The organism is Prevotella sp. 885, assembly GCF_002265625.1.
Lineage (GTDB): Bacteria > Bacteroidota > Bacteroidia > Bacteroidales > Bacteroidaceae > Prevotella.
Genome location: NZ_NOVE01000030.1, coordinates 1 through 40,736 on the forward strand (window position 1 = coordinate 1; position 40,736 = coordinate 40,736).

At 43.0% G+C, this 40,736-nt stretch carries 34 protein-coding genes and 1 tRNA gene; 5 read left to right on the forward strand and 30 right to left on the reverse strand.

The features are described 5' to 3' along the window. Nucleotides 1-21 precede the first annotated feature (21 nt). From CHL74_RS15565 to CHL74_RS09595, 20 genes are all read right to left on the reverse strand, one after another. Nucleotides 22-477 carry a hypothetical protein gene (locus CHL74_RS15565; protein ID WP_141241286.1) on the reverse strand — a complete coding sequence of 152 codons (456 nt, stop codon included), beginning with the start codon at nucleotides 475-477 and terminating at the stop codon, nucleotides 22-24. Next, entirely contained in the window at nucleotides 464-1,006 is a 543-nt protein-coding gene (locus CHL74_RS09505; RefSeq protein ID WP_094880929.1) for a GNAT family N-acetyltransferase, read from the reverse strand. The genes CHL74_RS15565 and CHL74_RS09505 overlap by 14 nt, the downstream gene beginning before the upstream one ends. 25 nt (nucleotides 1,007-1,031) lie before the next feature. After that, nucleotides 1,032-1,565 (reverse strand): DUF1232 domain-containing protein, encoded by a 534-nt coding sequence (locus tag CHL74_RS09510; protein ID WP_094880930.1) that lies wholly within the window; start codon nucleotides 1,563-1,565, stop codon nucleotides 1,032-1,034. A 4-nt stretch (nucleotides 1,566-1,569) separates the two neighbouring features. Beyond that, nucleotides 1,570-2,640, reverse strand: a complete 1,071-nt coding sequence (locus CHL74_RS09515; protein WP_094880931.1) for an AAA family ATPase — start codon at nucleotides 2,638-2,640, stop codon at nucleotides 1,570-1,572. Nucleotides 2,641-2,661: 21 nt separating this feature from the next. Next, nucleotides 2,662-3,417, reverse strand: a complete 756-nt coding sequence (locus CHL74_RS09520) for a hypothetical protein (protein WP_141241287.1) — start codon at nucleotides 3,415-3,417, stop codon at nucleotides 2,662-2,664. Between the two features lie 3 nt (nucleotides 3,418-3,420). After that, entirely contained in the window at nucleotides 3,421-5,460 is a 2,040-nt protein-coding gene (locus CHL74_RS09525; RefSeq protein ID WP_094880933.1) for a hypothetical protein, read from the reverse strand. Next, on the reverse strand, nucleotides 5,453-6,268 hold the full coding sequence (locus CHL74_RS09530; protein WP_176452217.1) for a hypothetical protein: 816 nt from the start codon (nucleotides 6,266-6,268) through the stop codon (nucleotides 5,453-5,455). The genes CHL74_RS09525 and CHL74_RS09530 overlap by 8 nt, the downstream gene beginning before the upstream one ends. Next, nucleotides 6,265-7,278, reverse strand: a complete 1,014-nt coding sequence (locus CHL74_RS09535) for a protein kinase domain-containing protein (RefSeq protein ID WP_094880935.1) — start codon at nucleotides 7,276-7,278, stop codon at nucleotides 6,265-6,267. Before CHL74_RS09535 ends, CHL74_RS09530 begins: the two co-directional genes overlap by 4 nt. Next, nucleotides 7,217-8,302 carry a PP2C family serine/threonine-protein phosphatase gene (locus tag CHL74_RS09540; RefSeq protein ID WP_094880936.1) on the reverse strand — a complete coding sequence of 362 codons (1,086 nt, stop codon included), beginning with the start codon at nucleotides 8,300-8,302 and terminating at the stop codon, nucleotides 7,217-7,219. Before CHL74_RS09540 ends, CHL74_RS09535 begins: the two co-directional genes overlap by 62 nt. Nucleotides 8,303-8,314: 12 nt before the next feature. Continuing rightward, nucleotides 8,315-8,992 (reverse strand): vWA domain-containing protein, encoded by a 678-nt coding sequence (locus CHL74_RS09545; protein WP_094880937.1) that lies wholly within the window; start codon nucleotides 8,990-8,992, stop codon nucleotides 8,315-8,317. 5 nt (nucleotides 8,993-8,997) lie between these two features. After that, nucleotides 8,998-12,099, reverse strand: coding sequence for a DUF4407 domain-containing protein (locus CHL74_RS09550; protein WP_094880938.1), 3,102 nt, complete (start codon nucleotides 12,097-12,099; stop codon nucleotides 8,998-9,000). A gap of 2 nt (nucleotides 12,100-12,101) precedes the next feature. After that, nucleotides 12,102-14,618 (reverse strand): hypothetical protein, encoded by a 2,517-nt coding sequence (locus CHL74_RS09555; protein ID WP_094880939.1) that lies wholly within the window; start codon nucleotides 14,616-14,618, stop codon nucleotides 12,102-12,104. Nucleotides 14,619-14,641: 23 nt separating this feature from the next. Beyond that, the gene (locus CHL74_RS09560) at nucleotides 14,642-15,112 is read right to left on the reverse strand and encodes a hypothetical protein (protein ID WP_094880940.1); all 471 of its coding nucleotides are present in this window, start codon (nucleotides 15,110-15,112) and stop codon (nucleotides 14,642-14,644) included. A gap of 6 nt (nucleotides 15,113-15,118) precedes the next feature. After that, nucleotides 15,119-16,837: a GNAT family N-acetyltransferase gene (locus CHL74_RS09565; protein ID WP_094880941.1), complete on the reverse strand. Its 1,719-nt coding sequence runs from the start codon at nucleotides 16,835-16,837 to the stop codon at nucleotides 15,119-15,121. Nucleotides 16,838-17,019: 182 nt separating this feature from the next. Beyond that, nucleotides 17,020-17,937: a M48 family metallopeptidase gene (locus tag CHL74_RS09570; RefSeq protein ID WP_094880942.1), complete on the reverse strand. Its 918-nt coding sequence runs from the start codon at nucleotides 17,935-17,937 to the stop codon at nucleotides 17,020-17,022. A gap of 4 nt (nucleotides 17,938-17,941) precedes the next feature. Next, the gene (locus tag CHL74_RS09575; protein WP_094880943.1) at nucleotides 17,942-18,769 is read right to left on the reverse strand and encodes a M48 family metallopeptidase; all 828 of its coding nucleotides are present in this window, start codon (nucleotides 18,767-18,769) and stop codon (nucleotides 17,942-17,944) included. A gap of 2 nt (nucleotides 18,770-18,771) precedes the next feature. Next, nucleotides 18,772-19,572 carry a M48 family metallopeptidase gene (locus CHL74_RS09580; protein ID WP_094880944.1) on the reverse strand — a complete coding sequence of 267 codons (801 nt, stop codon included), beginning with the start codon at nucleotides 19,570-19,572 and terminating at the stop codon, nucleotides 18,772-18,774. Nucleotides 19,573-19,615: 43 nt separating this feature from the next. Further along, nucleotides 19,616-19,969 (reverse strand): hypothetical protein, encoded by a 354-nt coding sequence (locus tag CHL74_RS09585; RefSeq protein ID WP_094880945.1) that lies wholly within the window; start codon nucleotides 19,967-19,969, stop codon nucleotides 19,616-19,618. 4 nt (nucleotides 19,970-19,973) lie between these two features. After that, the gene (locus CHL74_RS09590) at nucleotides 19,974-20,642 is read right to left on the reverse strand and encodes an RNA polymerase sigma factor (protein ID WP_094880946.1); all 669 of its coding nucleotides are present in this window, start codon (nucleotides 20,640-20,642) and stop codon (nucleotides 19,974-19,976) included. 18 nt (nucleotides 20,643-20,660) lie between these two features. Further along, on the reverse strand, nucleotides 20,661-21,392 hold the full coding sequence (locus CHL74_RS09595; protein WP_094880947.1) for a UpxY family transcription antiterminator: 732 nt from the start codon (nucleotides 21,390-21,392) through the stop codon (nucleotides 20,661-20,663). A gap of 358 nt (nucleotides 21,393-21,750) precedes the next feature. On the opposite strand from CHL74_RS09595, the gene CHL74_RS09600 reads away from it, so the two are divergent. Next, on the forward strand, nucleotides 21,751-22,779 hold the full coding sequence (locus CHL74_RS09600) for a hypothetical protein (protein ID WP_141241289.1): 1,029 nt from the start codon (nucleotides 21,751-21,753) through the stop codon (nucleotides 22,777-22,779). Between the two features lie 99 nt (nucleotides 22,780-22,878). On the opposite strand, the gene CHL74_RS09605 is transcribed toward CHL74_RS09600, so the two are convergent. Together CHL74_RS09605 and CHL74_RS09610 are read right to left on the reverse strand one after the other, a co-directional pair. Continuing rightward, nucleotides 22,879-25,083 (reverse strand): sodium-translocating pyrophosphatase, encoded by a 2,205-nt coding sequence (locus CHL74_RS09605; RefSeq protein WP_094880949.1) that lies wholly within the window; start codon nucleotides 25,081-25,083, stop codon nucleotides 22,879-22,881. A gap of 1,468 nt (nucleotides 25,084-26,551) precedes the next feature. Beyond that, entirely contained in the window at nucleotides 26,552-26,848 is a 297-nt protein-coding gene (locus tag CHL74_RS09610) for a nucleotidyltransferase family protein (RefSeq protein WP_094880950.1), read from the reverse strand. A gap of 369 nt (nucleotides 26,849-27,217) precedes the next feature. On the opposite strand from CHL74_RS09610, the gene CHL74_RS09615 reads away from it, so the two are divergent. Both CHL74_RS09615 and CHL74_RS09620 read left to right on the forward strand, forming a co-directional pair. Beyond that, complete coding sequence (locus tag CHL74_RS09615; protein WP_094880951.1) at nucleotides 27,218-28,252, forward strand: glycoside hydrolase family 53 protein; 1,035 nt, start codon at nucleotides 27,218-27,220, stop codon at nucleotides 28,250-28,252. Nucleotides 28,253-28,269: 17 nt separating this feature from the next. Next, nucleotides 28,270-30,651: a glycoside hydrolase family 2 TIM barrel-domain containing protein gene (locus CHL74_RS09620; protein ID WP_094880952.1), complete on the forward strand. Its 2,382-nt coding sequence runs from the start codon at nucleotides 28,270-28,272 to the stop codon at nucleotides 30,649-30,651. A 176-nt stretch (nucleotides 30,652-30,827) separates the two neighbouring features. Here the strand turns inward: CHL74_RS09620 and CHL74_RS09625 are convergent, their stop codons facing one another. Both CHL74_RS09625 and CHL74_RS09630 read right to left on the reverse strand, forming a co-directional pair. After that, nucleotides 30,828-32,651, reverse strand: coding sequence for a hypothetical protein (locus tag CHL74_RS09625; protein WP_141241290.1), 1,824 nt, complete (start codon nucleotides 32,649-32,651; stop codon nucleotides 30,828-30,830). Nucleotides 32,652-32,678: 27 nt separating this feature from the next. Beyond that, nucleotides 32,679-34,406 (reverse strand): hypothetical protein, encoded by a 1,728-nt coding sequence (locus tag CHL74_RS09630; RefSeq protein ID WP_094880954.1) that lies wholly within the window; start codon nucleotides 34,404-34,406, stop codon nucleotides 32,679-32,681. A 224-nt stretch (nucleotides 34,407-34,630) separates the two neighbouring features. Here CHL74_RS09630 and CHL74_RS09635 point away from each other — a divergent pair, with 224 nt between their 5' ends. Continuing rightward, the gene (locus CHL74_RS09635; RefSeq protein WP_058321326.1) at nucleotides 34,631-35,917 is read left to right on the forward strand and encodes an IS1380 family transposase; all 1,287 of its coding nucleotides are present in this window, start codon (nucleotides 34,631-34,633) and stop codon (nucleotides 35,915-35,917) included. A 300-nt stretch (nucleotides 35,918-36,217) separates the two neighbouring features. Next, nucleotides 36,218-36,299, forward strand: a tRNA-Leu gene (locus CHL74_RS09640). 223 nt (nucleotides 36,300-36,522) lie between these two features. Here the strand turns inward: CHL74_RS09640 and CHL74_RS09645 are convergent. From CHL74_RS09645 to CHL74_RS09670, 6 genes are all read right to left on the reverse strand, one after another. Next, nucleotides 36,523-36,870 carry a hypothetical protein gene (locus tag CHL74_RS09645; protein WP_094880955.1) on the reverse strand — a complete coding sequence of 116 codons (348 nt, stop codon included), beginning with the start codon at nucleotides 36,868-36,870 and terminating at the stop codon, nucleotides 36,523-36,525. 112 nt (nucleotides 36,871-36,982) lie between these two features. Continuing rightward, nucleotides 36,983-37,522, reverse strand: coding sequence for a hypothetical protein (locus CHL74_RS09650; protein WP_094880956.1), 540 nt, complete (start codon nucleotides 37,520-37,522; stop codon nucleotides 36,983-36,985). 2 nt (nucleotides 37,523-37,524) lie between these two features. Next, entirely contained in the window at nucleotides 37,525-38,454 is a 930-nt protein-coding gene (locus CHL74_RS09655; protein WP_094880957.1) for a BT4734/BF3469 family protein, read from the reverse strand. A 187-nt stretch (nucleotides 38,455-38,641) separates the two neighbouring features. Further along, nucleotides 38,642-39,715, reverse strand: coding sequence for an AAA family ATPase (locus CHL74_RS09660; RefSeq protein WP_094880958.1), 1,074 nt, complete (start codon nucleotides 39,713-39,715; stop codon nucleotides 38,642-38,644). Further along, complete coding sequence (locus tag CHL74_RS09665; RefSeq protein ID WP_094880959.1) at nucleotides 39,712-40,002, reverse strand: helix-turn-helix domain-containing protein; 291 nt, start codon at nucleotides 40,000-40,002, stop codon at nucleotides 39,712-39,714. Before CHL74_RS09665 ends, CHL74_RS09660 begins: the two co-directional genes overlap by 4 nt. A gap of 261 nt (nucleotides 40,003-40,263) precedes the next feature. After that, nucleotides 40,264-40,635, reverse strand: coding sequence for a hypothetical protein (locus tag CHL74_RS09670; RefSeq protein WP_094880960.1), 372 nt, complete (start codon nucleotides 40,633-40,635; stop codon nucleotides 40,264-40,266). Nucleotides 40,636-40,736 lie beyond the last annotated feature (101 nt).

Genomic DNA, 40,736 nt, shown 5'->3' on the forward strand with positions numbered 1-40,736 from the left:
CCTATAATTACTATATAATTATTAAAAATTTCTATTATAATGAATCATTCCTTGTTTCCAATCTTGCGAACGACGAGTTTGGTAACTTACAATTGATGATACTAGAAGTCCAGACAAACATACCACACCAGATACAGCACTGATAAATGCGATTATACGCCCATTACCAGAAGATGAAGGTAAGTTTCCAGGATCAGCAAATTGACTAATAATAGCCCACCAGTGTTCAACTACAGTGGTTCCATCATTACTCCAATGAACAATATTATTGCTATCAAATAGTTCACCAAATAAGCATAGTGTAAGTACAAAGCAAATAATAAAAACAGACATAAAGACAATCAACATGAATGGCTTATTGCCATACATGAGACGGTCTTTCTCTACAGGTCGTGAAAACCAATAAAAAGCAATTAATAATAATCCAAATGCTCCGAGAATTTCAAACATCAAAGGTATGTGTTCAAGCAAATACATATCTCATTCTTTTATAATCATGACCAAAAAACGCCATTTCCCCATACTGTTCAAATCCAATAGATTTGTAATAGGCTTCAAGTCTTGGTTTATGAACATCCACCAAGAGGGTGGAGTACATACATCCCAAATCTTTCCCTTTTTCTACTGCATACATCAGAAGCATTTTGCCTATGCTATAGCCTCTATATTCTGGTAGAATAGCCATAGAGTCAAGATAAAATTCACCGTCTACAGTCTCTGCTTCTATTGTCTTTAGATATTTAGAATCCATATCATCCCACAATTGAAGCCACGACTTGTTCCTCAGTTCTTTGTAGCGGCTACCCTCGTATGCTATCAAGCAACCAACGGTCTTTCCGTCGACAGTTGCAACTATTGAATTACGCCATGAGTAGATGGTGTCTTCTTCCGAGCAAGACTTTATGAATTTGGCCATATCATCACAGTTCATGTCCAATGCTGTCAACACTGTCCAAGCGACTATCTCAACATCTTCTTTCTTTGCGTCTCTTATTTCGATGTTCATTCAATATCCTCCTTGATTAATAGTGTCAGTCGATGACAACATCATCGTCATCGTTCCAAATAGGTTTCTGAGGCTTCTGAGATGACTGGTTATAGTAACCGCTATCACCCATGGGCTTGTAGCCTTGCGGCTGTTGCTCTACATGAATAGGTTGGGAGGTATAGCCACAGAATTGATTGCTGTTATTTTCTGGAATATCAGCAGTTTCAGACTGTGTCGCAGTTCCAAACCAATTTGAGAGAATATTATTCACCTGATGCTCAATTTCAGGAGTTACAGACGACTTTACTCTGTTGTAGGCAAATGCCAAGGTAACGCCGTTGTCCAGAAATCCGAGGAATCCATACTTGTCGCGAGGAAGTGCATCTTCCGGCAGAAGCTGATAGCCGAGGGCTGCCACGATAAGCGTTTTGTTTATCATACCTGTATTGGGACTCTTCAATACGTAGAAGAGTTCCAGCATGGTGCGTGTCACTTCTATGCCGACTTTAGCGGCATTCTCTTGAATGGCATTCCAGATATTTTCTGTACCGCCAAATATCTTTAATATCTCGTCCATATTACTATTTCAATTTATTTACGTCATCAATTGTAATAATCATCAAGTCATCATTAGAGATGTTACTTAGCATTGCTAATCTATCAGCCTGATACTGCACAATTTTCTCAAAGGTGTTTCGGATGAAACGGGCATTGCCGAAGTTCTCGTCCTTCGTCATCACCTTTGTGCGTATATACTCGCTTATCCACTCAAAGGCATCGCGCTTTATCTTATAGTGCGACTTCTTCAAATGGCTGCGAAGAATCTGCACCAGTTCATCTGCGTTGTAGTCTTCAAACTGAATGTATCTGTTGAAACGCGACTGCAGACCAGGGTTGCTGTCAATGAACTCCTTTATCTCATTAGTGTAACCTGCAAGAATTACCACCAAGCGATCTCTGTTGTCCTCCATACGCTTGAGCAAAGTGGCAATGGCCTCTGCTCCGTAATCACTTCCTTCTCCAACAAGGGTGTAAGCTTCGTCAATGAAGAGTACACCATCCATAGCTTCATCAATCTTAGCATTAGTCTTGGGTGCAGTCTGTCCCACATACTCAGCCACAAGACCAGAACGGTCGGTCTCTATGAGATGCCCCTTCTTTAATATGCCAATCTCTTTATAGATACCTGCTACGATGCGGGCAACAGTCGTCTTACCTGTACCCGGATTGCCCGTAAATACCATATGGTAACTCATATTGGTATTCGGTAGTCCTTTCTCGACACGCATCTTTTGTATTTTTATCAGATTGCGGAGAGACTCCAGTTCTTGCTTTACAGAGTCAAGGCCTATCAGCCCATTCAATTCGGCCATATAGTCATGATTGTCCGCAACAGGAACATTACCAGGTTGGGTATCCTGCCTATCTTGATGTTGCCCGTTAGGATTGAACGGCTGACTCAACATTTCGTTAAGCAAATCGCGTGCATAGAGACAATTGCATTGGGCGGCATTCCTCAGCCACCCAATAGCATTCTCCCTATTCGCCTGTATATATTTCCCTTCGAGGAACAACTGACCGACGAGTGCCTGTGCAGTCACATCGCCCTGTCGTGCTCTATCGAATAACTGTTCTATCGCTTCTCTTGTCATGATAGTGGCTCCTTTATTATGCTAAGTTTTAGAACTAATTTGAGGATTTATGATTTCCCTAACAAGTATATCCCCATTCTTGTCGTTTATAATGAATATTCTGCTTATTTTGAAACTCGTATCTGCTAAATACGTTTCTAGCTCTTTTATGCCTGTCACCAGGCTGCGCTCTACTCCTGTTCTTGAAAGAGTGTCTATAACGACTTTTTCTTTCTTGTCAAATAGATAACTGACAACCATTCTCCTTCTCAAATATTTTTCTTCGACATATTTAATCCAATTCTTAATGTATATAAGTAATCGCCATCCTGATTTATCAATTAGTAAGACATCATAATTAACAGGAGTATTAAGCTCTATCAGTCGGTTGTGGTTATTGGCAACACTCATGTTTTTTAGCTCCATGAAGGTCTTGTTACTAAAACTAAGTTCAAATACCCTTACATTGGCTATATCATCAGATACTAACTGATAGAATACATACCACCCCATTATCATAAAGGCAGCAACTAAGAACAACAACATAGGATTTTGTGTTATTGACGCAAGGATAAGCAAAAAGAAAGCACCTATGCTAAATAGAATCGCTCTTGTCCTAATTTTCATTAGTCTATTGTATGTATCATATTTTGACAACTCCTTTAGAAATGGTAATTTGTCATAATATGAAGGCGATGTACTTTCGCATAGAAAATGCAGCGTCAAATCTTCACTTTGGTCATATGACATAAACCTCTCCATAGAAGGGCAAGCTTTGCATTTAAATAATTTATCCATGGTCTATAACGTTTTAGCTTCGTCCTCAACTTGTTTCTTAATATGCTCAGCTTTATCTACTTCATCTTCTATGCGTTTTTTTTCAGAATCGATATTCTCCACATAAGTTTCTATTTGGCCATTGGATTCTTTCATAACCTTATAGATGGAGCCTTTGTACTCTGTATAAATCTTATTGTACCAAAAGGCCTGAAGTGATTTAAAAACTGCGATTGACTTTACAATAGAAGATAAGCATATCTCATTCATTAAAGCTGAATTACACCTATAATCTTCTTCCATATTGTTGCCAATATATTTTTGAGATGACAACAACAATCCTAAACTCTCTTTGGGATACATTTTAATCTGTTGGTTTGATGGAATGTATTGCTCTAATACTTGTGCATGTTTCCTTTGCGTCTCATCGCCCTTCTTTAAGTCGCTTATTAATTGTGCTATATAATCTCTGAGGATAATAACCGTCGCAAATAGCATCGTGTCCTCTGAATAACATTCAAAAGGATCATCATCTTTGATACTTTGGAAAAATTCATTCTCTCTATACGCAATAGCTGATATATTTGCAGTTGTTTCTTCTTGGTAACGCTGGATATTTTCTTGAGCTAATTTTGCTGTATCTTGAATGACTTGTATCTGTTTTGATAATTCATCTTGTAGACGTTTTAGTTCTGCTGTATTTATCGAATGTGCACCTTTCTTTCCTAGCCATCCACCAATCATAGCACCAATCATGGTACCAACGCCCGGAAATACCAATGTTCCCAAAGCACTGCCAAGATAAGCTCCACCTGCCGTCATTCCAATTTTGGTTGCCGACTTTTCAAATGCACTTTCCATATTAATATCATCATCACTGAAGTATTTAGAACCTAGTTTAAAGGTTTCAATAGCGGTGGTAATTAAAGGGAAGTGGGCATCACAATTAAAATCAGGATTCCAAATATCTATATCTACGTCAGTAGGCATAGATGATGCTATATCGTCTATGTGTTCAGAAAAATGTTCTACAAAATTATGATTGATTTCATCCAGTTTATCTGAATCAAAGAAGGTTTCTACGCTTCCCTTCCCAGTGTCAGATGCTAAATGTTTGAGTACAGTTCCCAACTTATCATACTCTCCATGTGCATGTGATAAATCAAATCTAAATTTTGCCCCATGGAAATCTGAGTATATGTAGTGTTTGATGTTGTCTAGTAATGTATGGGTGGTTTCTTGATCATGGTGTGACAAATAATCAGCAAATGATTCTTTGCTACCCAGAAGGATATCCTTTAAATCAACAACATAATCTACTCCATCCTTAGCTAATCCCTGTAAATTATCAATGATTTTATCGCCGAAGTCATATAAACCACTTTTATCCGCAATCGCCAACGCAAACTGTTCAAGTGAAGCCAACGATGCATGAGATTTTGGCATATCTGACAATTCCTTCAAGTAGTCAACAAATGGAGTTTTATTTGTCTCTGAAGGTTCTTGAGGCACAGGAATACTCAACTCTCTAAGATCTTCCATTTGCATATGATGCAGAGAAACAATTTCAGAGTATGATTTCGTGGCCTCATAAATACAATTTGCCTCAGCAGAAAGATTCTGCTTTTCAAATTTAGGAGCTTTTATGTCTTCTTGGGAATAATTTTTTGTAAACAAGAATCCCTTGATAATCAGATAATTCATCAACAAGTAAGCTAACACTATAACGGCTGTGCATAGTTTAACCAAAAGAGTACTGCCCTGTATTCTGTCAAAGCTAATAATATGGTATCCCAAAATAGCAATAGATAATACTGAATATTGTATAGCTAACAGATAAATCGCCCCTCTGGAAATTTCATATCCGATTTTCTTCTCTATATCAAATAGATTCTTTGGAATTTGATCTAGGATAAACAACGTTATTGGCGTAAACCATATTAGTAAAAGACTAATGGTTAACGCCACACGATTCATAAATGCTCCAATACAAACAAATGGCAGCAAACAGATAAATAGCAGCCATCCTTTATTGATTCTATCTACTATTGCATTTTCAAACATATTTCTTCAAAAGGTCAAGTCTTGCTTCACGTATAAGTTGATACCAACCCACAATATTTTTTCGTTCCAGTATTTTTTTAAATGCGACACCATACATCGGATCGTCATTGTCTCTTTCGTTTTTAAGTTTATAGCGACACAATCTCATGATTTCTACAGCTTGTTCTCTTTTATCTAAGCTTGTGGAATGTTCATATAGATATTTTGCCTCTTCATATCGTTTTTTCATAACTATGTATGTGCCTAGCTGTGCAAATCCTTCGCTACGAGTCTTTCTATTTATGTCGTCATCATATCCGTTACTGTCCGCTATATTCTGCTGCAATTGCCATCCATGAATTAGCTCATGGGCTAAAATGCCCTCAAAAATAATGTAGTGTAAATGTGATAGAACATACACATTCTGCTTGAAGCCTGTTCGCCCATTTTGGTTCCATACCTGAGAATATCCCGTATGTAAACCTACTGCATCGACTTCTGAATACAGCTTCTGCATTTGTCCCTTGCTAATTATTTCTATCTTTATGTGGTCTCTTTGAATATCATTAAAGCCCTTATCGTATAATAACTTGTAAACGAAATCAATATGGGATTGCATATTGTCTGGAGAGACCTCCTGTCTCAAACAATTACTGCAGACATATCTGTCATGTTCTACCTGTCTTCCATCTCTATCAACAAAGCCAAAGCAACAGCAACAAAAATTTATGTATTCGTAATGCTCTAAACACACTTTATTATCATTCCAATCTCTATAGTATTTATAGCTAATTGGCTTGCCACAATGTATGCAAATATCCTTGTTCATATTACACATTTCTTTAACGAGTTACACCAAATGGAGATAGACGGGATGTCATCCAGACCTTTTGTGAAGGAATAATCAAGAAGCTCCTTAATCGTTGCGGGCAACTTGTCAAAGTTTGCATGAAGGTTAAAATCCTGGATGGTCTTCAAAAACTTACCCTTCTCGCCTCTGAGATACAGATTTGCCTTTATCATAGATGACAATTTCTGGTATTGTTCTTTATCGTATGGGGGCAGATTGATTACATTACTATAAGGGTGAGTACCTGTTAAAATCATGTAAGCTGAGACTGCGAATGAAAATGCATCAAAATTTCTAGGCATATTAAAGAGTAACGCCTTTTTTTTATGAACATCTGTATGACAGAATTCAGGACTGTGAGCAGTCCCTATATACGTGTGTCCACAATGCGTGTACTGCATTGAATCTATATCAACAATAGATACTTTACCATCCGCCGTACATAATATGTTTGAAGGTTTAATATCTCCAATAACAACATGTGCTTTCTTATGAAGTTCTGCTATTGTTTTTGCCCAGCAATACAAAAGCCTAAGTCTATTTTGAAGGCCAAGGTTGGAATTCAGTTCATATTTGTCATGCCATTCTATTTCATCTGGAAATCGGTTAGCTATTGTATCATTCACATAGTATGTACTCAGAATCTCCAAATTCCTGCTTCCACTAAAGGCCTCTTGCATTGCAAAACCATAAAATTCATATGTACGATTATCATACACCAATCCGATAGGCCAGCAAAAACGTACATTGGGATCTGCTGACTGAACGGGATTGTTGAACATACAGCGGACTTTAGCCTTATTTCTTGCTGCCTTATGAGTAGAATGATACAATTTTAAGATAAAGGTGGAAATCTTTTCTTCCTCCTTATGCTCAAAACGATATATGACACCTTCACCTCCACGTGCAATAGGGTCTTCGACAATCTTATGTCGTAGGATTGTTTTGTCCTTCAGTAGGACACATATGCTTTTCCCTCTGTAATCCATAATTGCAAATTAGCATTGTTCTGTCATCTTGCTCAGTTACACAAGCATCATTGGCAGAATTTAGTAAAGAACTGTATTTTTCCAGCTTTTCTTCCCCTGTTAGGTAGTCCAATTTCTCAAACAGAGGATTCAAGAAACTTTCAAAAGGCTCATTTCTGTCTATATATTGACCTTTTTCTTCATTATATGCAACACATTTCCATGAGAAATTTTCGCATCCATCAGTCATGAGAACAACCTTTGCAGGGATGGAATTGATGACTCTAGTCTCGGGGATATGTACACCACTCATCTTTGCAGCCGGTATCCTTGGTTTATCCCATCTGTTCATCAGGAACACGGTAGAGTTAGCCTCTTCACCTTTATGTGGGATAATCAAGCTGTGCCAAATTCCATCATTGTCTTGAAATCCCATTCGACCATCACCGATATGACCGACCAGCATCCCATTGGGAGACACTATCAGTACTTGAATCGTTGCATTAAAATCTTTTGAGGAAACAGGCTCGTCAAGAGTTTCAATTTGCTCTTCTATCATACCCTTTATCCCTCTACAGATATTAGAGAATTCTATATACCAATCTATGTCCGAAGGCAAATCCTGCTGTAATTTCCATTGTGATTTCTCTAATAGTTTCCGAATGGCTCTAACCATTAGGTTGCAGGTCATACGTGAACCTCGATGAGATTCCCTTGCCGAGCCTGCACCATCACTAATAATGAATACGTTCCAACCATCTCCAAGGTCTTCGTATATATGAAAATCTTGACAAGGAGTTTCTTTTTCCTTATGAGAACGCCCCAGAAGACTGATTCCTAAAACCCATTTCGACGAACTTTCAACTTGGGTCTTTAGTGATACTGTTGGGACTTCTGTTTGGTTGACAGGTTTCTCTTCCTGGTTGTATTCTATAATCTCTTGCTGAAAATTACACTCCAAAGACTCTTCTTTCAGGCCTGTGATTTCCTCTTGATTACAAACATGGAGTTCATTAGTGTTATCTTTTACATGTAAACCGTCCATAGCTTATGTCATTTATAAGAATCCATCTTCTGCATCCATTGCCCTATCGAAATCGTCATCAGATTTGAATACCTTATCGGTACTTTGTGCTAACCATTCAAAGAATTTTGAAAATGAGAATCCTTCCAATTTAGTGGCATTGCCTCCAGATAGTCTATTAAGAAGGGAGATATTAATTTGATTCCCGACGCCGACAGCTGTCATAAACAAATGTTTATTGGCTATAGCAACTCTAATTTTCTTGCTTATTCTTTCCATCTGTTCTTTGCTTGAAGTCGGATTCCCATCTGTCACCAGCACAAGCCAAGGACGATAGTATTTTTGTCCTGTACTCAACAACATCTTCTTGTGAGTCTCTATCTCTTCCATCGCAAAATCAATAGCCCTCGCTGTATCGGTCGTAGATCCTCTAGACTTTAATACAGGAGGCATTGTACTCTTGCTAAGCAGCATATAAGGCTGGATTCTGTGAGGAGACTGATCAAATGAAATTATTTCTACAAAGAGTTGATCTTTTGTGGAAGGTGCAATTCCATTTTTAGCATTGACTATATCATCATACAATTTCCTTATGGCTTCATTCAGAAGAACAAGTTTGTTGTCCTTCATCATGGAGCCAGATACATCCAACAGAAGTACGCAGAGGCACTTCTGTTGGTAGTTATCTGGTGCTTGTCCGAAATGTGGCATAACAACTATTTTTTATTATTTATATTGTCATCACCATCATCTTCGGGACATTCATGTTCATCCTCATCGATGGGAGCATCTTCATCATCATCATTTGAATCAGAGGTTTTTTGAGACGAATTTTCATCTTTTGACTGAAGATTCTCATCTTCGGAATCATTATTGCTATCTTCGGAAGTATTGTCCTCAGAATCATCCTCCGACGTATCTTGCGTGTATTCATACGAAGATGTGGTATCAGACTCATCGCCATCCACATGTACACGTTCCTCTTCCGAATCAATATCTTCGTCATCAAATGGTTCCTGACCTTTATTTTCGTCGTCTACGTCATCACATATGATACAATCGTGTTGGGTCTTATACCATCTTTCATATGAAGCCTTGATAATTCTCTTTTTCATATCGAGCACCTTGTCAAAAAGCTCTTCATTCACACGGTCTACCTCTTTTTGATTACGAGATTTTTCTTTAAGATCCAAAACGATTACTGGTGCACTAGGGCGATCTTGTTCTTTATAGAATAGCCACCTAAAGAAGCTGAGTGGCCATATTCTCCACCACCATCCTGTATCCTTTTGTTGCTTAACTTCTTTTATAAATTCCTCTTGTGTCTTAAAGACGTAAGAATCTCCAGCCATTTTCTCATAAATATCGCCCATAATAAATGGCGCAACACGTTTTAGTTCGCTCTCATTGAGCTTCTTCAGCATTTTGGAAAGGCTAAGCCTAATCTTGTCCTGTGCCAATAGCTTTTCTTGATGCAAGTAGTTATCATACTTGCCATCTGCAAGCATCATCTTATAAAGAACTGGTGAAATGTCTATAAGTATAAACAGAAGCATGATAAGACCAATGGCTGAGAAGAATAGATAGTACCACATTCGATGTAAAGTTATGTAGTCTAGCCATGTGTCTGTTTCTCCTTGGTATGGAGTATAACCTTCCATGGCTATCTCATGTAACGCTTCCAAGCGAGTCTTAAGGCCTAATCTAGACAAAAAAACGCTGTCTACAACATCAACATCCCTCTTATGTAGACTGTCAAGCGATTGTAGCTCGTTATTTTTTGCAATAATAAGTTTGTTGAGTTGATCTGTATCTGCACTAAGGTTTATTATTTGTTGTCGTAAAGATGCAATTTTGTCATCATATGGTTTGGCAGCCTCGTTTTGAAGTGTTATCTTACTTTGGGCATCCGCATTCCTATCGCTCCTTTTTTGATTTGATTTTCTCTGTTCGTAATCTTCCTTTTTTTCTCCAGATTTTCTTGATATGGACGTTTTTGTTGGGTCAACCTTTACATTATTAATAGCCTCATTTCTTTTTTCTTCTTCTTCACTAATTTGAGCTTTTAATTGTGGTATTTTGGATTGATTTTCTACAATAGTGATTTGCTGTTGTTGTAAAGTATCTATCTTTTGTTTAATTAATTTTGCTTTTTCTTCATACTCGTCGTTAACGCGTTTGCGGTTATCAGTTTTGAGTTCATTGTGTATTTTGTTTTCTATCTCATCGTTAAATATCATTAGTTCTAGAGGAGCAGAAATAACTATTCCCAAAAATATGGCTATGACAATTCTAGGAAGACCACAAATAAATTCTTGTTTACTTATCGTAACTTTACCGTCAGAATACATTGTGTTAGTAATGAAACGATCTAAACAGAATATCATTCCTGCCCAAAAAATAGCAAAAACAGCAGCTCCAAGAGTCTCACTGTTATTGAATTGATCCATAGGGGCTTTCAACACGAGACGCATTGCTATGAAGCTGGAGAACCATGCCATCAATGCTGTAAATAGGATGACAGTACCCACACCTGCATACTTAGCATGGTCGGAAGGACACATGGTAAGCAAGTCTCTATCTACTCCTGCACACCACCATGTAAACTTTTTGAACCATCCAACCCTATTCTTAGCTTGGTTTTCTTTTTTATGTCCTTCTTCACGTAATTTCTTGATTTCTTCAGTACGTGACTCTATAATCTCCTCAGGACTCTCTGTAGGAGTCTCGGAATCAACAATTAAATCTGTATCGATCTTCTGAATCTTACAAGTGAAATCTTCCACGTCCTTAAACGAGAAGTTTGCAGGAGGTGCAGGCGTGCCTTTCTCTCCTTTCAAAGAATCCAAAAAGTCTTGTTCTGTACCTCTGTAACCCTGCTTCAACCAAATTTCATAGGCAGACAATCCTTGTGGACCCACATCGCCCCTATCTCCCTGTTTTCCAGAAATCTTTACTGGAGATATGCTCGACACAAGCCCTTTATCATCATGCCAATATAGCACGCCATCCTTAATAACTGGATGGAATGTTACACCATCATCGCCCTTGTCGCCCTTGTCGCCCTTAATGCTGATAGGATTAGGATTTGACAATCCTTTGCCATTATTTGACCAACTAATAACGCCATCAGAGTTTATACTAGGAGTGAAAACTGGACCTGCAGGACCATTTATGCCACGCGGTCCTTCACCTCCAGGGTCGCCCTTCATACCTTTGATGGGGTACTTCTCTGTTTTTTCTCCTTTTTGATTTTCGAAAAACAGATACTGTCCATCAGGAGTAATCTGAGGTTTCCATAAGTCTGCATCTTCTCCTTTAGGGCCTGTTTTACCTTGGTCACCTTTTTCACCACGTTTGCCATCCTTGCCAGGTGCACCATCATGCCCATCCTTGCCAGGCGTACCATCTTGACCAGGCTGTCCAGGGGCACCATCCTTACCAGGCTGTCCAGGGGCACCATTCTGACCAGGCATGCCATTTGTGCCCGGTTTGCCCTCTGGGCCTCTTATGTCCAGTTTCTGTATTGGCTTGCCGTCTTGAGTAATAGACAATATACCATTATCGTCTATACTAAAGGTAAAACTTTGGCCTCCATTTGGGTCTTTATCGTTTGGCCCTCCACCTTTTTCTCCTTCAAGAGTCAAGTTTTGTGCATTCCATTTGCTTTCAGGCCAAAAGATAGGCTTATCTATGGTACCATCAGACTTGAACTTTAGCACATTAATGCCATCTTCCTTTTTGGATTCAACCTTGAATCTAAAGCCTTTAGCATTTACGTATATCTTGCCTTCTTGGGGCTCTGGATTGTACGCCATGATTATTCTTCGTTAAAAATTGACTTCGATTTCCATTCAAGGGCAACGGCATTCTTAGCAGCCGAGTCCTCATTTTCAAAGATATAGCTATGTTCCATGTATAGCTTCATAAGTTGTATTCCTGGGTCGGAATATCCCACTTGTCCTGCTGTTGCAGGAATTGTTTTGATTGGAGACATGGCATTTTGGAAATGACCTTCTTGTTCACTAATAATAGCTTCATATGAATTCTCGCCTGTTCCTGCCAATACGGATTTAATAGCCTTCTCTATATTGTACAAACTAAAAGCAAAGGCGTGTAATGCCTTGTCATATCCATCAAAAGGTGTCATATCATCTTCATCATAGATGAACTGATCACGATGTTGCTGTTTCATTCTCAAAGTTTGGATATTCTTCCCTAACGCATCCTCAATAGATAACTCGTACTCCTTGAAATTGGTAAATATCTCAACCAGTTTTGAGTATTGACTGTCTAAACTAAGCTTCTCAATAAACTTTTCACACCAGTCTTCATCTGTTGTGCCTGTTATTTCTCCGAGTTTTCCAACATTTAGGTAAACATCAAGAATTTTCTTTTTGGCAATGGCTAAGTTCTTATCCGCCTGCTTCTTGTCGAATTGTGCCAAGACATTCTTCTCTATTGTTTCTATAAGTTTGCGTTTCAATATAATATACTGGTCGAAATCTTGATTCATGTTCCAATTATCCCATGTAATTTGAAACCTTAAACTCTCTTCAATGTCAGAAAAGAATCGGTCAAAATCTTGACTTATCGGGTATCTCTCCACATCCAGTATGAACATCAACTCTTTGCCATATTCTTCTGGCTTGCAATAATTTTTTATTTTACGACTAAGCGTTAACTCTTCACCTGGATGATTTCCTGTGTCATAGAGCTTCAAGTCAATGTTAAGATGCTTTATCGCCTCATAGAGATCATTCATTTGCTTTGCTATGAAATCAATGACTTGGTTGTCATAACTACAAATAGCGAGATGCTGAATTTCTTGTTTTATGTTTTCAAAATCGTCTTCAACATCATTAAAATGTATATTTGACTGCTTGTAAAAAACCTCATCTACTTTTTCAATGGAATCCACCATTTCGTGTAGAATAGTGTCAAAGAAAGTAGAAAGGCTCTTTGTCTCGTCCCTACATTCTTCTAGCATTATATTATCTTCCTCTGGACATACGATACCCTTATTTATTAAAGCATCAATGTCAGCAAAATGTGTTTCTGACAATTTTATTCCTGGACCATCGCTTATTGTTTTGGCGAGATCTTTTAAAATAAAGCTATGTCGGTTTTTCAAAATTGAGGAAGTCATTCTATTGTCAGTTGAATATACATTGTACATATAGTACAACCAATTCTCAGGATTTCTTCCATTGGTTTCTTTCTTTAGGATGTCATGAAAATCACGGATTTGCTGAAGGTCATTAAGGTTAGGTTTTGCAACAGCTGTTGCGACAGCGATATCTAAGTCGTTCCTTAAGGCTTGTGACAATCCTTCTGAGACATTCAGCTTACATTCTCCAATTCCAGGAGTGTCCATCAGACGCAGTTTTCCTATATTTTCGTCCAAAAACCGGAAATCACAATATATCGTAACGGACTTTGATGCTAAGCATTTGAAAGTATGCTTAGAAGCTCCTGGACAAGCAAAATAAGAAACAAAAGGTCGATAGGCTTTCTTGACCTCTTCAGATTCTATGTTTTTGAGAATAATAATCCCATTATCAACATCAATGTTTATTGTGCAAATATCAGTATTACCGAAAATTTTTGCAACATCGATTCCGTCACCCGAAGAGAGAACTCTATAATACTGTGAGGCATTATCGAGGTATTCTTCCATTTTATCATAAAATCCCTCTACAGCACCACCTGGATTATCCAATTTATGAACAATCTTCTTTCTTTCTTCGCATTGTTTCAAGAATTCATCATTCGTGGTAGCAGTAAGATACTGAATCTTACCTTCCATTTGACAATGCGTAATGTAATCATTAATATTTTTGCACATTTCCTCTACGGAATAAACGGAAATAACCGCCACGTTTGTTTCTCCATGAAATGTGCCATTAATTACGTGAATAGGGCAAGCTGTACAATTATCTGCTGCATCAGTAGGAATGATCCAAGTATCTAAATGTGTAAGCTGTTGGATGATTTGGCTCTTTCCTATACGCCAAGGACCAACTATGCCTAAATTTACATATTCACGTTGAGCTCTCTTTAATGCGGTTTTGAGAGATAATTTACCACCATCTTCATTAAGCAAAATGTTAACTTGCTCAACAAATAAATTAAGATGTTTCTCTAATTCCTTTGCGTATTCTTCTGACTTAGAATCTTTAACAACCTGCTCCCAAGTCTCTCTCTTGTTGCGACAGATTGCAAGTAATCCTTCAACATATTTTTTCCATGTTGTAGCCTTAGCGATGCGCCTTGAGATGCCGCTTACAGCCTCTTGTCTTCTTTTGACAATTTTATCAATTTGTTTACTTAACATAAGTGTATATTTTTATTTCTATTTTATTGATACACAACAATCTGTTTGTTTCCTCTACAATTTGGACAGTAGACAACTTGTGCATTACCGTAATAATCATATATAACATTACCATACATATCGGTAGCATATACAATACCGTTGCCTTGGCATTGAGGACAAGTAATTGTTACTGGTTGTGACACAGGTTCATCGTCATTCCCCAAACAGTTATCGATTCTTTCTTCCCATTTTTTTGTCTTGCGATACTTAGAATAAGAATTGAGTTCATCTTCCGCCTCTCTGCTTAATTTGCCAGATGATTCTTCAACACCAACAGCTGCTTTCTCGATGCGACCAGCATTCCGCTCAAGACTTCCAGCATCTTTCTCCAAGAGTTGCATGGCTTCCGACGCAACCTTTTTTCCTGCAGAACCTTTACAGGAGGTTGTTGTCAAGCACAATCCTAAGGATGCGCCAGTAATCAACAGGGTGATAAATTTAAATCTTCTCATATATTGTTATATTTTGTATTCGAATATTATCTTTCTGTCATCTTCTGTACAGATAACATATCCGCAAGTGTTCAGTACTCTCTGTGATGTAATATTATCAACGTTCACCTCGGAGTGAAGTTCGGTACAGAAGTTGCTTTCTATTATATATTGAGTGGCAATTTTTACACTTTCTATCATCATTCCTTGATTTCTGTGTTCATGATGCATAGCGAAGAATATGGTGGGATAGAATGATAAATCCATAGTAGCCACAAAACCTATAAGTTCTCCTCCGTGACGTATGCCCCACAGGACACCTTCTTTCATCTTTAGGTATAGGCTGAATGAGTGGAGGATATTCCTGATACCTTCATCTGTTTTGGCAATCTCGCAAAGGTCGGGAAGAAAACGCTGTGTTGTTACATCTGTAAAAATGGATTTCAAGACAGGTATATCATCCTCTGTAACTTCGTTCAGAATGCATCTTGCAGTGGTAAGCTCTGGCACAGACGGCGGCGTAAGCATCCCTCGTTCTGCCATCTCGCAGAAGACAAACATTCCAAGGCGGTGGGCAATACGTTCGTTTTTACATAGCACATTCCATTGCTCGTCGGTGTATTCTATTGCCGTAAGACATTGATTACACATACGGACAGCAGGGCAAAACGCACAACGTTTTTCTCGCTTTTTATAATATTCCTTTGCCAGCTTATTTGCTTTATTCCAATCGATGCCTTGTTCTATATTTCCGATGCGAAAACGGTCATTGAATTTTTCACATACAGCTATCTGTAGGTGTGCATCTATGTAAAGCTTTGTATTTACTGGCATGCATGTCGCCAATGGCATATCTCCTTCAATCTTGAAGACGGGTCTGTTCTTCCATATTTCAATCAGTTCGTCGAAAAAGGTTTGAAGCACAACCCAATTAGGATGATGCTGATACGTGTCTATTAGGTGAATGTAGAGATTGCGAAACTCTTCCCAACTCTCTTCTGCTACTCCTTTTGCAAAATTCGGAGTCAGTCCACTGATATGAGTGGGCGGATAGTTTCGTAGAAGATCGTCTTCCTGCCATTCCTTTGCTATTGCTTCTAAGTCCGAAATAGAAGATAGCGTCATCAGCAATACAATATTAGGGACTTTCTGAAAAGTGTGATTATGCAGATAATTCAAAGTCTTGTGTACTTTTCTGAACGAACCTTCTCCTTTTTTGTCTATGCGGTATCGGTCGTGGAATCGCTCTGTGCCATCAACCGTCATGGCTATTTCTACACTGTTGTCTACCAGCCATGTCATGCTGTCCTCATTAAGCAAGGTGCCATTGGTGGATACGGAGAAGCTCGCTTTGTCACCCCATTCTTCCCTGCCTCTATTTACGGCATGCTGTATAAGTGCAAATTTTGTAAGAGGCTCTCCACCATAAAAACAGATACGTATAGGTTTGTTTGCTGCCATTCGCTTTATGAACGAATATATCTTTTCTATATCTCCTGCCAAGAGTGAATGGGCATTATGTCGATGATTGCCTATGTATTCACCGGAATAGCAGCAATAGGTGCAACGCAGATTGCATTGTTCGGTCAAGGCAATGATGAACATTGCGACTTCAGGCATAGACGAGAATTCGCCATATGGTGCAAACGTCCAAGCATAACTATTGTCTTCTACAACGCCAGGAACAATTTCGTTGGTTTGCCGTAGATACGAATAAGTATTGTTATGGACAGTCTGTATGTTCATTATCTGTTTCCGCAACGCATATTTGAGCAATGTTGACAATTGAGACAGCGAACTTGGCATGCAGCCATGCCCATAAGTTCAATAGCTTTGTCTCTTACATCTTCTGCTATTTTATTGAAATTGAGCACATCAAGGATGTTCTCATTGGTGGATAGTGCTATTGTTTTGGTATTCATATGTTTTTATTGCTGATTTATGATTTGTTGGTATTCTCCACTCTCATACCACTCGTACAGTTTTGCGGCACGATCTACTAACCATGGAAATTCTGCAGAGCGAACGGTCAATGCCTTTATGACTGAATTAACAGTACCGGTGAACTTCTCTTCGAATTCCTTAGCTTGCTTGATGAAGCCTTGTATGTCTATATGATCATAACATTTCTTGGGAAGTCCGGCTTTTTTTATCATAGTACTGATGGCAACATTTATGTCTTGGCAACACAACAAGCCGATACGGTCAGCTGTATAGTCAGACTTTCGATACCATTCGAATAATGGCAATTTTACGATGGATGCCCAGGACTTGAAGACGGGATCATTCATAAAAGGCAGGTAGAACGACATAATGAGCATTTGGTATGGTTTATGACCAGCTTCAAAATGCCCAAGTTCATGACCGAGTATGAATGCCATCTCTCCTTCTGTGAATAGGTCGGCACAGCCTGACATCATGACGATGCGGCGGTGTTTATCACCATTGGAATAATGAAATGGACCATAATACCAATCAGTGGAGTAGGCTGGTGGTTCCTTGATATTAAGAATTGAGCAAGCTTCAACAAGCTGTCTATGTAGGGCAGGCAAACTGTCTGCGGTTATATTAATGCCTTCTCCTTGGTTTTCCACCTCATTGTAAGCTTCCTGATACTTACTCGTCGTGGCGTTCAGAAAGTCCTTGAATGTGTAATATTTCAAATCAGATTTGAATATTTCATACCATGTCTTCAAGTTGTGGTCGATGGGGTGTTTGGCTATTTCACGAACAAAATCCCACTTTGACATATAAGGAACTTGTAGACCATTCAGCCAGTCCACAGTCTTCTTGTCATCAGGATGCATTACACGGGAATAGTCTATATTTGTAAGTTTCTTTCTCATGCTCTTATCTGATTTGTCGTTGTGTCACAAATCTGTTGTATTCACCGCTATCCATCCATTTCAACAATTCAGCAGAACGCATGACAGTCCAAGGATGTGTCTCATCAGCAATAGAAAGGAACTTTACTACTTTGTTCATTCCATCATAGTCAAGCATCTTGAAATCGCGTGCCTGCTGTATGAAGGTTTCCGGTTTTATATTGTTAAACTCCTTAATAGGAAGGCCAGCCATCTTGATAAATGCCCGAATCATTGCGTCAGTGTTCTGACAACATAACAAACCTGCGCGATCTGCTGTAAATTCTGACATACGATTCCAATAATAAAGTGCGAACTGCAAGCCACTTGCAACAATACTGCCACCAGGAATAGCATCAATACCCCAGTTTATCACCTGTCCCATAAGGTGGTAAAGCATGTGTTGAGACTTGATATGACCCACTTCATGTCCGATTATGAATAATATTTCGTCATCATCACAAAGGTCTATAAGACCTGAGTTGAGAATGATGATGGGATGCTCAGCTCCAATTGTACAGGCATTAATGTCATAACTCCATGTTATATACAATTCGGGGACTTCTTTTAGGTCAAGAATGCAACATGCCTCTACAAGGTGTTCATATATTTGTGGATAGTTGTCTTTTGTAACTTTCAAGTTGCTACCAGTATATTGGATGTTATATACACGCTCAATGAAATTGGATGTTACCCATTTGCAAGCCGTAGTAAGAAATGGAATACTTTCCAGTTTCTTCAATGCAGCCTTATCCAAAGGATGTTCGTATTGTTGATGTTCAAGTCCGGTAAGAATTCGTTTGTTGTTTATCATAATTATCTGTTGACTTTTATCGTTTTATGGATTTTTTTTAATTCCGTGAAACGTGTCTGGAGGTGTGGATGAGCATCTTCCAACTCTTTATATTCGTTGTAGGCAGAGCACACTGATTCCATACCAAGTTTTAAAAACAGATTGGTAACTGCATCAATATCTCCACAACAAATATATCCTGCTCTGTCAGCATTAAACTCAGATTGACGACACCATCTCTTCATAGGAACTTCTATTGTATCAGAAATCATAGGTCCAAATATTTCTGACGAGGTATTGAAGGTGTCAAGCAAGCCATTTACAGTATGACAAACTAAATTACCCTGCTGATGATGCCCTAACTCATGTCCAAGGATAAATCTTAACTCTTTTTCATTGAGACGGATTGTTGCCATCCTGCTAAGAAGAATTAATTTATGCCCTTTTACCTCTAAGCTAAGTGCATTGATTCCAAAAATCTGATATGTAATATACAGTTTGGGCATTTTAACGAAACCAAGTCTTTTGCAACATTCCTTATATATTCTATATAATTGAGGATATGAAGAAGCTTTAAGTTCAGAAGAGTGGCGGAGTAATACATCAAGCTGTTTAGCACAGTAGAAATCGGCTATCTTTTTAAGTCCAGCCTTAACAACAGAATTATTCAGGAAATCTCCAATATAGTTGTCTTCCCATGTTGAATACCAAGCTTCAGTATCCTTAGGCTCATCCGTTGGAGTGCAGAATATTGGTGTCGTTGAATTGAGGAATGAATCAACCAACGTCTTTACATTCTTACATGTCTGCTTTATTGAGTTCATACTTTAATGGAGAGTGGTTGTCTAAAAAAACTATCTTTTTTGATTATATACCCAACTCGTTTATTAGATCATCTAGTCTTTTACCGAAACCGTCTTTAATCTTACTGTCATCTTTTGTCATGTTCTTTATTGTTGAACTATGTCTTGGAGCAAAGGCGGCTGCACCATAACACAAATCAAAAAAAGACGATTCCTTGGAATTACCAAAATTTGACTGCGAAGAATTGTCAATGTCTTTATCTAACATCAATTCATAATCATCGTCCATCATCATCATCACGGATTCAAGTTCATAAGAATTCTCCGCAAGATACTGACGCACATGATTTCGTTCTTCCTTAGTTACCGCACCTACAGCATATGCTGCAAGTAGTTCATTTGAAATTATCATGCTCATACTTTTAATCTAATGTGACGATGAGTCTCTTCAACTCTTCTTTTGCTCTCTGCATACGAACATCCACATATCCAGCAGATGGTATTACACGCTTACCTTTGTCAATACGAACAATCCCTTTCTTGTTCCACATTTTCTTCATCAGTTCAGCAATTTCCCTACTATTATATCCTTGAAGACGTTTGAGTACGACAAACTTCTGGTCTAGGTCTGTAAGTTTTCCTATCGCTTCCATCAGAATAATTCTTCTTTGAATTATGTCATATTCTTCTATATCATCATCAGATAACTGAACTGGAGCCTTTCCTTCATCATCTACATCTATAGAGATGATGATATTCTCTTTTCCTATCAGTGCAGACTTGATTTCTACGAATCTGTTCCTTGCTGTTTTACCAAGCCAAGGTCCTAATTTGCATCTCCATTGAAATGTTCTCAGCTTATTCCAATCCTGATTTTTTCCTTTCAGGTATTCGAATAAGTCACCAAGACAATGCTCGTACCATGAAGTATCTTTTTGAAATGTATCTCGATAGAGCTTAGACAAAAGAGGATTATATCTGTTATAAATAAGATATGCAGCAGCCTCTTCGTTATAGGGCTTGGTAATTATTTTGTTTACAAGATCTCTGTCATCATATTCTTTATAATTATCGTGGAATTTGAGTTCCATATCTTTTGACAGTTTTGTTTATTTTACATCATATTTGAGAATTACCATAAAGTCATTGGGGATATAGGCCGTGACGAATGTTCCCAATCCTTCAATATCTATTGCCACTCGTTGCTGTCCTCCAGCTCTTGCCACTCTGCCTATTACACCGGTAAAATCCCCTTTGATGATTTGAACAAGATCGCCACTCTTATAGTGAACTCGTTCAGATGGCATCATTCCACTATGCTCATTCTTCACACTTGTAGCGTTTATGAAGTTTAGCATTTCGTTGTCGGGGATGGTTACGGGAGGATTCTTGCCGGTTGACCTTTCCACGGGCTTTGTCTTGTCCGTGTAGTATTTTAGCCATTTGGCGGTGGAGGCTGGCTCTTTCACGAAATCGTGAGTTTTCTGGCGGGTCATCCTTGCAAAAATAATATTGGGAAGCAAAGGCTCGTGAATGAGCTTTCGCTTCCCGTCTATCTCTTTGATGACATAATGCATCGGCAAATAAGTCTCGACGTTCTTGGCTCGGAGAGCATCAAGAGCCTGACTGGTTCTTCCATAGGTGGCACGCAACACGAACCATTGCTCCTTTCCCTCCTGAGCATAATCCGAGGACACCCCAGTTTGGGAGTTCTCTGCTGCGTCGCTTCGAACTTCGGGGGAGGTGCAGGAGGTTAGTCGTGCACTGGAGGGAATTTTGCCGCCTCGTCGGGAGTCTGCATTAGGCAATGCTGACGTGTTGTTCCTTGATTCTTTGTTCATAATACAAAGACCAGTTTCTTTACAAACACTTTAAATTTTATGCTGTCGGAATGTTAGCTCCCCTATTTGTGTGATTTGATTTTTAAGTTGTTATTGGTGGTTTTAGGTTCGCTAAGCTATGTTTTTCACTCGTCAAGCGGTCTATTAGGTTTGTTTACAAGAAAATCTAAGGCAAATGTACGAATAATATTTTATAACTACAAAAAATTTTAATAAAAATCAGACAAACTTTTTACATGCAAATATTATTAATCTGATTCCTTTGCCGTTTTGTAAAAAATTACCTACATTTGCAACGCAGCTGCTACAAACGGCTTTTACTATAAAAATTCTAATAATTAAAAATTCTGTGTTATTTATGAATCATTCAAGACTTTATTCTTTTGCGCTTACGGTGGCTCTTATGGCTTCAGCCACAACGGTAAGGGCTTATTCATTTCTGGTTAAGCAACCCAGTGTGAAGCGTTTCGTGAAGATCACTTCTGACAATGTAAATCTCCGCCGACTGCCTAATACCAACAGCGGCAAGCTGATGAGCTGGAATTCGGATGGCGGATCGTTCGAGACATATACCAAGATTTTCTTCTCCGACACGGAGGGTTCGAAGTATCGCGCAAATGACATGACGGGGGCCTACGTGGACACGTATCATCCTTACAACGGCAATATATATATGGTGAACAGCAAGCAGCAGGAAGCGCAGAACGGCTGGTACCAGATATTTGTGACGGCTGAGAGTTATGCTGAGAGCGCAGAGGAGCCCAACTCCAAAATGGCGTGGGTGAAGGGAGACTTCTGCAAGGTTGTTGACTTAAACGAGGACAACAACAGCGTCACGGGAATGATGATTCCTGCGGCTGTGTATTATGATATGGAGACGGGGGACAACGTCACTGCCAAGGGCGTCAGCCTTCCTGAGACCCAGACAAGAAAGCAGGGAGAATACGCCAATGTACGTTTCTGCACATACATGTTGCCAGACGGTGAGAACATGCAGGTGAGCCTGTTCCAGAAAGTCAATGCTTTCGTGTATGTTTCGCGCTGCAACATCGAGCTGAATTACGGTGTGCGCCAGAATGCGGCATGCTCACTGAAAGTGGTGCAGGAGGAGAGCGACATGGAGGATGCCGGTGACATGATGGTGCTTAGGGCTTCGCTGAAGGCTCCGAAGGGAAAGGCAGCCGTTGACGCTCTGAACAATTATCTCCTTTCTTGCGGCGATGCCGAGTTCGGAAAGCTCGTGGATGTACTATGTCCCGACCACAAACTTCCAACTAATGACGTATATTTCTGCGGCACAGACGGCAAGGTGTATACATTCAGCTACGATTCGTCTACGGTGAAGGATTATGGTGGATTAGACTATAACGTCAACGTATCAAAGTAAAAATATTCTTTTTACGGGAATATGAAAAAAGAGAAACCCCTCGACAATCATCTGTATTGCCGAGGGGTTTCTCTTTTTTTCGTTTTTATATTCCAACCATTACAGTATGGCGATGGTCAGGCCTGCCATTACTATGCTTACCATCGACATCAGCTTGATGAGGATGTTGAGGGAGGGGCCGGAGGTGTCCTTGAAGGGATCGCCTACGGTGTCGCCTACGATGGTGGCTTTGTGGTTGTCGCTGCCCTTGCCTTCGAAGTGGCCTTCTTCTATCATCTTCTTGGCATTGTCCCATGCTCCGCCGGAGTTGGACATGAAGACGGCGAGGGTGAAGCCGGCGGCTAAGCCGCCAGTGAGCAGACCGAGGACGCCGGCTACGCCGAGCACCAAACCCACTACGATGGGGATGACGATGGCGAGGAGCGAGGGGACGATCATCTCGCGCTGGGCGCTGCGGGTGCTTATCTCCACACAACGACCATAGTCGGGCGTTGCCTTGCCTTCAAGGATGCCCTTTATCTCGCGGAACTGACGGCGCACTTCCTGCACCATCGATTCGGCTGCACGTCCTACGGCGCCCATTGTCAAGCCGCAGAAGAGGAAGGCTGCCATCGCTCCGAGAAATGCTCCAACGAGCACCTTGGGATTGATGAGGTTCACCTGGAAGAAGTTGATGAAGTCAATGGTGGTGGCATTGGTCGGGTCGAAGAGGTTGCCGGCAGCGTCAACATATTGCTTGCCGTTCTCCATAGCCCGAATCATGGCTATCTTTATCTCCTCTATGTAGGAAGCGAGGAGGGCGAGAGCCGTGAGGGCTGCCGAACCGATGGCGAAGCCCTTGCCCGTGGCTGCTGTGGTGTTGCCGAGAGCGTCGAGGGCGTCTGTGCGCTCACGCACTTCCTCGCCCAGTCCGCTCATCTCCGCATTGCCTCCTGCGTTGTCGGCGATGGGTCCGTAAGCGTCGGTGGCAAGTGTGATGCCGAGTGTGGAGAGCATGCCGACGGCTGCGATGCCGATGCCGTAAAGTCCGGTGCTGATCGACTTTGCCGAGAGCGACATGTCGAATCCGTTGGCGCAGAGATAACTGAGCATGATAGCTACGGAAATGGTCACCACCGGTATCATCGTGGAAATCATGCCCGTACCGATGCCCTTGATGATGACCGTGGCAGGTCCTGTCTGCGAAGCCTCGGCAATTTTCTGCGTAGGCTTATAGCTGTGTGAGGTGTAGTATTCGGTGGCTTGACCGATTACTACGCCCGCAACGAGTCCGCTGATTACGGAGAACGAGAGTCCTAACCAGTTTTCGATGCCGAGCAGATATAATATAATAAATGTGGCTACGGCTATAAGACCTGCGCTGACGTTGGTGCCGAGACCGAGCGAGCTGAGGAGTTCCTTCATCGTGGCTCCTTCCTTGGTGCGCACGAGGAAGATGCCGATGAGCGAAAGGAAGATGCCGATGGCGGCTATCACCATCGGAGCGATGACGGCTCGTAGCTGCATGTCGCCGTTCATGGCAAAGGCTGTGGCACCGAGAGCAGCCGTTGAGAGGATTGATCCGCAATAGCTCTCATAGAGGTCGGCTCCCATACCAGCCACGTCGCCCACGTTGTCGCCCACGTTGTCTGCGATGGTGGCAGGATTTCGCGGGTCGTCCTCGGGGATGTTGGCCTCCACCTTGCCCACGAGGTCGGCTCCCACGTCGGCAGCCTTCGTATAGATGCCTCCTCCGACGCGGGCGAAGAGGGCCTGCGTGGAGGCTCCCATGCCGAATGTCAGCATGGTGGTGGTGATGGTGACGAGGGCTGTGCTCTCGCCTTCATAGACGGCGTTAAGAACAACAAACCAGATGGCGATGTCGAGCAGTCCGAGACCCACAACGACGAGTCCCATTACGGCGCCGCTTCGGAAAGCAATCTTCAGACCTTTGTCCAGACTCGTGCGTGCGCCGTTGGCGGTGCGTGCCGAGGCGTATGTGGCGGTCTTCATGCCGAAGAAGCCAGCCAGTCCGGAGAAGAGACCTCCTGTAAGGAATGCGAAAGGCACCCACGGATTCTGCGCTTTCAGTACGTAAGCCATGAAAGCGAAGATAAGGGCGAGCACCACGAAAACGATGGCCACTACCTTGTATTGCTGCTTCAGATAAGCCATAGCGCCTTTCCTGACATGCTCCGCAATCTCTTTCATTCTGTCCGTACCTTCGTCTTCCTTCATCATAGCGCGGAAAAAGAACCATGCCATTCCCAATGCCACAACGCTGGCTATCGGGATCAGCCAAAATACTAATGGGATGTTGTTCATAACGATAGATTTTATAGGGTTTATAATTTATTCCGTCGTCGCCTTCGCCACAAAGTAACGATTCGTAACTAATCGATGCCTTACGTAACGAAAATGCAAATATATGAAATAAATCAATAACAAACATAAAAGAAGAGGATTTTTACTTAAATAAAATTTCTTAAAAAGGAAAAACATGTCTTAGCGGACGGCGGACGCCATGCAAATATCGTACAAAGAGTAAAAAGCTGTTACAAAATAAAAATTGATTCTAGAGTTCCGGTTTGCTGTTTTTACGGTGTTTTGCTAACCAAACAGCACCCAAGCTTAACAATAGAGCCACTTTTACACTACAATAGTGCCACTATTAGAGTGTAAAAGTGGCGCTATTGCATGATAAAAGTGGCACTATTGTAGTGTAAAAGTGGCGCTATTGCAGCAAAAAACGGCTCGTTTGCGAGTCTGATTTCATATCGCTTCGTCAGAAAACCTCATAACCTACTGTGTATAAGCGCATTGGCTCCAAACGCTCAAAACTCGAGAATTTCGCACCAAAGATTTTGTTGTGCGCTCAGCTGGCAGTATTGAGCGTTAGAAATACAAATATTGTCAGCCAAACTAACCGCCAAACAGAAATTTATCGGTGAGATCAGGTTAGGCAGGGCTTTAACAAAAACCTTTATCCACATACCTTTTGTTGTCACACCCTACGGGTTCATGATATAGTTTGGCGAATGGGCTTTACGAGAGCATTGCTCTCGACACCCATCCTCCAAACTATATCATGAGTGATGCCGAAGCATCACTGTGCCAACAAAAGAGAAAAACATAAAAAACACAAGGTTACACAGTAGAAGTTGTGTCAAATCTAAAGTATTACACTTCATATAGTATTATAATGTTGTTTTATATAACCTTGTGTTTTTCTTTGTTTTTTCCGATTATGGGAGCGTGCTGTGCACAAATAAAAGACTTTACATTAGGTTGGCGAGAACTGGTTCTCGTAAGACCTAATGTAAAGCCTTTTATTTAAACCCGATAAGGGTTTGCGCCCATAAGCGGATTGTGGATAAAGTTTTTTGACAAAGCACTGCCTAACGTTTAGGCTAAGTGATACGGCTTCAAGCCGTACCTCCTAACAGATAAACTGCGATTTACAGCTGTAAAGGCAAACCTAGGAGGCTATGGCGTCTCGCCGTAGCCACGCATCCCACGATAATGTTGAGGATGATCGGTCCCGCTTCGCGGAACCAAGAGAGGGATGAGAGTGCTTATTTCTCCCACAGCTGCGCTCCTTCGGAGCTTGCAGTGGGTTTCTGATAGATATGTCCCTTCGGGACACGACGTTGGTACAAAGTTACGTATTACAGGCACAGATTGATAATCTGCTATGGGAGGCTGCGAGGCTACGGCGGGACGCCATAGCCTCCTACTGTTTGCCTTGTCTGCTTATTTATGACTATCTATAAAGAATCTATTGATTCCAGCTCTATCGGATAACATAGATTCCGTCTTTATTGATTTCTTCGAGTAAATAGGGATTGATATGCTTATGCATCCTTACCACGTCAACAGAACATTGAAGGAGATTTTCCAGAAAACGCTTCAAGCGGACAACCAAAAAAGCTTTGGGTTCCATATCTACACAAACGTCAACATCACTACCTTCCTTCTGCTCATTACGAGATACCGAACCGAAGATGCGCAATGACTTGATGCCGAACAAAGACCTTAGTTCTTCGGCATGAGACTCTATCAATGATATGTACTCCTTGGTTGTTTTCATACATTCAGTTTTCTTACTTTACAAATGTAGATGTTTTCCGCGAATTGACAAAGAAAAGACAACATTAATTTACCATCCATTTCTCCCCTCTCCCCTTTACAAATTTGCCAAACCCTTTATTTATCGGGGGTTAGCGAGGGTTTTGTCCGATTTGTTTTGCCATTTGTCTAATTTGTAACGTCGTTTTTTTGTCCGCATTTGTAATTTTGCAGCCGACAAAAAAAACAAACCGTTTCAAATCTTCCAACAAGAAAACGCACATAACTACGTTAAGCCGAACGAACCGAATATTATAATTAAAAACCATAATTTACCTAAACGTATTCAAGACATGAATCAAGCTAAAGGTAAGTACCAATACCAATAACAATGAACATAAAATCATTCCTTCTCGCTGCCCTCGCGTTCATCACGCTCTCTTCATGCAGCGACGACACTAACACAACCCCGCAGACCGAACACACATACGACATGACAGGTTTTGCCAAGGGTGCGGACATCAGCTGGCTGACAGAGATGGAAGCCAGCGGCAAGAAGTTCTATAACGCCAAAGGTTCGGAACAGGACTGCATGACGCTGCTCCGCGACCTCGGCACCAACTCGGTGCGCATCCGTGTTTGGGTGGACCCCGCAGACGGATGGTCAGGCAAGCAGGACGTGCTCGTAAAGGCTGGGCGTGCCAAGATGCTCGGCGAGCGCATCATGATAGACTTCCATTACTCCGACTCTTGGGCTGACCCAGGCAAGCAGAACATCCCCGCCGCATGGACGGACTTCAAGGACGATCTCACGAAGATGAAGGCTGCCGTGGCTGAGCACACAAAGGACGTGCTCACCACGCTCAAGGACAACGGCATCGACGTGGAGTGGATTCAGATTGGCAACGAGACCCGCACGGGTATGCTCTGGCCGCTCGGTCTTGTCAGCGACAACAAGTTTGACAATTACGCAGCTCTCAACAACGCCGGCTACGACGCTGCCAAGGCTGTCTATCCCGACGCACAGTGCATCATCCACATCGACCGCGGCAACGAGATCGGCGGATTCACATGGATGTTTGACGGTCTGAAAGCCGCCGGAGCCAAATGGGACGTCATCGGAATGTCGCTCTATCCTGAGGACGACAACTGGCAGACAGTCACCGACGACTGCCTCAAAAACATCTCCACTCTCGCCTCTCGCTATAACTGCAAGGTTATGGTTTGCGAGATCGGCATGGCTTGGGACTCTGAGAACGGCGCTGCCATGATGAAGAAGATGGTGGAAGGATGTAAGGCAAAACCCGAATGTCTCGGCATCTTCTATTGGGAACCGGAGTGCTACGGAGGATGGAACGACTACAACAAGGGAGCGTTCGACTCTAACGGCAAGCCAACAGCAACGCTGGACGCGTTTAAGAAATGAAAGTTAAGAATTGACAAATGAATAAACTAACATTACTTACCATTGCGCTTGCCACATCGGCTCTTACTGCCTCGGCACAGCGCAACACAATAAATCTGAAGACGTGGGAATTCTCGCGAGACAGCATCAGCTATAAACCGGTGACCGTGCCGCACGACTGGGCCATAAGCGGACCCTTCGACAAGAAGTGGGACCTCCAGTTTGTTGCCATTGAGCAGAACGGAGAGACGGAGAAGACAGAGAAGTCGGGACGTTCGGGCGCATTGCCTTGGATAGGTCGCGGCTTCTACAAGACTTCCGTCAGTCTGAAGAAGGTGCCGGCTTCCGCCATACTTGAGTTTGACGGTGCTATGGCTGACCCGCATGTGTATGTAAACGGACACCTTGCCGGACATTGGGCGTACGGATATAACGCTTTCCGCGTGGACGCAACGCCGTACCTGAAGAAGGGAAAGAACGAGATAAGCGTCAGCCTCAACAACCGCGAGGAGAGTTCGCGCTGGTATCCGGGTGGCGGACTTTATCGTCCTGTGCTGCTCGTCACCAATGCTGACGCAGCCCACATCCACCAATGGGGCAGCTATTTCCGCACTCTTTCCATCGCAGACGGCAAGGCGGAGGTGAGCATCTGCACCAACGTGAAGAACGCTGACAAGGCGCTTACCGTGGAAAACCTGCTCGTTGACGCCGCAGGAAAGACTGTCGCGCAGATAAAGGATGCCGACTTCGACGCTGAGGGCAATATCATAAAGACGCTGAACGTGGACAACGCACAGCTATGGTCGCCCGAATCGCCTTATCTCTATAAGCTCGTCACCAGACTCTATCGCAAGGGAAAGCTCGTTGACCAGACCCAGCAGAAGGTCGGCATACGCACAGTTCGTGTGGCTCAGCATGACGGTTTTCAGCTTAACGGCGTGTCGCGCAAGATAAAGGGAGTATGCCTACATCACGACCTTGGTCCGATTGGAGCCGCTGTCAACAAGTCTGCGCTCATCAGACAGATACGCACTATGAAAGAGATGGGTTGCGACGCCATCCGCACGGCTCACAACATGCCTTCTACATGGCAGATGGAAGTGTGCGACTCGATGGGTATGATGGTCATGGCGGAGAGTTTCGACATGTGGATTTATCCGAAATGCAAGAACGGTTATGCCCTTAACTTCAAGGAATGGGCTGACAAGGACATAGAGAATATGGTGCGTAACCATCGCAACCATCCGTCCATCGTGATGTGGAGCATCGGCAACGAGATACCCGAACAGTGGAGCGAGGAGGGACGCAACATATCGAAGCACCTGCAGGACATCTGTCATAAACTCGACCCCACACGCCCCGTGACGCAGGGAATGGACCAGGCAGAGGCGGCACTGAATTCGGGTTTCGCCCAAGTAATGGACGTTCCGGGATTCAACTACCGCGTACATAAATACGACAAGAACATCCGTCAGCTGCCAAAGGGATTCCTCCTTGGCTCGGAGACAGCCTCGACGGTAAGCTCACGCGGAGTGTATAAGTTCCCGGTGGAGGTGTCCGACTCGAAGACTTATCCTGACGGACAATGCTCGTCGTACGACGTGGAATACTGTCCGTGGAGCAATCTGCCCGATGATGACTGGAAGATGCAGGACGACCGCGACTATGTGATAGGCGAATTCGTATGGACCGGATATGACTATCTCGGCGAACCGTCGCCCTACGACGAGTACTGGCCTTCACGCTCAAGCTACTTCGGCATCTGCGACCTTGCCGGACTGCCCAAGGACCGCTACTGGCTCTATCGATCTCACTGGCGCAACGACTCGCCCACCCTGCACCTCCTGCCCCACTGGACATGGCCGGGACGCGAGGGAGAGACGACGCCTGTGTATTGCTACACATCGTATCCGAGTGCCGAACTCTTCGTTAACGGCAAGAGTCAGGGACGCATCGTGAAGAATCCCAACACACGTCTCGACCGTTATCGTCTCCGTTGGAACAACGTAAAGTATGAGCCGGGCGAACTGCGCGTCGTGGCATACAATTACGACGGCACGGTGGCTGACACGCAAACGGTACGCACAGCCGGCGCTCCAGCCCACATTGTCCTTAAAGCAGACCGCACAACGCTCAATCCGGCGGAGGACGACTTGGCTTTCGTAACCGTATCGCTGACCGACCGCGACGGCAATCCCTGCCCCACAGCCTCCAACCTTATAAAGGCAAGCGTCAAGGGAGCGGGCTCTCTGAGAGCCACCTGCAACGGTGACGCCACCTCACTCGTGCCCTTCACCTCAGACAGCATGCCGCTCTTCAACGGCGAAATGGTAATTGTAATTGGAACGAAAGGAAAAGGAAGCATAACGCTGACTGTATCGGCAGAGGGACTGCCGGACGCAACACTCACGATAAATTGAGAGTTGAGGGTTGAGGGTTGAGAGTTGAGAGTTGAGAATTATGATATGTATTTGTTAATCAGAAAAGGTAATCATAACTCTAAACTCTAAACCCTCAACTCTAAACTAAAAAACTCGTTGTAAGCGTCCTGCTTGGACGTTTACAACGAGTTTTTTATTTAGATAATCTTGTTCTCTTACTTCACCACCTTAACAACGCTCTTGCCAGAGGCGAAGCGAACGATGTTAAGACCGTGGCGTGGCTGCTGGAGGCGGCGACCCTCAAGGTCGTAATAAGCCACCGGACAGTCCTGCTTGTCGGCACCGAGACTGGTAATGCCGGTCTTCTCGCTGCCAGTAACGGGAGCCTTGGCTCCATTGGCGATGGTTCCGTCAGTGCTGTCAATGAGGAGAGCCACGATGCGGAACTTGCGTGCGTCCTGCATAATCTTAATGGCATCCACATCGAACGAGCCTTCCACTGTCACCGGCACTTCCTCAACGACGTTAGAGGGAAGAGCAGCAAGACCCGTGGTGAGACGTGTCGTAGCCATTACCACATCATTAAAGTGCAGACCTACAACCTTCTCATTGCCCTGCACGAACGGAGCAGCCTCGTCAAACATCAGCTCCTCCTTGCTGTCAGGCGTGAAATAGTTTTTCTGAGCCCAGCTGTTGCCCTCGCCATGGAGGTCGTCAGCGACAAGCACAAACTCCACCTTGAAGCGGTCAGCGTCAGTTCTGTCACCAGGGAACACCATAGTGGCTTTGGCGTTAATCTTCTTGCCAGTCTCGTCATAAGAAGCCTCTGTAGAGATGTTGGCAGGAGCCAATACCTCACACTGCTGCTTCCACAACTGCTCGATGCCGAAACCAGTGTTCTGCATGCCATAGAACGGGTCTACCATTCCTGTGCGGCGGTCAATCTCGGCTGAGGGGAAACCGCTTGCAGCAAGAGGATACTGGTCAGAAGTCATCACCTCCATGGTGTCTGCATTGTGATAAGACAGTCCGATGAAGTCGTCCGGATAAAGGCGGTCGAGCACCTCAAGCGCAACAAAGCCGCGCGGACAATAACCACACCATGTGCCCGTATACTCCTCCATTACCGAACGGCGCTTGGGCAGGACGTTGTATATCTTGAGATTGCCCTCATAAGCAGCAGACTGCTGAGCCACTCCGTTGACCTTGTCCATAGTGAACGAGAACGGATAGTCGCCCTTCGTATCTACAGCCTCCAGAGTGATGTCCATCTTGGCTGCTGCGTCATAGTAGGCAGGCACCGGAATCTCGAAATCCTTGTGTCCGGTCTTCTTCGTTGTTCCCACCATGTAGCTGTAGTCAATGGAGCTGACCGCATTGGCACCGTGGTTGCGGATAACGAAAGTCACATCCGTCGGCTTGTTCTTCTCGCCGTGGATAGTGCCGAAAGCGTCGATGCCGGCAGCGTCAGTCTCAACGCCGGAGAGAACAATCTCCAATGCCGAGCAATACTCTGCCGACTTGTCCATCCACTTCAGATACGTACGTGAGCTGTGGACAAAGAAGCCGAGCGGGCTTTCCTCCATAGTAACCTTGACAGGCTTCTTGGTGTCCTTCGCAAGCTTAGTGATATTAAACGAATAGCCCACATAGAGCGTATCAGCCTCAATGGTGTACGGAGAAGCGAGCGTAGCGCTTAACGTGCCGTTGGAGATTACGCCGTCAACAGTAACGCCGTCCACAAGATTCTTCTTCTTGTCGTCGAGCGCAAGGCTACGAGTAACCCACATCTTCACGTCCGAAACATTGGCGTCAGTGAAAGCTACGGGCACGCTGATGTCCTCAATCTTCAGACCCTTAAGGTCCTTTCCAACGAGACGTACAGCCACGTCATAATTCTCCTTCTTGCCAGTGCCATAGTCAGACACCTTACCAGACATATTGGCTGTATATGCCACCTTACCGGTTCCTGCCATGACAGCCTCAGGCATCAATGCCAGCGAAGCGGCAAGCAGTAATGTACTAAATATGTTTCTCATACAATTCATTCTTTTCAATGATACATATTATCTAACATACTTAACGGTCTTCTGCGAACCGTCAGCATACTTAACGGTCTTGAGGAAGATGCCGTGAGCGGGCTTGCTGATGCGACGACCTGCGAGGTCGGTGTAAGACACACTCTTAACGTCTTCGCTGCCAGTGGTGATGTCGCGGCTGATGCCAGTCAGATTGCCCCTCTCGTCCACCTTATAGCTTACGAGGTTCGACTTGTATGTCGTGTCGCCGTCCTTATAGATTTCCTGAACGCCTACAGTAGTCATTCCCTGTAAGAAGTAGTATATCTTTCTGTTAGTACCCTTCTTCACGATATCGTTGTTGTCAGTAAAGTCGATGGGCACGTCAGTAATCTCGTCAACCAATGCGGCATACTCGTCAGGATAGAAAGTGAAGAGAGCGTCGTCGAAGTAAATATTGTAGAAGAGCTTGTTGGGATTGAGCAACTTGCCATCTGTCGATTCCTTATTCACGTGTATCTGCATACAGCCATAACCATACTCGCTCTCATACGGCATAAATTCAAATACAGAAGGATCCTTCGGCGTGCCAGCCTCCTCCTTCCAAGGAGTGAGCATAGGCTTCTCATACTCGTTAATCTTATATACAACATTCTTACCTGCGTTTACAAGGAAGTTGGTTTCTGACTTCAGCGTATTAGCAGTGCGGTCGTATGCAAAGACAATGTCCTTATTGAAGTAGATGCTGTCGAAGGTATAGTCATAGTCCTCCCATGTCACCTTCTGCTTGCCAGAGGGAGCGAAATACGTATGATATCCCAAAACGGGGTCAACACCCAGGTATTTCATGCCGTCGAACACCACCTTGTCACCGTCTACCTTACCCTTAGCCCAAGCATCCGGATTGCTGCCGGAGAGATTGCTGATGTAGAAGCCGTCACCTTCGAGCGCCACCTTCACCAATGCAGCATCCCTGTCGTTCTCATCATTTCCGTACGTAATCATATAGTCAGAGACGGTGGCAGAAGCAGACGGAGCCTCAATGGGAGCCTTCTCCTTATGCCATTCGCTTGCAAAGTCGGCAAAACCAACCCATTCGCCATCAGCAGTGGCAAGAGCCAGCACCACGCCGTCGCTATTGTCGTCAAGACGTATGAGCGAGTCGTTGCGGAAGGCAAAGCGGATGTCCTGCGATTCGGTGTCAGGAATGAAAGAGTTGCCGGCATCGTTAATCTTCATACGGAAGAGATAGAAGTCTTCAAATTCAGAGGTTGCCTCGTTGTTCTCGTCATATACGGGCTGCTTGTAATACTTCTGCGGGAATGTGAACGTATAAACGTCGTCACCAGTCTTCTGTCCCTTCACCCAAACGTTCGGGCCAAGCGTAGCCATGATGTTCTTGATATACATCGTTCCGTCGTCAGCGATGACGAAGTCCTGTGCCACACCGTCCACAGTTGTGGAAATAACCGTACCGAAGAACACCTCAAAACCGGAGTTGACACCATAATAATTATGATATAATGTGCCTTCAGGCTGGTCAACAATCATCTGCATATCGTCCGTCACCTGCAAGTTGGGCGCCAACATAGGACGCGCCTTGCCGAAGTTGGGGAGCAGGAAGTCGGTCTTCTGCCAAGACTGAGGCACACTTTGAGCCTGATAACGCAAAGGACTGGTGATTTGTCCGTTCGCCTGATGATTTCTCGCAAGGGGTTGTGCGAAAGCGGCAACAGCAAAGAGCGCTGCTGCAAACGTCATGTAAATCTTTCTCATAACTACACTATTTAGTTAATAAATGTTTCCTCTCTCGATAGGGAGGATTGTCAAAAAGTCGATTATAACAATAGCAAAAGTAGTACACCTTAATTCCGCAACACTATAGTTTAACATTATTTATAAGTGCCTGAGCAACAAAAAGTTGCCCAGGATTTTGCCATGTCAGAATTTTCACTTACCTTAGTGTTGCGAAAAGAAGACAAGCAAAACTCTAATATGACATGGCAAAGATACAAATTAAATCAGAGAAACTCACTCCTTTTGGAGGAATATTTTCAATCATGGAGCAATTTGACTCCATATTGTCTTCTGTAATCGATTCTACATTGGGTCTAAGAAGCAAACAGTATGGTTATCAATATAGCGAAATCATCCGTTCACTCATGAGTATCTACTTCTGTGGCGGCTCATGTATTGAGGATGTCACTACTCATTTGATGAACCATCTCTCGCTTCATCCGACACTTTGCACTTGTAGTTCTGACACTATCCTCAGAGCGATAAAGGAACTGACGCAAGAAAACATCTCATACACATCAGATACGGGTAAGAACTACGATTTCAATACGGCTGAGACCCTCAATACTTTATTGCTCAATTGTATGTTTGCATCTGGTCAACTGCAAGATGGTGAGATGTATGATGTTGATTTCGACCATCAGTTCATAGAGACTGAGAAGTATGATGCAAAGCCTACATACAAGAAATTCTTTGGTTATCGCCCTGGTGTGGCGGTTATTGGCGACTTGATTGTTGGCATTGAGAATAGCGATGGTAACACAAATGTTCGTTTCCAACAAAAGGACACGCTGAAGAGGTTCTTTGAGAGATTAGAACAGAACGGACTTACTATCAATCGTTTCAGAGCTGATTGTGGATCATGTTCCGAGGAAATCGTGGAGGAAATAGAGAAACACTGCAAGTCCTTCTATATCCGCGCTAACCGCTGCAGTTCGCTCTACAATGACATCTTTGCTCTCAGAGGCTGGAAGACTGAGGATATCAATGGCATTGAGTTTGAATTGAACTCTATCCTTGTTGAGAAGTGGAAAGGCAAAGCATACCGACTTGTGATTCAAAGACAGAAACGGATGGACGGTGTGCAGGATCTTTGGGAAGGAGAATACACATACCGTTGTATCCTGACTAACGACTATGAATCTTCAACAAGAGAAATTGTCGAGTTCTATAAACTTCGTGGAGGTAAGGAACGTATCTTCGATGATATGAACAATGGTTTCGGGTGGGACAGATTGCCCAAATCCTTTATGGCAGAAAACACTGTATTCCTTCTTCTCACAGCACTTGTACGCAACTTCTACAAATTCATCATGGAGAGGCTTGAAGTGAAAAAGTTCGGACTCAAAGCAACAAGTCGCATCAAAGCATTTGTGTTCAAGTTCATCACAGTACCTGCCAAATGGATTAGAACGTCTAGGCAGTTTATACTGAATATATACACAGACAATCAAGCTTACGGAGAGTTATTCAATACAGACTTTGGCTAATTCATATTTCTTGTCGGTTTTCAACTGCGTATTGCCTCAAGTCGCTTGGTGGGGTAAGGGGATGAAATGGCTTATCACGAGAAATACAGCATTCAAATAAAGCCTCAAGACACCATAATGACAATTTTGAGTCCAACAAGCGATTTATTGAAACAGTTGCGGAATTAAGGGTACATTTATTTCATTCTGCAAAAGTTTAAGTAAGTAAAACTTGTACAAACGGATAAAAAACGTTACCTTTGCGGAACATTTTCGAAGCCGTGTGCAGCATTTTCCCACCAGCTTCGAATATCACATAATGCGCTTGTGGCGGAATTGGTAGACGCGCCAGACTTAGGATCTGGTGTTTTAGGACGTGAAGGTTCGAGTCCTTTCAGGCGCACCTAATGAAATGCTAAATAGTTTATTATCAACTGTTTAGCATTTTTCGTTTATAAAAATTGCTCGTGTTTTTGCTCGTGTTTACTTTAACAACTCCCATTTCAGCCTCAGCAAAGGAACGAAAAAAGCGACCATCCATCACGGACAATCGCTTTAAGTGTTCAAATAAAATTAGCCGTTATGGCTTAATTCAGGCGCAAAGATACGAATTTTTCCCCACATTCCTACACATCATTAACATCATTAACTTCTTTCATAAACTTTTTGAAAGTGTCCTCATCCTCATCAATCGCTCTTGAAAGTTCCTCGTAATTAAGTCCCAACTCCTTGCAGTTCTTCAAAAGCACCGTTTGCGCATCCCTGAGAGTTCTAAACACTGGGTGAGGTTCTAACTTCTCGCCATAACGTGTTTGCACTTTTACGGTGGTACTCTCCAACGTCCCCAACTCCTTACGGCAAAGTTCCATTGTGTTGAGGCTTACCGCAGTAGAATCTATTAGCAAAGTCATTCCATCATTATACTTGCCATTCTTCTTTAATACCGCTTTAATGCGGCTTGCATAATTCTTCATATCTCAATCTTTTACAAAAGTACACGATTTTATTTTTTAGCCCTTGCGTGGAAAAGGGAGTGTGTGAGGTTTAGGCGACCCCACACCCCCAATAAAAAAAGTACCCCCCACCTTACGGCTTGCAAACATTCTTGCACATCTTGGAGAAAACTTTGCCCCACTCATCCAACTTCTGCAAATGTTCTTGCAGTTCCAACTCTTCCTTAAAGGTTCTAACTCTGTTTGGTCTTAAAGCTGGGTTGCAATTAGGCGCAAAGGCTTCCAATCGTACCGCCTGACACGCTCGCACAAACGGCTCTTTTCTTGGGCTTCTAACCAAAAATAAAGCCATCAGGACAACGGCTAACGACACATCAGGGGCTTCTCCACCTTGTGCCACTTTCGGCTCAATAATGCAACGGTACAACTCACTTATTACAGAAGCCGCAAAGTTAGCTTTCTCTTTTGGCTTCATCTTCTTCATCTCGTTCTCTACCTCTGTGCAATAGAACAAAGGGGCAATCAGGTTATTAAAGAATGTCTTTAGCAATCTCTCTTTTTGCTCCTTGCCGCTCTCTGCCTGAAAGCTAACAAATGGCTCTTTACCTGAGGTAGCCACAAACTCACCTAACACTACATTCTCAAAAATCTTCTTCATTGTTATCTTCTCCATATTTAAAAATTAAAATCTTCTTCAACACTCTTCGCTCTTCTGGCTTCTGCCAACTGCCAATAAACAGAGGCAACGGTGGCACTTGGTAACGTTGAGGCTGAGGCTATCAAATTGTTATACTTGGTATCTGCTGCCGCCTCATCGTACTTCTCAGGACACAAAGCCGAAAGCCTATGAAACATAACTCTTCCATCCTCCCCAAACGTTGAGGCTATGGCAAGCCCCATCTTTACCCATTCCTCATAATTGGAAAAAGCCATCAGGTTCTCAGCCTCAGCCTTTTCAATGGCAAGTAACATCTTTACCGCTTCTGTGGTATTGTCTGCCCTCTCCCTATCAGGTGGCAACCTTGCAGCTTGGAGCACATAAGGGAACGGCTTCACATTCTCGTTAATGTATGGTTTGCCATCGTAGGACACAAAGAAAGCGTGTGCCACATCTTTGCAAGCCTCATCAGCGATCATCCCATAACGCTTGCGGAAATATCTTACTGCCGCCATATAATGCTCCTTGCGCTTCTCTGTGGAATGAATCGGTAATATTACCCTCCATCCCTTGCCACTGCACGAAAGCCCACAATACAAAATATAAGGATCGCCATCCACCACTTGCTTGAATGCCCTGAAAGCCAAATTAGGCTTTTCCGTGTCTGGCTCATTGTCCTTGCCATCGAAATCTAAGGCAATCAGGGGAACGGCTTCACGAATTTTCTTGGCTTGCCGCTCCTTGGAGAAAACTCCCATCGCAAACAAAGGTAACTTCTTTTTGAGTTCCTTTTGTTCCGTACTGTGATATTCAACGGCTCGCACCGCCTCCACTCTCTCCTTATACTCGCCACTTGTTAAAATGGTTCTCAGGGGCTGAGGCTCTTTGTCTGCCATTGCTCGCACATCTTTAAACGTACTTACTTTGATGTCTAAATATTGCTTCATATTACTTCTTTTTATAGTTTAGTGCAACGGTGCAAAATGGTGCAAATCGGGTGTCTTGCACTAAATCCGCAATAGTGTTTTTGTGTTAGTGCAACCACACCCCTATAAGGGGTGGTTGTACTTGCACTAAATATTGCACCACTTTTCGCCCTTGCTTTCCTGAAATGGTGCAAAAGCAATCTTTGCACTAAATCGGGTCATTATCCACTAACACGTATTTCTTGCCATCCACCTTTATAATGTTGGAATCCTTGGCAAACTTTATTTTGTTCTTTGCCGTCCGCTCTGCCACTGCCGCCTCCATCATATACTTTTCGGTGAGTTCCTTATAAGTGAATCCATCAGGCACTCCCTCAAATATAGTGTTCATCTTTGCCAACACCTCCATTAAATCCTCTTCTCCCTTGGTGGTCTTTACATCAGGCGACCAAATAGGCACACCATCCGCACCTATGGAAAAGGAGAAATCAGGAATGGCAATATTTCGGCAATCGCTTTCGGAAACGTTGAAAGTGCCATCGTTCTTTTTAACCTCGAACACATCAGAGGCTTTTTGTAGTAGCAACGTGCCCAAATGTCCTTTCATATCTGAATCATCTTTGCGCTTGTTGGTATGCAACACGTTTATTATTGCCACATCATTCTCAGCCGAAAGCCTCATCAGGGAGTTAATAATTTCGCTTGACTGCCCCACATCGTTGAAATCCTCCAACAAATCAGCCACACCGTCTATTACTGCCACTGTGGGAGCGTTTTCCCTGACTACCCTTTCAATGATAGGCAACCGCTCGGCAATCGCAGCAGAGCGCAAAGAATAAGCCTTAAAACATTCATTGTTCCGCTCTGTGCTCCACTTCATCAGGGAGTAAACACGTTTTGCAAGCGCAGCCGTGTTCCTCTCGTTTTGCTCCGTATCAAAATAGAGCACCTTTGCGCCATCCTCAACGGCTTCAAATTGGAAATCCTTGCACCCCATCACGCTTGCGACAAAAACAGTACAAAGAAAACTCTTTCCGTTCTTACTCTTCGCCTTTACTGCCTGAATGTCGCCCCTTGGTAATGTCCCCACACCATTCAGGCGCACCGTGAAACGTGGCTCTGGGTAAACCTGAGTAATGTCTATTTCGTATGCCTCAGAGGTTTCACACAAGCCCCAACGTTTTGCAGCCTCAGCACCAAACGGCTTTCTTGCTTCCCTGACTGCCATTTGCACCTCATCAGGCAAATCGTCCATCAGATCGTAAAACTTGTATTGCTTCATCCTCTGCCCTCCAATAGCTTTTCAATGTCTGACAACTTGTAATAAACCGCATTGCCCACCTTTGACGGTACGAGATACTTTGCTTTCTTCCATCGCCACAAAGTATTTTCAGACACATTCAGTTTTTCCGCTGCCTCCTTTTGGGTGAGGTAGCTTTCAGGTGTCTTTTGCTCGCTTCCCATCTTTGCCGCTTCCTGAATCAGGCTCAGAGCAAACTCTTTCAAGTCTGTGGGTGTAACCATTATTGAAACGTTAGCACCGCTTTCTAACAAAGTTTCTATTCTCATATTATACACGTTTTATTTCTTACTTGCGGCTCTCGGTGTCTGTTTGGGCTTCTGCCCCACCTATTCCGTTTCAAGTGTTAGCGTGGAGCAAACAGAAGCCGACCCACTGCCAAAACTTGACGGTGCAAAATTAAGCCGAATCTCAGGAAATAAAAAGCATAATGGAAACAATGGAAAATAATGGAATTATGGCGGAAAACGTATAAGACAAATAAAAGGAAAAAACAAAAAAAGGGGGGCTTTCGCCTCCCTCCTTTACACTTATACATACTTAATCAATGCCTCATAATTCCAACCTCTCTCACCCTTGCGCTCTGGTACTATCGCCTGAATTTCATTAAAGAATTGTTTGAAATTCTTGGCACTCTTTTCAAAGTGTTTTTTATAATAAGTCTTTACCAAATCTTTTCCATCCATTGCTTTCAACTTTGCAAAGAAAGCGTCTATATCATTTAAACACTCGCCATATTTTAAACGAAAATCTGCTTTTGCTTGGCTCTCACGTTGAGGCTGAATAAGCCCTATTTCCTTGCAATACCCTAAAACTTCTTTGCTAAGATTTTTTATATTAATGGATAATGGCGGGAATGCCCCACAAACAAAAATGGGCTCATCCGATAAAGTCCGTGGCATCCCTACCCAAATATCAACGATACACGATAGAAAAAGAACGGTATGTCCCTAACTCCACGCAGTTGGCCTCTAAATGCCTTAAGCTTGGAGTTGAGTGATTC

Excerpts from the sequence above, each read along its gene's own strand:
- CHL74_RS15565 (WP_141241286.1), bottom strand. The coding sequence starts at position 477 with ATGTATTTGCTTGAACACATACCTTTGATGTTTGAAATTCTCGGAGCA.
- CHL74_RS09505 (WP_094880929.1), bottom strand. The coding sequence starts at position 1,006 with ATGAACATCGAAATAAGAGACGCAAAGAAAGAAGATGTTGAGATAGTC.
- CHL74_RS09510 (WP_094880930.1), bottom strand. The coding sequence starts at position 1,565 with ATGGACGAGATATTAAAGATATTTGGCGGTACAGAAAATATCTGGAAT.
- CHL74_RS09515 (WP_094880931.1), bottom strand. The coding sequence starts at position 2,640 with ATGACAAGAGAAGCGATAGAACAGTTATTCGATAGAGCACGACAGGGC.
- CHL74_RS09520 (WP_141241287.1), bottom strand. The coding sequence starts at position 3,417 with ATGGATAAATTATTTAAATGCAAAGCTTGCCCTTCTATGGAGAGGTTT.
- CHL74_RS09525 (WP_094880933.1), bottom strand. The coding sequence starts at position 5,460 with ATGTTTGAAAATGCAATAGTAGATAGAATCAATAAAGGATGGCTGCTA.
- CHL74_RS09530 (WP_176452217.1), bottom strand. The coding sequence starts at position 6,268 with ATGAACAAGGATATTTGCATACATTGTGGCAAGCCAATTAGCTATAAA.
- CHL74_RS09535 (WP_094880935.1), bottom strand. The coding sequence starts at position 7,278 with ATGGATTACAGAGGGAAAAGCATATGTGTCCTACTGAAGGACAAAACA.
- CHL74_RS09540 (WP_094880936.1), bottom strand. The coding sequence starts at position 8,302 with ATGGACGGTTTACATGTAAAAGATAACACTAATGAACTCCATGTTTGT.
- CHL74_RS09545 (WP_094880937.1), bottom strand. The coding sequence starts at position 8,992 with ATGCCACATTTCGGACAAGCACCAGATAACTACCAACAGAAGTGCCTC.
- CHL74_RS09550 (WP_094880938.1), bottom strand. The coding sequence starts at position 12,099 with ATGGCGTACAATCCAGAGCCCCAAGAAGGCAAGATATACGTAAATGCT.
- CHL74_RS09555 (WP_094880939.1), bottom strand. The coding sequence starts at position 14,618 with ATGTTAAGTAAACAAATTGATAAAATTGTCAAAAGAAGACAAGAGGCT.
- CHL74_RS09560 (WP_094880940.1), bottom strand. The coding sequence starts at position 15,112 with ATGAGAAGATTTAAATTTATCACCCTGTTGATTACTGGCGCATCCTTA.
- CHL74_RS09565 (WP_094880941.1), bottom strand. The coding sequence starts at position 16,837 with ATGAACATACAGACTGTCCATAACAATACTTATTCGTATCTACGGCAA.
- CHL74_RS09570 (WP_094880942.1), bottom strand. The coding sequence starts at position 17,937 with ATGAGAAAGAAACTTACAAATATAGACTATTCCCGTGTAATGCATCCT.
- CHL74_RS09575 (WP_094880943.1), bottom strand. The coding sequence starts at position 18,769 with ATGATAAACAACAAACGAATTCTTACCGGACTTGAACATCAACAATAC.
- CHL74_RS09580 (WP_094880944.1), bottom strand. The coding sequence starts at position 19,572 with ATGAACTCAATAAAGCAGACATGTAAGAATGTAAAGACGTTGGTTGAT.
- CHL74_RS09585 (WP_094880945.1), bottom strand. The coding sequence starts at position 19,969 with ATGAGCATGATAATTTCAAATGAACTACTTGCAGCATATGCTGTAGGT.
- CHL74_RS09590 (WP_094880946.1), bottom strand. The coding sequence starts at position 20,642 with ATGGAACTCAAATTCCACGATAATTATAAAGAATATGATGACAGAGAT.
- CHL74_RS09595 (WP_094880947.1), bottom strand. The coding sequence starts at position 21,392 with ATGAACAAAGAATCAAGGAACAACACGTCAGCATTGCCTAATGCAGAC.
- CHL74_RS09600 (WP_141241289.1), top strand. The coding sequence starts at position 21,751 with ATGAATCATTCAAGACTTTATTCTTTTGCGCTTACGGTGGCTCTTATG.
- CHL74_RS09605 (WP_094880949.1), bottom strand. The coding sequence starts at position 25,083 with ATGAACAACATCCCATTAGTATTTTGGCTGATCCCGATAGCCAGCGTT.
- CHL74_RS09610 (WP_094880950.1), bottom strand. The coding sequence starts at position 26,848 with ATGAAAACAACCAAGGAGTACATATCATTGATAGAGTCTCATGCCGAA.
- CHL74_RS09615 (WP_094880951.1), top strand. The coding sequence starts at position 27,218 with ATGAACATAAAATCATTCCTTCTCGCTGCCCTCGCGTTCATCACGCTC.
- CHL74_RS09620 (WP_094880952.1), top strand. The coding sequence starts at position 28,270 with ATGAATAAACTAACATTACTTACCATTGCGCTTGCCACATCGGCTCTT.
- CHL74_RS09625 (WP_141241290.1), bottom strand. The coding sequence starts at position 32,651 with ATGAGAAACATATTTAGTACATTACTGCTTGCCGCTTCGCTGGCATTG.
- CHL74_RS09630 (WP_094880954.1), bottom strand. The coding sequence starts at position 34,406 with ATGAGAAAGATTTACATGACGTTTGCAGCAGCGCTCTTTGCTGTTGCC.
- CHL74_RS09635 (WP_058321326.1), top strand. The coding sequence starts at position 34,631 with ATGGCAAAGATACAAATTAAATCAGAGAAACTCACTCCTTTTGGAGGA.
- CHL74_RS09645 (WP_094880955.1), bottom strand. The coding sequence starts at position 36,870 with ATGAAGAATTATGCAAGCCGCATTAAAGCGGTATTAAAGAAGAATGGC.
- CHL74_RS09650 (WP_094880956.1), bottom strand. The coding sequence starts at position 37,522 with ATGGAGAAGATAACAATGAAGAAGATTTTTGAGAATGTAGTGTTAGGT.
- CHL74_RS09655 (WP_094880957.1), bottom strand. The coding sequence starts at position 38,454 with ATGAAGCAATATTTAGACATCAAAGTAAGTACGTTTAAAGATGTGCGA.
- CHL74_RS09660 (WP_094880958.1), bottom strand. The coding sequence starts at position 39,715 with ATGAAGCAATACAAGTTTTACGATCTGATGGACGATTTGCCTGATGAG.
- CHL74_RS09665 (WP_094880959.1), bottom strand. The coding sequence starts at position 40,002 with ATGAGAATAGAAACTTTGTTAGAAAGCGGTGCTAACGTTTCAATAATG.
- CHL74_RS09670 (WP_094880960.1), bottom strand. The coding sequence starts at position 40,635 with ATGCCACGGACTTTATCGGATGAGCCCATTTTTGTTTGTGGGGCATTC.